Source organism: Pyrococcus horikoshii OT3, from assembly GCF_000011105.1.
In the GTDB taxonomy this organism is placed as follows: Archaea; Methanobacteriota_B; Thermococci; order Thermococcales; family Thermococcaceae; genus Pyrococcus; species Pyrococcus horikoshii.
The window spans coordinates 514,092-571,181 of sequence record NC_000961.1 but is presented as its reverse complement, the minus strand read 5'-3'; the positions used below and the strand labels follow the sequence as shown (position 1 = coordinate 571,181).

At 42.8% G+C, this 57,090-nt stretch carries 55 protein-coding genes, 3 tRNA genes, 1 other RNA gene and 3 pseudogenes (2 of these 62 running past the window's edge); 27 read left to right on the top strand and 35 right to left on the bottom strand.

The window, feature by feature from the left end:
- Positions 1-305, top strand: the end of a protein-coding gene (gene cysS, locus PH_RS02990; RefSeq protein WP_010884735.1) for a cysteine--tRNA ligase. 1,126 nt of this gene lie to the left of the window's left edge; the window shows 305 of its 1,431 coding nt (coding positions 1,127-1,431); its start codon lies off the left edge, out of view; the stop codon is at positions 303-305.
- Here cysS and PH_RS02985 read toward each other — a convergent pair whose 3' ends face one another.
- From PH_RS02985 to PH_RS02965, 5 genes are all read right to left on the bottom strand, one after another.
- Positions 306-590 carry a hypothetical protein gene (locus PH_RS02985; protein ID WP_048053178.1) on the bottom strand — a complete coding sequence of 95 codons (285 nt, stop codon included), beginning with the start codon at positions 588-590 and terminating at the stop codon, positions 306-308.
- Positions 591-600: 10 nt separating this feature from the next.
- Positions 601-1,365: a 7-carboxy-7-deazaguanine synthase QueE gene (locus PH_RS02980; RefSeq protein WP_010884733.1), complete on the bottom strand. Its 765-nt coding sequence runs from the start codon at positions 1,363-1,365 to the stop codon at positions 601-603.
- Positions 1,359-1,706: a 6-pyruvoyl trahydropterin synthase family protein gene (locus PH_RS02975; RefSeq protein ID WP_010884732.1), complete on the bottom strand. Its 348-nt coding sequence runs from the start codon at positions 1,704-1,706 to the stop codon at positions 1,359-1,361. The genes PH_RS02980 and PH_RS02975 overlap by 7 nt, the downstream gene beginning before the upstream one ends.
- A 53-nt stretch (positions 1,707-1,759) precedes the next feature.
- Positions 1,760-2,305 carry a 50S ribosomal protein L16 gene (locus PH_RS02970; RefSeq protein WP_010884731.1) on the bottom strand — a complete coding sequence of 182 codons (546 nt, stop codon included), beginning with the start codon at positions 2,303-2,305 and terminating at the stop codon, positions 1,760-1,762.
- 77 nt (positions 2,306-2,382) lie between these two features.
- On the bottom strand, positions 2,383-3,192 hold the full coding sequence (locus PH_RS02965; RefSeq protein ID WP_010884730.1) for a ZIP family metal transporter: 810 nt from the start codon (positions 3,190-3,192) through the stop codon (positions 2,383-2,385).
- A 1,017-nt stretch (positions 3,193-4,209) separates the two neighbouring features.
- Here PH_RS02965 and PH_RS09870 point away from each other — a divergent pair.
- Together PH_RS09870 and PH_RS02960 are read left to right on the top strand one after the other, a co-directional pair.
- Positions 4,210-4,365, top strand: a complete 156-nt coding sequence (locus PH_RS09870; RefSeq protein ID WP_010884685.1) for a hypothetical protein — start codon at positions 4,210-4,212, stop codon at positions 4,363-4,365.
- A pseudogene (locus tag PH_RS02960) lies at positions 4,362-5,641 on the top strand (RNA-guided endonuclease InsQ/TnpB family protein). The gene PH_RS09870 and the pseudogene PH_RS02960 overlap by 4 nt, the downstream one beginning before the upstream one ends.
- Before the next feature lie 20 nt (positions 5,642-5,661).
- Here the strand turns inward: PH_RS02960 and PH_RS02955 are convergent.
- The 3 genes from PH_RS02955 to PH_RS02945 are packed head-to-tail and all read right to left on the bottom strand — an operon-like array spanning position 5,662 to position 7,760.
- Positions 5,662-6,078: a GIY-YIG nuclease family protein gene (locus tag PH_RS02955; RefSeq protein WP_048053177.1), complete on the bottom strand. Its 417-nt coding sequence runs from the start codon at positions 6,076-6,078 to the stop codon at positions 5,662-5,664.
- A complete protein-coding gene (gene map / locus PH_RS02950) occupies positions 6,078-6,965 on the bottom strand; it encodes a type II methionyl aminopeptidase (protein WP_010884726.1) in 888 nt (295 codons plus the stop codon). The genes PH_RS02955 and map overlap by 1 nt, the downstream gene beginning before the upstream one ends.
- Before the next feature lie 42 nt (positions 6,966-7,007).
- Positions 7,008-7,760 (bottom strand): Nif3-like dinuclear metal center hexameric protein, encoded by a 753-nt coding sequence (locus PH_RS02945; protein WP_010884725.1) that lies wholly within the window; start codon positions 7,758-7,760, stop codon positions 7,008-7,010.
- A 54-nt stretch (positions 7,761-7,814) separates the two neighbouring features.
- On the opposite strand from PH_RS02945, the gene PH_RS02940 reads away from it, so the two are divergent.
- Entirely contained in the window at positions 7,815-8,972 is a 1,158-nt protein-coding gene (locus PH_RS02940; protein ID WP_010884724.1) for an aminotransferase class V-fold PLP-dependent enzyme, read from the top strand.
- On the opposite strand, the gene PH_RS02935 is transcribed toward PH_RS02940, so the two are convergent.
- Complete coding sequence (locus PH_RS02935; RefSeq protein ID WP_010884723.1) at positions 8,969-10,291, bottom strand: acetate--CoA ligase family protein; 1,323 nt, start codon at positions 10,289-10,291, stop codon at positions 8,969-8,971. The genes PH_RS02940 and PH_RS02935 overlap by 4 nt on opposite strands.
- Positions 10,292-10,343: 52 nt before the next feature.
- Here PH_RS02935 and coaD point away from each other — a divergent pair, with 52 nt between their 5' ends.
- Complete coding sequence (gene coaD / locus PH_RS02930; RefSeq protein WP_173026571.1) at positions 10,344-10,823, top strand: phosphopantetheine adenylyltransferase; 480 nt, start codon at positions 10,344-10,346, stop codon at positions 10,821-10,823.
- 58 nt (positions 10,824-10,881) lie between these two features.
- On the top strand, positions 10,882-11,343 hold the full coding sequence (locus tag PH_RS02925) for a hypothetical protein (protein ID WP_010884721.1): 462 nt from the start codon (positions 10,882-10,884) through the stop codon (positions 11,341-11,343).
- Here the strand turns inward: PH_RS02925 and topA are convergent.
- From topA to PH_RS02910, 3 genes are all read right to left on the bottom strand, one after another.
- On the bottom strand, positions 11,330-13,390 hold the full coding sequence (gene topA / locus PH_RS02920) for a DNA topoisomerase I (protein WP_010884720.1): 2,061 nt from the start codon (positions 13,388-13,390) through the stop codon (positions 11,330-11,332). The two genes, PH_RS02925 and topA, sit on opposite strands and share 14 nt — an antisense overlap.
- Complete coding sequence (locus tag PH_RS02915) at positions 13,387-15,378, bottom strand: DUF460 domain-containing protein (RefSeq protein ID WP_231833712.1); 1,992 nt, start codon at positions 15,376-15,378, stop codon at positions 13,387-13,389. The genes topA and PH_RS02915 overlap by 4 nt, the downstream gene beginning before the upstream one ends.
- A 49-nt stretch (positions 15,379-15,427) precedes the next feature.
- Positions 15,428-15,505: transfer RNA gene (locus PH_RS02910), tRNA-Lys, on the bottom strand.
- A gap of 105 nt (positions 15,506-15,610) precedes the next feature.
- Between PH_RS02910 and PH_RS02905 the strand changes: the two genes are divergently transcribed.
- From PH_RS02905 to PH_RS02895, 3 genes are all read left to right on the top strand, one after another.
- Positions 15,611-15,892, top strand: a complete 282-nt coding sequence (locus PH_RS02905) for a hypothetical protein (protein ID WP_010884718.1) — start codon at positions 15,611-15,613, stop codon at positions 15,890-15,892.
- A gap of 91 nt (positions 15,893-15,983) precedes the next feature.
- Complete coding sequence (gene tfe / locus PH_RS02900) at positions 15,984-16,559, top strand: transcription factor E (protein WP_048053176.1); 576 nt, start codon at positions 15,984-15,986, stop codon at positions 16,557-16,559.
- 6 nt (positions 16,560-16,565) lie between these two features.
- Entirely contained in the window at positions 16,566-17,312 is a 747-nt protein-coding gene (locus PH_RS02895) for a DUF2110 family protein (RefSeq protein WP_010884716.1), read from the top strand.
- Here PH_RS02895 and PH_RS02890 read toward each other — a convergent pair.
- Together PH_RS02890 and PH_RS02885 are read right to left on the bottom strand one after the other, a co-directional pair.
- Positions 17,278-18,042, bottom strand: a complete 765-nt coding sequence (locus tag PH_RS02890; RefSeq protein ID WP_231833728.1) for a hypothetical protein — start codon at positions 18,040-18,042, stop codon at positions 17,278-17,280. The two genes, PH_RS02895 and PH_RS02890, sit on opposite strands and share 35 nt — an antisense overlap.
- Positions 18,043-18,141: 99 nt before the next feature.
- On the bottom strand, positions 18,142-18,519 hold the full coding sequence (locus tag PH_RS02885; RefSeq protein WP_010884714.1) for a 30S ribosomal protein S6e: 378 nt from the start codon (positions 18,517-18,519) through the stop codon (positions 18,142-18,144).
- Positions 18,520-18,653: 134 nt separating this feature from the next.
- Between PH_RS02885 and PH_RS02880 the strand changes: the two genes are divergently transcribed.
- A complete protein-coding gene (locus PH_RS02880; RefSeq protein WP_010884713.1) occupies positions 18,654-19,652 on the top strand; it encodes a cell wall-binding repeat-containing protein in 999 nt (332 codons plus the stop codon).
- On the opposite strand, the gene PH_RS02875 is transcribed toward PH_RS02880, so the two are convergent.
- Positions 19,649-20,506, bottom strand: a complete 858-nt coding sequence (locus PH_RS02875) for a DMT family transporter (protein ID WP_010884712.1) — start codon at positions 20,504-20,506, stop codon at positions 19,649-19,651. The two genes, PH_RS02880 and PH_RS02875, sit on opposite strands and share 4 nt — an antisense overlap.
- 170 nt (positions 20,507-20,676) lie before the next feature.
- Between PH_RS02875 and minD the strand changes: the two genes are divergently transcribed.
- The 5 genes from minD to PH_RS02850 are packed head-to-tail and all read left to right on the top strand — an operon-like array spanning position 20,677 to position 26,537.
- Positions 20,677-21,414, top strand: coding sequence for a cell division ATPase MinD (gene minD / locus PH_RS02870; RefSeq protein ID WP_010884711.1), 738 nt, complete (start codon positions 20,677-20,679; stop codon positions 21,412-21,414).
- Between the two features lie 42 nt (positions 21,415-21,456).
- Positions 21,457-22,203: an ATP/GTP-binding protein gene (locus tag PH_RS02865; RefSeq protein WP_048053175.1), complete on the top strand. Its 747-nt coding sequence runs from the start codon at positions 21,457-21,459 to the stop codon at positions 22,201-22,203.
- Positions 22,204-22,251: 48 nt separating this feature from the next.
- Positions 22,252-22,743: a Gins 23 protein gene (locus tag PH_RS02860; protein WP_048053174.1), complete on the top strand. Its 492-nt coding sequence runs from the start codon at positions 22,252-22,254 to the stop codon at positions 22,741-22,743.
- A gap of 2 nt (positions 22,744-22,745) precedes the next feature.
- Positions 22,746-26,072 carry an ATP-binding protein gene (locus PH_RS02855; RefSeq protein ID WP_010884708.1) on the top strand — a complete coding sequence of 1,109 codons (3,327 nt, stop codon included), beginning with the start codon at positions 22,746-22,748 and terminating at the stop codon, positions 26,070-26,072.
- A gap of 42 nt (positions 26,073-26,114) precedes the next feature.
- Complete coding sequence (locus PH_RS02850) at positions 26,115-26,537, top strand: translation initiation factor IF-2 subunit beta (protein WP_010884707.1); 423 nt, start codon at positions 26,115-26,117, stop codon at positions 26,535-26,537.
- 693 nt (positions 26,538-27,230) lie between these two features.
- Here the strand turns inward: PH_RS02850 and PH_RS02845 are convergent.
- From PH_RS02845 to PH_RS02825, 4 genes are all read right to left on the bottom strand, one after another.
- Positions 27,231-27,503, bottom strand: a complete 273-nt coding sequence (locus PH_RS02845; protein ID WP_010884706.1) for a hypothetical protein — start codon at positions 27,501-27,503, stop codon at positions 27,231-27,233.
- A gap of 919 nt (positions 27,504-28,422) precedes the next feature.
- Entirely contained in the window at positions 28,423-29,739 is a 1,317-nt protein-coding gene (locus tag PH_RS02835) for a hypothetical protein (protein ID WP_010884704.1), read from the bottom strand.
- A 2-nt stretch (positions 29,740-29,741) separates the two neighbouring features.
- Positions 29,742-31,418 (bottom strand): hypothetical protein, encoded by a 1,677-nt coding sequence (locus tag PH_RS02830; RefSeq protein WP_010884703.1) that lies wholly within the window; start codon positions 31,416-31,418, stop codon positions 29,742-29,744.
- Between the two features lie 311 nt (positions 31,419-31,729).
- Positions 31,730-31,807 (bottom strand) — tRNA-Glu (locus PH_RS02825).
- A 97-nt stretch (positions 31,808-31,904) separates the two neighbouring features.
- Here PH_RS02825 and nikR point away from each other — a divergent pair.
- Together nikR and PH_RS02815 are read left to right on the top strand one after the other, a co-directional pair.
- Positions 31,905-32,321: a nickel-responsive transcriptional regulator NikR gene (nikR, locus tag PH_RS02820; RefSeq protein WP_010884702.1), complete on the top strand. Its 417-nt coding sequence runs from the start codon at positions 31,905-31,907 to the stop codon at positions 32,319-32,321.
- Positions 32,322-32,418: 97 nt separating this feature from the next.
- Positions 32,419-33,597, top strand: coding sequence for a CBS domain-containing protein (locus tag PH_RS02815; protein WP_010884701.1), 1,179 nt, complete (start codon positions 32,419-32,421; stop codon positions 33,595-33,597).
- On the opposite strand, the gene PH_RS02810 is transcribed toward PH_RS02815, so the two are convergent.
- Positions 33,555-34,574 (bottom strand): hypothetical protein, encoded by a 1,020-nt coding sequence (locus PH_RS02810; RefSeq protein ID WP_010884699.1) that lies wholly within the window; start codon positions 34,572-34,574, stop codon positions 33,555-33,557. The genes PH_RS02815 and PH_RS02810 overlap by 43 nt on opposite strands.
- 64 nt (positions 34,575-34,638) lie before the next feature.
- Here PH_RS02810 and gyaR point away from each other — a divergent pair, with 64 nt between their 5' ends.
- Both gyaR and PH_RS09560 read left to right on the top strand, forming a co-directional pair.
- A complete protein-coding gene (gyaR, locus tag PH_RS02805) occupies positions 34,639-35,643 on the top strand; it encodes a glyoxylate reductase (RefSeq protein WP_010884698.1) in 1,005 nt (334 codons plus the stop codon).
- Positions 35,643-35,699, top strand: an RNA gene (locus PH_RS09560) — C/D box small nucleolar RNA. The genes gyaR and PH_RS09560 overlap by 1 nt, the downstream gene beginning before the upstream one ends.
- Positions 35,700-35,728: 29 nt before the next feature.
- Here the strand turns inward: PH_RS09560 and PH_RS02800 are convergent.
- From PH_RS02800 to PH_RS02785, 4 genes and pseudogenes are all read right to left on the bottom strand, one after another.
- A pseudogene (locus tag PH_RS02800) lies at positions 35,729-36,226 on the bottom strand (pyroglutamyl-peptidase I); the annotation flags it as partial.
- 53 nt (positions 36,227-36,279) lie between these two features.
- The gene (locus tag PH_RS02795; RefSeq protein WP_010884695.1) at positions 36,280-38,148 is read right to left on the bottom strand and encodes an alpha/beta hydrolase family protein; all 1,869 of its coding nucleotides are present in this window, start codon (positions 38,146-38,148) and stop codon (positions 36,280-36,282) included.
- Positions 38,149-38,176: 28 nt separating this feature from the next.
- Positions 38,177-39,022 (bottom strand): DMT family transporter, encoded by an 846-nt coding sequence (locus PH_RS02790; protein WP_048053173.1) that lies wholly within the window; start codon positions 39,020-39,022, stop codon positions 38,177-38,179.
- Positions 39,015-40,061, bottom strand: coding sequence for a hypothetical protein (locus PH_RS02785; RefSeq protein ID WP_010884693.1), 1,047 nt, complete (start codon positions 40,059-40,061; stop codon positions 39,015-39,017). Before PH_RS02785 ends, PH_RS02790 begins: the two co-directional genes overlap by 8 nt.
- Before the next feature lie 52 nt (positions 40,062-40,113).
- Between PH_RS02785 and PH_RS02780 the strand changes: the two genes are divergently transcribed.
- From PH_RS02780 to PH_RS02770, 3 genes are read left to right on the top strand one after another with little or no spacing between them, the layout of a single operon-like run.
- The gene (locus PH_RS02780) at positions 40,114-40,668 is read left to right on the top strand and encodes a DUF531 domain-containing protein (RefSeq protein ID WP_048053172.1); all 555 of its coding nucleotides are present in this window, start codon (positions 40,114-40,116) and stop codon (positions 40,666-40,668) included.
- Positions 40,644-41,108: a signal peptidase I gene (locus PH_RS02775; RefSeq protein ID WP_010884691.1), complete on the top strand. Its 465-nt coding sequence runs from the start codon at positions 40,644-40,646 to the stop codon at positions 41,106-41,108. The genes PH_RS02780 and PH_RS02775 overlap by 25 nt, the downstream gene beginning before the upstream one ends.
- A 60-nt stretch (positions 41,109-41,168) precedes the next feature.
- On the top strand, positions 41,169-42,533 hold the full coding sequence (locus tag PH_RS02770) for an ADP-specific glucokinase (protein ID WP_048053171.1): 1,365 nt from the start codon (positions 41,169-41,171) through the stop codon (positions 42,531-42,533).
- Positions 42,534-42,871: 338 nt separating this feature from the next.
- Here PH_RS02770 and PH_RS02765 read toward each other — a convergent pair whose 3' ends face one another.
- Together PH_RS02765 and PH_RS02760 are read right to left on the bottom strand one after the other, a co-directional pair.
- Positions 42,872-44,740: a hypothetical protein gene (locus PH_RS02765; RefSeq protein ID WP_048053170.1), complete on the bottom strand. Its 1,869-nt coding sequence runs from the start codon at positions 44,738-44,740 to the stop codon at positions 42,872-42,874.
- Entirely contained in the window at positions 44,740-45,912 is a 1,173-nt protein-coding gene (locus PH_RS02760; RefSeq protein WP_048053169.1) for a hypothetical protein, read from the bottom strand. Before PH_RS02760 ends, PH_RS02765 begins: the two co-directional genes overlap by 1 nt.
- Positions 45,913-46,006: 94 nt before the next feature.
- Here PH_RS02760 and PH_RS02755 point away from each other — a divergent pair, with 94 nt between their 5' ends.
- The gene (locus PH_RS02755; protein WP_010884687.1) at positions 46,007-46,642 is read left to right on the top strand and encodes a hypothetical protein; all 636 of its coding nucleotides are present in this window, start codon (positions 46,007-46,009) and stop codon (positions 46,640-46,642) included.
- Positions 46,643-46,662: 20 nt separating this feature from the next.
- Here the strand turns inward: PH_RS02755 and PH_RS02750 are convergent.
- The 3 genes and pseudogenes from PH_RS02750 to PH_RS02745 all read right to left on the bottom strand — a co-directional run bounded on the left by PH_RS02750 (position 46,663) and on the right by PH_RS02745 (position 48,312).
- Positions 46,663-47,942: pseudogene (locus PH_RS02750) on the bottom strand (RNA-guided endonuclease InsQ/TnpB family protein).
- A complete protein-coding gene (locus tag PH_RS09865; RefSeq protein ID WP_010884685.1) occupies positions 47,939-48,094 on the bottom strand; it encodes a hypothetical protein in 156 nt (51 codons plus the stop codon). The pseudogene PH_RS02750 and the gene PH_RS09865 overlap by 4 nt, the downstream one beginning before the upstream one ends.
- A gap of 131 nt (positions 48,095-48,225) precedes the next feature.
- Positions 48,226-48,312: transfer RNA gene (locus tag PH_RS02745), tRNA-Ser, on the bottom strand.
- A gap of 187 nt (positions 48,313-48,499) precedes the next feature.
- On the opposite strand from PH_RS02745, the gene PH_RS02740 reads away from it, so the two are divergent.
- Positions 48,500-49,414 (top strand): DNA-methyltransferase, encoded by a 915-nt coding sequence (locus PH_RS02740; RefSeq protein ID WP_048053168.1) that lies wholly within the window; start codon positions 48,500-48,502, stop codon positions 49,412-49,414.
- On the opposite strand, the gene PH_RS02735 is transcribed toward PH_RS02740, so the two are convergent.
- Positions 49,411-50,367: a hypothetical protein gene (locus tag PH_RS02735; RefSeq protein WP_010884683.1), complete on the bottom strand. Its 957-nt coding sequence runs from the start codon at positions 50,365-50,367 to the stop codon at positions 49,411-49,413. The genes PH_RS02740 and PH_RS02735 overlap by 4 nt on opposite strands.
- A 100-nt stretch (positions 50,368-50,467) precedes the next feature.
- Between PH_RS02735 and glp the strand changes: the two genes are divergently transcribed.
- Both glp and PH_RS02725 read left to right on the top strand, forming a co-directional pair.
- On the top strand, positions 50,468-51,676 hold the full coding sequence (gene glp, locus PH_RS02730) for a molybdenum cofactor synthesis domain-containing protein (RefSeq protein WP_010884682.1): 1,209 nt from the start codon (positions 50,468-50,470) through the stop codon (positions 51,674-51,676).
- Between the two features lies 1 nt (position 51,677).
- A complete protein-coding gene (locus PH_RS02725) occupies positions 51,678-51,947 on the top strand; it encodes a ubiquitin-like small modifier protein 1 (RefSeq protein ID WP_010884681.1) in 270 nt (89 codons plus the stop codon).
- Here PH_RS02725 and PH_RS02720 read toward each other — a convergent pair.
- Genes PH_RS02720 through PH_RS02700 form a run of 5 tightly spaced genes read right to left on the bottom strand, consistent with a single transcriptional unit; the run spans position 51,944 to position 55,911 of the window.
- Positions 51,944-52,345 (bottom strand): secondary thiamine-phosphate synthase enzyme YjbQ, encoded by a 402-nt coding sequence (locus PH_RS02720; protein ID WP_010884680.1) that lies wholly within the window; start codon positions 52,343-52,345, stop codon positions 51,944-51,946. The two genes, PH_RS02725 and PH_RS02720, sit on opposite strands and share 4 nt — an antisense overlap.
- Positions 52,342-52,629 carry a hypothetical protein gene (locus tag PH_RS02715; protein ID WP_048053167.1) on the bottom strand — a complete coding sequence of 96 codons (288 nt, stop codon included), beginning with the start codon at positions 52,627-52,629 and terminating at the stop codon, positions 52,342-52,344. The genes PH_RS02720 and PH_RS02715 overlap by 4 nt, the downstream gene beginning before the upstream one ends.
- Positions 52,571-53,866 (bottom strand): hypothetical protein, encoded by a 1,296-nt coding sequence (locus tag PH_RS02710; protein ID WP_010884678.1) that lies wholly within the window; start codon positions 53,864-53,866, stop codon positions 52,571-52,573. The genes PH_RS02715 and PH_RS02710 overlap by 59 nt, the downstream gene beginning before the upstream one ends.
- 57 nt (positions 53,867-53,923) lie before the next feature.
- The gene (locus tag PH_RS02705) at positions 53,924-54,529 is read right to left on the bottom strand and encodes a DUF523 domain-containing protein (RefSeq protein ID WP_048053166.1); all 606 of its coding nucleotides are present in this window, start codon (positions 54,527-54,529) and stop codon (positions 53,924-53,926) included.
- Positions 54,530-54,564: 35 nt separating this feature from the next.
- Positions 54,565-55,911: a cyclic 2,3-diphosphoglycerate synthase gene (locus PH_RS02700; RefSeq protein WP_048053165.1), complete on the bottom strand. Its 1,347-nt coding sequence runs from the start codon at positions 55,909-55,911 to the stop codon at positions 54,565-54,567.
- Positions 55,912-56,135: 224 nt separating this feature from the next.
- On the opposite strand from PH_RS02700, the gene PH_RS02695 reads away from it, so the two are divergent.
- Positions 56,136-57,090, top strand: partial view of an MATE family efflux transporter gene (locus PH_RS02695; RefSeq protein WP_010884675.1) — the 5' portion only. It continues 395 nt past the right edge of the window; the window shows 955 of its 1,350 coding nt (coding positions 1-955); the start codon lies at positions 56,136-56,138; its stop codon lies beyond the right edge, outside the window.

Genomic DNA, 57,090 nt, shown 5'->3' with positions numbered 1-57,090 from the left:
AGGTTAGCAATGCAATAAACAAATATATAACGGAAGCGGAGAAGCCAAAGGAATCAGTACTAAGAAAAGCATGGGAGTTCTTCAGAACCGTTGGAGAAATTTTCGGGATCTTTGAGGAATACTTCAAGGAGGAAAAGGCCAAAGAAGAAGAGAAGCTTATAGAGCTTTTAATTCAAGTTAGGGCCGAGCTTAGAAAGGAGAGGAAGTTTGAGCTTGCAGATAAAATTAGAGAAGAACTGAGAAAACTCGGAATACAGCTTGAAGACAAAGGAAAAGAAACGATATGGAAGAGAATAAAGGTATGATCAATCTTCGGGACCATAGATATACTGGAAGTTTAGGGTTATCAAGGTGTCTATCAATCCACTCTCTATGTTCTCCCTTATTTTAGGCAACACCTTCTTTAGTTCTTCCTGGGATAATGGCTTCTTATCCTTTAGCCTCTTAATTTTCCCATCATTCTTATCCAGGATTATTATATCATCACCCTCAAAATATAGGGGGAGATAGTTCATCTTGAATCCATAAAATTTTTCAGTAAATTCCATTCGTGCCCTGAGTAAGTTCAAATATTCAAACACATCCTCCATTATCTTCACCTCAAAGGACTTTAAGATACTTATGAACCTGGAAACTTAGGCCAACGTTCTTTTTTCCCATTATCCTAGCGGCCTCCCTATACAACTTCATGAGGTACTCCATCGAAATATCCATAGGTTCCTTTGGCTGTATCGCTAGGGGAGCAACCCCCTTTAGGAGGTTTGCATACCACTTAACGTTCTCCAGTTTTGTTTCTCTCGTGACAACGAGTTTTGCATAAACTTTTGCCCCGGCCTCTTTTAATATCTTTATGCTCTCAACCTCTTTAAGAACTAATCCCCTCCAATCTCTACTAGCCCTAGCACTCTCATCCTTTATGTCAACGCTCGCATAGTCAGTTAGGTAAGATACCCTCTTTATCAATTCCGGGTGTCCACCGTGGGTTTCAAGGAAATTATCAAAACCTAGCCCTTTCATCCTTTCCATGAGAATGTATAAACCCTCTATTTGAAGCGTCGGCTCTCCTCCAGTATAGCTTATGGAGTGTAAATCACCCGTATCTAATTTTAAGATTGCATCAACGACTTCATCAATACTTGCGGGATTTTCCCTGTATTCAAATCTCCCGGAGAAGGGTTCGACCTCTATCCTCCACTTCTTAACTTTGGAAGCATCTATAAATTGAGAAGAGTCGCACCAGATGCATCTAAGATCGCAACCTGCAAACCTCACAAATATTTGCCTCCTTCCAAATGCACTCCCAGGAACGCTACCTCCTTCACCCTGCCAGCTGTTAAAAACTTCTGCTAAAATTAGCTTTACCACTCCAATTCCACCCCGTTATCTTTTCCTTCCCACAGCACTACTCTTTTCAGCTTTACATAAGGCGGTAATTTATCCCTAATTCTCTCCCCTATCCAGAGTGCAATATTCTCGGTAGTTGGATTCTCAAAAATGTTATTAAGGTTCCTATGATCCAGTTCCTTCGTTATCTCTTCCACTATCTTCCTAAGTTCAAGGAAATCCATGACATAACCGTTCTTTATCTCCCCTTCAATGGCAACCTCAAGGAAGAAGGTATGCCCATGTACATCTTCCCAGTGATCCCCAACTTTAACAGCATGTGCAGCATCAAAACTCGTCCTAACTATTATTCTGCTCTTCATTAGAGCACCCTATGATAAAAAGGATAAGATAGGTAATTAAAGTTTAGGCCGAGTTATAAACCCTGGGAGAGAATCTTTGTTGTTACATCATTCCCTTCCTTATCGTAAATCCTGTAATAGCACTTGCATGGGAACTTCATTGCGGCCCTCCTTGCACCTTCGATGGCAAACTTAAGGTGTTGCCTGTTAACCCTAATGCTAAGTATCTTCTGATCCCTCTTAAGCCTGGCCGCAAGTCCTATCGGTTTTCCAAAGGGCCTCCTCATTCCATTTCCATAACGGTCGGCTTTCCTTCCGGTAGCCATCGGGTTCTCTCTTAGTACCTGGAAGGGATAAACCCTTATCTTGAAATGATAGTTACTCCTACCAACGTTCTTTTGAAGGTATCTGTTTACCTGCTGCCTAGCTGCTTCGAGAGCATTCTGCCTTATTTGAACTGGCTCAGCAGTGTGAAGGGCTACCTCGAACTCGAAGTCACCAGCCGGATTACCCATGTCGAAGATCGTTATCTTCGGTCCAGGGGCTCCCCTGATATATTCCCTCCTAGTATAAGCAGGCTTATCAACGTACCTGTCAATCTTAGCTGGTCTTAGGGCCATCTTCTCACCTCCTGGTGATAATGAAGCCTATTCCCTACCAGGTTTCTAGGCTTATAAAAGTTTTGGGATGAATGGGTTTATCCCAACATTGAGTCCAGGAAAAGCATGACGTAAAATCCCAAGAAGAAACCAAGCGTTACCAATTTCTCGTTCTCTTGCCTCTTATATATCTCCGGAATCATTTCTTTAACGGTGACGTAAAGCATTGCTCCACCTGCAAGTCCAAGACCATAGGGTAAGAATGACTTAAAGATTGAGAATAAGAATGCCCCTAATATCACCATTACCATCTCAGCAATACCACTTAGAGCTCCAAGGAGTATGGGCACTAGCCGCTTCTTTTGGATCGTTGCTAAGGGAAGGGAAACGACGGTACCCTCGGGGAAATCCTGAATCCCAATAGCTATCGCCGTTACGAGACCTGCATTTAAATTGTAAACTATAGATATCCCTACGGCTAGCCCTTCTGGGAGATTATGGATTATCACCGCTAGTACCACAAGCCACACCAGCTTAAGCTTCTCTTTGAACTCTTTAGGGCCTTCATACCCTTTAATAATGTGCTCGTGAGGTATAAAGTTATCAATTCCATATATTAAAAGAACCCCCAGGAAAATACCGATACCAGCGGGAGTAAAGCTTCCCGTTAGATCTATTGCTGGAAGTATTAGGCTCGTAAAGCTCGCTACTATCATCACTCCAGCGGCAAAAGACAAACTGACATCCATTCCCCAATCGGGCATCCTATTAGCAAAAATTGCTATTAAAGCTCCTAACGTCGTCATTAAAGCTACAAAAATACCAGCGTAAACTGCCACGATAATTAGGTTTCCATGAGATGCCAAAAGTAACCAAGAGGACAAGGTCGAGAGCAAGTTTTCGAGCATTTAGACTCCCAGGAACCATCTATTTATTGAACTTAAAAACCTTTTAGTGATGACAATTCCGATGAAAAAGTGGGTAACCAGGAAAATTATCTATATCTTAGCAACCTCAAAGCCCAAGTTAATTATTTTCTACCTTAAACTCGAAGACCAAGTCGAAACGCTTGTTCTCCAAGAGAAGTATGAAGTCTGGGCATTAGACTCTTTCCTTTCCTTCTTGGACTCTTAAATTTCATCTTATACAAACTGCTTAAAATTCCTCTTAAGAGTTGCTTTCTCATTATTGAGGGTTATTTTCTTGGGTAATCTCATTTTCGTTATTCGAGATATGTGTTTCCCCAATTTAAGGCTTGTCACGCTCACGCACCCTACAGCTAAAGTACCAGTAGAGCTCTTTTCAGCCTTATGCTAAACAAGGGATTTCTTCACGATGTCTTTAAATAGTTCTATAGAGGGTTTTCTCCCGGTCTCAAGGAGTCGATGCACTTTACACCCATTCTTTCTAGGTTAGATTTTATCCATGAAGGTACAGGCTCTAGTGATGCAAGCACAAAGGTCTTAGGCCTAAAATTCTGGAGATATCCCCTAATTTGTCGAAGAACTTCAGAGCTCCATTCATCAACAGGATCTTCCTTACATTCTATAAGGAGATCTATGGATTTCACCTCACTTATATCCTTAAAATGCCCTCTAGCTACTACAATATCCGGTCGGATGTGAACTCTCTTTCGTAAACATGCCGAGTAAATGAACCATTTCGGTAGGTTGAACCTCAAACCAACAAGTCACAATACCAATAGGAGAGGTAATAGCACAGGTTGGACTTGGGCTTCCCTGCCTAACCCACCAAATGGGTTTCTCTCCAAATTCCTCTTTTACCATAGCTCTCGCTTGGACAGCTTCACTTACTTTTTTCTTTCGAAAGCCTCGCCCTTTAGGGCGGGGATGCAGTAATCGAAAAACCAGCCTGAGGGTAGGAAAGCACATCGCCGAAAAGTTTTTAAATCAAACCATACTAGTATGGGGGTTATTAATGTCTCCGTTGATGATGAAGTCGAAAAGAAGTTCAGAGAACTCGTGGAGAGAAAATACGGAAAAATCAGAGGAGCTTTAGGTGTTGCGGTAACCGAAGCCATGAAACTCTGGATTAAAAAAGTCGAAAGCGAGGAAAAATGAAGCGAACAGTAACAGTAAAACTCCAGCCCTCAAAAGCCCAGGAAGAAACCCTCAAAGAGTTAGCCATTATTAGCTCTAAAGCTTGGAACAAAGTGAACTACCTTCGCAGGCAAGAATTCTTTGAAGGCAAACCTGTTGATTTCCTCAAAACCGAGAAGATAGTTTATGAAGAGTTTAAATCCGAAATCGGCTCAGCAACTGTTCAACAAATTTGTAGGAAGAATGCTGATGCTTGGCGTTCATTCTTCTCACTAATCAGGAGCAAGAGAAACGGAGAACTTCCAAAATGGTTCAAGCCAAAACCACCGGAGTACGTTAAGGAAGGGGGCTTAATCATTCTAAGAAACGACCAATACAAGATTGAGGGAAACAAGCTCATCCTCAAAGGCCTTGGAAAATTCAAGAGACTGGAAGTTCAGTTTAAGGGGAGAATCCACTTGAAGGGAAAGCAGGGAAGGTTAGAGATAACTTTCGACCCAATAAGGCGGAAGTGGTACGCTCACATTTCATACACGGTGAAGGAGAAACTTTATGGTGGAGAATGGGTTGAAGTCCTGAGACAACCCCTAGGCAACCTTTCAGCGGGAATAGACTTGGGAGTGAACAATCTAATGGCCGTTTATGTGGAGAATGGGGAGAGTTTTTTAGTTAATGGGAGACCGTTGAAAAGCATTGATTTTTACTGGAGGAAGAGGATTGCAGAGTACCAGTCAAAACTCAATAAAAGCGGGGTAAAGAAGGGTAGAAAGCTCTCTAAAATGCACCAGAAGGCCAAACTTCAGGCTAAACACTACATTAACACTGCCATTAGGAGAACCGTTGAGAAGCTTTACCACCTCGGAGTTTCCAGAATTGTGGTGGGCTATCCTAAAGGCATTAGCAGGAACTCTGATAAGGGTAAAAAGCAGAATTATCTCCTTTCCCACGTTTGGCGGTTTAATTACGTCATTAAACGCTTGAGAGAAGTTGCGGAAGAGTATGGTATTCAAGTTTTGATTGTGGATGAGGCTTTCACTTCTAAGCTTTGCCCCGTTTGCGGGAAGCCCCACAAGGGGCAAGGTTTGTTCGAGGACTATTTAAGTGTCCCGAGACGGGGCTTACCTTTAATGCCGACTTGGTTGGAGCTTTCAACATTTTGAAGAAGGTTGTGAAAACAATAACCCCGAGCCTGCCGGGTTTAACGGCAGGTAGGGGTAACTGGCCGAAGGCCCGGCCAGAGGGGTTGAGGAGTAAAAATGAGACCCCTCAAACCTCCCCGCACTTGGCGAGGGGTTGAATCGTTGGAACCCTCGCCGTTCACGGCGGGGAGAAGGTCAGAACCCATTTCAAACCAAGTTTTTTGAGAACCCTAATTATCACTTCATCGGGCTCAACGTTAAACCTGTAAAGGTTACTCTTCACTTTTAAATCGCTGGATCCAAACCCTTCGACTGGAGTTCCATACTTTCCTATCTCCAAGGAGATCCTCTCCTCGAGTCTTTCATTGCTAGGTATGAGATAAGCCCTGAGGAGAATAGCTTTCTCAAGTAAGTAGTCTATATGCCAATGAAGTTTTTTCCTTCTGCTGAAGTGCCTCAGAACTCTTTTTTCAAGGGAATTCATTCCGGAACCCACGTAGACGTAATATCCTCTCGTAAGCTCAAATTCTCTAGCTTTAGTCCTGACGACTTCATCCTTGTCAAGAAAAATAACTAAAAGATAAGAGCCCTTCATCATTCCGTTGTTACAGTCACGGAGTCTTTTTCAACTATTATTGTATGCTCGAACTGCGTGACCATTCCTCCCCTTATCTCCCTTAGCACAGGGTAACCGTACAAGGCCCCGGATCTCTCCAGGGATCTTAAGGCTAGTTTTAACTGCCCTTCGGGCATCTCTCCTTGCAACCACCTATAAGCAAAGGGAAGTGTCTTGTACTCCCTCTTTATCTTAGCAAGCAGAAACCTGGCTTGGGCCATCCTGACTGGGGCATCCCTGACGTACATGTATATTAACGTGGGGGGAACTTCTATAACTTGCCCCGCACCCGTTGTTGCAAAGGGTTCTATTGCAAAGACATCTCCTTCCTGGAGGACATAGTTATCGTGGGGTCTGTAGATATTGGGGATGCTTACCCCAGCATGAAGCTTGTACCTCTCTATTTTATGCCCACTAAGGTTTACAATGGGGTTAAAGCCTCTCTTCCTAATTTCATTTTCTATTGCTTTCCCGAGTTCTTTAACTTCGACACCGGCCCTTGCAACTGAAATTGCGCTTTCCAGGGCTTCTTTAGCAGCTTCCATAAGTTCATCAAAATCCATTCCAACCCTAACGGTTACAGCAGTATCAGCTATGTATCCATCTATATGAACTCCCAAATCTATCTTTAGATAGTCTCCCTCTTTGAGAACAGTTTGATCTCCCTTGTAAGGAGTGTAGTGGGCAGCGACCTCATTTAGGGAAAGGTTTGCCGGAAAAGCTGGCTTACCTCCAAGTTCAACTATTCTACTCTCAATTTTCTCTGCCAGTTCCAAGAGCGAAACTCCTGGCTTTGCAAGTTTAACGGCTTCTTCTCTAACCTTTTTAGCTATTTTACCGGCTTCAATAAGCTTGTCAACATCCATTAGATCACCCTAATTCCACGATTTGAAGATAAACTTATAAACCTAGAGGCCCGTTGGATTATCAATGAATACGGTTTTTACACCAAATTTTTCCTTTAAAACACCCATTAGAGCTTTGACTCCAAGGGTTTCTGTTGCATAATGTCCAGCGGCTATTACACTGACCCTAAGATCTTCAGCTACCCTGTAATCTTCATGGGTTATCTCACCAGTTATCAGGAGATCTGCTTTTCTACTTGCTTCCTCTATCGCGAATCCTCCACCTCCAGAGACCACTGCAATCCTCTTCACTTCCTGGAGTCCAAATTCATAGCTCTTTACATATTCTGCAGGTAATTTTTCAGCTAAGATTTGAGCAATTAACGGGAGTGGTTTAGGCTCGTCAAATTCGCCTATGTAACCGATCTTAACTCCATGGTATTCACCAAAAGGCTCCTTTGCTTCAAGGTTTAGGAGTTTTAATAGTTGAACATTGTTTCCCACTTCTGGGTGGGCATCCAGGGGGAGATGAACAGCGTAAAGGTTAATCCCAGCTACGAGTAACTCCTTTAACCTTTTAGCTATCAAGCCCCTCACGTAGGAAATGCCTCCCCATATTATCCCATGATGAACGATCAGCATGTCGGCGTTGAAGACCTTGGCCTTAAGTATAGTATCAAGCGATGCATCCACGGCAAAGGCTATAGTGTTGACTTCCTCTTTTCCCTCGACCTGAAGGCCGTTCTTTGACTTATCTGGGTAAGCCGATATGTTAAGGAACTCATCCAGGAAGGAAACTATCTCATCCCTATCCATACGTAATCCCCCGAAATATTTTTACACCAAATCAGACATTTAAGGGGTGGTCCTATGAGGGATCTATTCCCAGCGCTTAAGAAATTTAACGCATACCTGAACACAGCTGGATTGGGTTTACTCCCTCTAAACGTTCTAGAAGATATAGCGGAGTTTTTCTTGAGTATGCTTGCTTACAAGGATGGTATAAATGCAGTGGAAGTTATGGATACCATTTATCTAGAACCAACACTTAAGGAAGCTGCTAAACTTATGAAGACTTCACATAGGAATATAACCCTAAGCCTACAGACAACGGATGGACTAAAGAGGGCTTTACTGGCCCTCAAGCCTAAAAGAGGTATGAATATCGTATCCTTCGACCTTGAATTTCCAACGATCTCAGCGATAGTAAACAGTTACAGTAAGCTCACAGGGATAAAAGTCAAGGTTATTAAAAATAATGGGGGGATTTACGATTTAAGCGATGTAGAAAAGGCCGTAGATGATAACACATTTGCAGTCGTCTTTAGCGATGTCCAATGGATAACCGGACAAAGGATGCCTACAAAAGAGATAGCGGAAATCGCCCATGAGCATGGAGCTTGGGTTATCGTCGATGCCGTACAATCCCTGGGAGCTCTCGAGGTTTATCCCGAGAAGATGGGAGTTGATATCCTAGTCGCGGGAGGAGAGAAATGGTTACTTAACCCAAACATGGGAAGTGGAGTCATGTTCCTCTCGAATAGATTCATAGAGGAAAGCAAACCTGTTCTAGGATTGCTAAATACGGAACCTCCAGTTCCCTGGTCGGAGTGGTGGGGAGATAAGGATAAGGATCTTTGGGAAATGCTCCCAGTTAGAAAAGATGCAAGAAAGTTAGATCCAGGGACTCCTCCATATCTAGCTGCTGTAGCCCTTAAAGCTTCCCTTGAGTTAATTAACGATGTTGGGATTAAGAAAATAGAAAGAAATAACCTAAGGTTAGCTGAGAGGGTTAAGGAATGGGCAAACGAGAAGGGATTTAAAACGCTTGGTAGCTCTCAGATAGTTTTAATTATGGGACTTGACTTTGAAGAGGAGAAAAAGATTGTTAACAAACTGAAGGAGGATAAGATTATAGTTTCCCAGAGAGGAGCAAAGGGAATCCATGGGATCAGGGTCTCGCCGCACTTCTATAACAATAAAGATGATATAGAGAAGTTTGCTGAAGGGATGGAGTCTCTTCTTTAGCTTTTCCTTTTTGAGAGCCAATAAAGAGCTTTAGCTGCTCTTTCTGGGGTGGGGAAGTTCTTTATGTCATGATCATTCAGCAGTTTTACCCCATTTGCAACCAGCTCCCCGGACATGAAATTCACTATTATCGGTTTATCGCACTTAGCCTCTATTATCGCTCTAGCGATCTCTTCACTTGGGATGAATATCGGGGGGACGCATATGACTAGGAGAGAATCCACGTTCTCATCTTGGCATACGATCTCTATCGTTCTCTTGTACCTCTCGTAATCCGCATCGGCTATGAGGTCTATGGGGTTCTTAGTTGAGCACTGGGGAGGTAGGAATTCCCTTAGTTTCTTAACCGTATCCTCGGAGAGTTGGGCAATTTCTAAGCCTAACTTTTCAAGCTTGTCAGTAGCTAAAACCCCAGGGCCGCCTGAGTTCGTTATTACTGCAACTCTAGATCCAGCCTCCTTATACATCTCAAAGGCCTTTGCAGCATCGAAAAGCTCTTCCATCTCTTCAACTTCAATTGCATTAGCCTGCTTAAAGGCAGCCTGATATATCTCATAGCTACCTGCAAGGGAACCTGTATGACTTTGAGCTGCTTTAGCTCCACTCTTGCTCTTCCCGGCCTTAAGTATTATCACGGGCTTTTTTGAGGTGGCATATTTTAGGGCCTCAAAGAACTTTCTTCCATCTTTAACGCCCTCTATGTAGAGGGCTATAACTTTGGTATTTTCATCATCCGCAAAGTATCTTAGAAAATCACTCTCATCAAGATCCGCAGCGTTCCCATAGCTTACGAAAGCTGAAAAGCCAACGTTCTCTTCATTTCCCATAGCTAAGGCCGCTCCACCGAAAGCACCACTCTGGCTTATCAAGGCGAGACCCCCAGGATTAACGCGAACTTCAAAAGAGCCAAAGAACTTACCGTGAACACCAAAGATACCGGCACAGTTAGGCCCTATTATCCTTATTCCGGACTCCTTAGCGGCCCTAATTAATTCCTCCTCGAGTTCAACGTTTCCTACCTCTGAGAAGCCTGCAGATATTACAACAGCACCTTTAGTTAAACCTTTTAGCTCCCTTATAAGCCCAGGAACGAGTTTAGCTGGAATGACGATTATTGAAACATCAACGAACTCATCAAGCTTTCTTTTAATGATAAATCTCCTTCCAGAAACTTCTACTTCTCCTCCTTTTGGATTGACAGGAATTATCTTCCCTTCGAATCCTCCCTCAACTATGTTCCTAAGTATCTCCCTTGCTATCGAGCCCTTTCTAAACGATCCGAAGATTGCGACGCTCTTTGGGTAAAAGAAATAATCCATGGAGATTCACCTCCTCCTCGTAATTGTTTTTAATTTTATCACGGTTTTAAACTTGATGAAGAGGTTCAAGAAAGTTGTCGTTGGTGGAACATTCGACAGGCTTCACCTAGGGCATAAGGCCCTACTTAGGAAGGCGTTCGAGGTTGGAAAAATAGTCTACATAGGTTTAACTTCCGACGAAATGGTCAAAGAAAAGCCCTATGCGGAGAAGATACTCCCATATGAAAGGAGGCTCAAGGATTTAATAGAATTCCTGGAGGTTAACAATTTCAAGGGTTATAGGATAATAAAGATAAACAATGCAATAGGGTTCACGACTGAGATAAGGAGCCTTGAGGCCATTGTAGTTAGCGAAGAGACTTATAAAGGGGCATTAATTGTGAACAGGGCGAGGGAGGAGGTAGGCCTTAAGCCCCTAGAGATAATAGTGATACCGATAATCAAAAGTAAGTTGGGATGTAAGATAAGTTCTTCCCTAATAAGGGCTGGATTGATAGATCCCTTTGGAAATCCGATGAAGCCCAGGAGTTGAACGATAGTCAACATTTTCAAGCTAATATTTATAAATTGGAAATTAAACTATTTATCGTATGATAACAGCAACGATAAAGAGAAATCTCTTTAAAGAAATATCAAAGTTAATACCAGAAATTAAAGATTCGCTTAATTATGGTATTCCCCATATTATTGGTGAAATAACCCAAGGAGAGGGTATCTTTCTTCAAATAGTGACATATGCAGATAAAGAACAGCAATTAATCGTAAATGATGAGAGTAAAATATGTTTTATACTGCCAGTTAAAGAAACTAAAGCATATAAACTATTCATCGATGTACTAAATTTGATAGAAAACAGGGGACTAAAACCGGGGTCAACTATAATGGGTGACCTTAAATCTAGGCTCGAGAAATTAGGCTATAAGGTTGTTTGGATCACTCCAATGCATGATTTCGTTGAAGTAATAACCGTTAAAGGTGGAGAGAGGTATAGGATGAAATTTGAAGAGCTCCATTTAAACGAGTTCAAGCTGGTTTCGATTAATGAGATTTAGCTTTCCAGTCCTTGCAGTTAATGTCGAGGCATATTTCGAATTCTCTCCCATCCTCTTCCCTGATTATAACTACCGGAGCACCATTACAGCACGTCTTATTGGTAGGTATTATTTCTCCCCTCTGAAGGATCGGATAAGTTACATCGCACTTCGGCCAATTTGAGCATCCAACGAACCTCTTTCCTGTCTTCTTGTTGTACTTAACTATTAAATCCCCGCCACACTTTGGACACTTACCAACTACAAGGGGCTTAACTTCATCCTCACCAACGACGATTTTAGCGAGTTCTATACCTATCTCCAGTTCTCTCTTTTTAAACTCCTCCAGGATCTTGGTAAGCCTCTCTTTGGCTTCCTCTATTACCTCCTCCTTAGTGAGCCTCCCTTCCATTATCAACTCCATCTTCTTCTCGAATTCCCTAGTTAATTCAACACTTATGATCTCGGGAACGTACTTCTCCAACGTTTCTATAACTTTCATCCCGAGAGGTGTAACTTTAATGCTCTTCTTACCTTCAATGTAACCCCTCTGATAAAGGGTTTCAAGGATTTGAGCTCTGGTAGCTTTAGTCCCAAGGCCAAGATCTTCCATCTTCTTTATCACGGCAGCGGGAGAATACCTGGCAGGAGGTTTAGTTTTCTTCTTTTCTCTTTTAACTTGAATTACCTTTATCCTCTCACCAATAAAGAATTCAGGGAGCGTAACTTCCTCGAATTTCACATATTTCCCATAGACACTTAGCCAACCTTTTTTAACCGTTCTCCCACCCGACAAGAAAAATTTATGGGGGCCGGCCCTTATGGTAACCTTTACACTTTCCCTAATCGCTGGTTCCATAAATACAGCTAGGAACCTTCTGACTATCATATCATATAATTTTTCTTCATCTTTCGTTAGATCCCCCGGCCTAGGAATTTCTCCCGTTGGATAAATAGCGGGATGAGCGGGATCTTCCTTTTTCCCCTCAACTGGTTTAAGTTCTGGTAATCCCAGTAGGATATGAGCATAAGGCCTATACTGAGGCATCTTTGCAAGATTTTGAATTATCATCCTAAAGTTGATGTTCCTGGGTAACTTCTGGCTTTCGGTTCTCGGATAGCTCGAGAATCCTTTTTCATATAGGCTCTGAGCTATGTCAAGAGTTTTCTTAGGGCTAAAGCCAAAAGCTGAGTAGGCTTCTCTTTGAAGTGTACCGAGATCAAAGGGATGAGGGGGAGTTCTCTTCTGTCTTTTTATCTCTACATTAGAAACTCTTGGGATGCTCTTTTTAACCTCTAAAACTATTCTCTTTCCCTCTTCCTCTTCCCATATCTTGTCTTTTTCATAGTTGGCAGTAAATTTTTGACCGTTTTTCTCAAATATCAGTTTGATAACCCAGTAAGGCCTTGGAACAAAACTCTGTATTTCTCTTTCCCTTTCAACTAGGAACTTTAGAGTTGGCCCCTGAACCCTACCGGTGCTTAGCACCACCCACTTACCCGAAGCCTTCTTTATAGCATGCGTTAAGGCCCTTGAGAGGTTCACCCCCCAGTACCAGTCTAGGATATGTCTCGCGATTCCAGCATTTGCCATCCCAAAGTTTATCGTTGGCTCGAGATTTCGCCAAGCATTCAATAGATCTCTCTTGGTCAATGCTGAAAACTTCATCCTCTTAGCAACCCTAGGATCAACGCCACAAGCGTATTTCAGGGCCGTGTAACCTATAACTTCTCCCTCAGTATCGTAGTCACATGCAACTATGAACTCTCTCACCCTCTTAGCAAGAACCGAGAGGGCTTTAATATACTCCCTTGCGTACTCCTTACCCTTTTCGGCTATGTAAACTGGAACCCACTCAATGTCGAATATTGGATAACCAAATACATCCCGCTTGGGGGCTAAACCATAGAGGTGACCAACTGCGGAAGCTACTATTAGCTTTTTCCCCTCCCTGAAAATTTCATAGTAGGGAACGCCGAAGAGAGACTTCTTTATTGGCCTCCTCTCTGAAAGTGCCCCAGCTATCTTCCTTGCAACATTTGGTTTTTCCGCTATTATTAAGATCATTGCTTCCTTTCCTCCTCGGCCTTTCTTCTGAGCTCCTTCACTCGCTCAATTCTGTACTCTTCTATTACTCTTAAAATCCCCTCAAGCTCTTTCCTTCTCTCTTCTTCTTCAAATTCTTTTATCTTTTCTTCAATTGCCCTTTCAAGTTCTTTTCTTTTAACGACAACGAATTCATCCAGCCTTATAACGTTTATATCTTCCCCTTCTATTAATATTGGAATTCTCTCCCGCCAGAACTCCTGAGCTATTATAGCTGGCACCTGGTTTTGAGATATCAACGCCCTTATCTTCTTGTTAATCAAATACTCGGCTATCCTTTTTCCAGCTCCAGCGGGATTTACAACGTACAGCACATCTCCTTTCTTTATGCCTATTTCCTCCTCTAACTTCTCTATATCTCGCCAAGTAAGAGTTTCTAAAGCTTTAAGTGGCATAACCTTACCGCTGAGTTCTAGCCTTCTCATTTTCTTTGTCTGTGCTAACTTTCTAGCTAGAATATCGACTTTTCTCTTTTCTTCCCTAAGTTTCCTCTCAAGGATTGCAATTCTCTCGTCTCTGGCCCTTATTTCCCTCTCCTTAAGGACCTTAAATCTAACTCTCTCATCGAATTCCTCGAGCTTCCTTTCAAGTTTTTCAATTATTTTTCTCTGTTCCTCTATAATAGCCTTAAGCTCAGAGTTTTCCCTCTCTAGCTCTTCTACAGTTCTCTCAAGCTCTTCTATTCTCTTTAAGTAAGGTTTTATATCCACGCTTTCCTCTCTTTCAGTTACTACTTCTTCCCTTGGTTTCTCCTGGGTCTTAACTTTCATTATAGCTTCTCCTAGGCTGTAACCAGATAGAATTAGGGCTTTTATCTCGTTTCTCTTCTTCCAAAGACCAAGTTCCTTGAGTCTAGCCTCTATATGCTCCAGCTTGGGTTTGTATCTTAGATAAGCTTTGTAAGCGGCGGCTAAGGCATCTCGTTGATGATCATCGCTAACGCTAATCCCTAAATTTTTCAGAAGCTCGTTCTTCTCCTCAACTTTCAGACTTTCCCTGGGAACGAAAAGCTGGGCTTTAAAAGATCTTGCTATTTTTTCAACGAGTCCAGGAGCAGGATTCACATCGGTAGCGACTATTATGGGATGACCAAGCTCACTTATGAACCTAACAATCTCACTTAGGGCCATGTTCTTCTCACTGTAAACGGATATAATGTTACCGTCCAGATCTATAGCAGCTATCCCAACAGTTATCCCAGGATCCAATCCCACTATTATACTCTTCCTCTCCTCTATTGCGGTTTCAGCTTTTAGGGGTACGAATTCCAGCACTTTTCTCTCAACGGGTTGAATTCTTATCTCAACATCTCCTCCTCTCATCGGTTTTACAAGCCCTGCTAGCTCTTCTCTACCAGCGTAAACTCTAAACTCACCCCTTGAGACGCCATAATCTCTTTCCTCAATTTCCAAATCAAATGGAATATCCGCCCTTCTTAAAGCCTCTTCAATTTCCCTGACCTTTGCCTGGATTAAGCTGTGAACCCTTCTCCTATATCTATCTTGGCTCCATCCTCCTTTTCCCTGGCTTCTTCCACGAGTTACCGTTATTAACACTTCATCCTCGAAAGCTAAAACTTCATATCCTACTCCCTTCGAGGCTAGAAGGGCCGAAACTTTTGCTTCCTCGTATGGATCAAACTTGTCCCCAACTCTTATTCCGTATTCCCTTGCAAGACTCCAGAGGGATTTTTGTTCTCCTGGCCTTCCCGTAACTTGAACTAATTTAGTCCCCTCAGGAAGTTCTCTTAAGAACCTCTTAAGATCATTACCAAGCTCGGTAACACTATCTATTGCAACGATATCGGGTCTTTTTGATCTAATGAACTTTAAGAGTCGGTAAAGGGTAAATTCTCCCTTTTTCTCAATTTTTCCATTGAACCAGCTTACTACTGCGAATTTTTTTGGATTTTCGCTGATTATATCTATCCCTATAATAAGGATAGTCACCACCTCTCCCCAGGAAATATATTAAGTCTTCATTTTGAAGAAATAAACTTGGCGGGCCGGGCGGGATTTGAACCCGCGACCACCGGGTTAAAAGCCCGGTGCTCTGACCAGGCTGAGCTACCGGCCCACCCCTGATGTTTAACTCAGCAGAAGTTTTATAAGCTTTTTCGTGGACACTTAGGGTGATAACCCACATAGACCCAGTAACCTCAGAGAGGTGGGGGTGACATAATTGGAAGTAATCATTGATAAGTTCAAGCCAAAGGTTACAAGACCCTTTAAGAGGAAGAATGAATGGTGGGTCAAGCTCATTACGGAGGATGGAGAATATATCATGAAGTTCAAGAGTCCTATAGAAGCAGAGGATGTTGTTTACGGTCTCCTGGATCTTCAGGTATACGGGGGTAAGGTTAAGCTGAAGCTAAGGGAAGGTAACGTCATAGAGGACATTGAAGTACTAGAAATATATAAGCCTTCAGCAGAGGAGCTCGTCGATGAATATCTAACGAAATAGCACCCCTTCTTATCGCCTCCCTAAAGTATTTATACTCTCTCAAACATACTAAATTGTTGGGAAGGAAAACTCTGTGGGGGGAGAACAGAGAATGTCAAAAAGAAACAAGGAATTGCTTGAGATCGGCAGGGACATTGGGGGAGATGAGGCTGTCGAGATAATTAAAGCCTTAGAAAAAAAGGGCGAGGCCACAGACGAAGAATTAGCGGAGATTACAGGGATAAGAGTTAACACAGTTAGGAAAATATTATATGCTCTATATGATGCAAAGCTAGCCGACTTTAGAAGGGTAAAAGATGATGAAACAGGGTGGTATTACTACTATTGGCACATAGAAACAAAAAGATTACCAGAGATAATAAGAGCTAGAAAAATGCAGGAGCTTGAAAAGCTGAAAAAGATGCTTCAGGAAGAGACGAGTGAAGTATATTATCACTGTGGCAATCCGGATCATCCGAAGTTAACATTTGATGAAGCCTTTGAATACGGATTCGTATGCCCAATATGTGGGGAGATCTTACACCAGTATGACAACTCAGCTGTCATTGAGGAGTTAAAGAAAAGGATCGAGGAGTTAGAGATTGAACTCGGACTAAGAGCTCCACCTAAAAAGGAGAAGAAAGGAAAGAAAAGCAAGAAAAGATCCAAAAAAAGCAAGAAAAAGTGAAGTAATATGGAAGTTATCATCCCCCAAAAGATCTATGGGGATAGAAGTGGATTTGACAAGCTCAATAAGAAGTTAAAATCACTTCTCGGAGATTTGGATGTCAAGTGGAAGATTTCCGTTACCAAGAAGCAGTGGGTAAAAATACAGGTTGAGGGTGAAGATTCTGAGATCTCTACTAATCTAATAAGGGAGGAGTTTGGTGAGATCCCCTATTCATTATCCAAGGTCAATGAAGGAGACGTGCTAGTGGGGAGGTTTATAGAACTAGGAAAAGTTGGATATGGTGCTTACGTTGACATTGGGATACTAAGTCCAAGGCCAAAAGATGCCCTTCTTCCCCTTTATTGGCTTAAGAGAACGTTTGGAGAAAAGCCGGTAAGGCAGATGATTAGAGAATTCGGTTGGGTGGATTACCTACCTGTTGAAGTTTTCGTCAATAAAGTTGAAAAGCTAGCCCAGGAGATTGAGGTTTACCTAACAGATAGATGGGTCAAAAAGATCAAGGGATGGACAAGCGATAATCACGATAAGCTCTTCATTGTAGGTACAATAAGTGAGAACATAGAAAGGGCCCTCGTAGAGACTGGACACAGTAGGGATGTTAAAAGGATTGAGGAGCTGGGATTGATGGAAACTATGCTGATCCTAAAGAGGGGAACCCATGCTCCAGGGATAATAAAGGAAATTGGCCCATATATAAGATCCGCTAAAATAGGGGCTATAAAGTTTCCTCATGAGGAAGGGAAGCAATGAGCCTAACGCTAGCCGTTGAGAGAAGGAGAGTAAATTCAGCTTCATTAGTTCGAATAAATGGGGTCATCAAAAGTGCGAGGAGTAAAATTACTAGGGTCTGCTTCTTCCTTAACACTTCACCTTTTTCCTTTAAAATTGAGTATGTTATCACCAATACGGGAATTAATATTGCCTCATAGATCCATCTTGGTGGAGGCGAGGGAGTCGGGAAGGAAAATAATCCATATCTGTAAAGCACCCAAAATCCGGTCACCGTAAAAATGGAATAGAGGTAAGCAAGCCTATCCCTGGGAAGGGCGAGGAAATACGCCACAACTAAAAGGGGAGCAATTGGGGTCAACACATCAAGAGTTACCGAGCCTAAAACTACCGTTGCCAGCCAAAGAATTTTAGCGATGGTATTCCTGGGCCTTGGGGATATCAACAGTAGTATGACGAGGGAGAGGGAGAAGAGCTTCAAGACTTCATAGTTCGTGAGTTCTACTCTTATTTTTGGAGATGCCAATAGCAATCCAAAAACGAGAATACCGAGCCCCCTTGCATATTTTGGGACTAATAGAAATACCATGGGAGCTATGAGGAGGAGTGGGTACTTTGTTAGATCAAGTAATACCCATATTAAGATGAGCACTAACAAGTATGTAGTTTCGGGGGATGTCATAATTGTGAGTGACATTAGTAAAGTTGAGATCACCGCAATTAAATATGGGGGGAGTTGCAAAATCAACACCTCGACTTGTAGCCTGGTCCAGCGCGGCCCCATTGCATCGGGGATCCCCGGCCTGAGCCGCGCAAAATATAGTTATAGAAGAGGAATTAAAAGTTTAACTCAATAGACCAGTTTAACATTCACCTGAACTATCTCAGGACTAATGGTGTTTCCCCTAACGGTTTTCTTTCTTCTCTCGCCTTTTTCCTTTGGCCTAAATCCTGGGCCCTTTGATAGGAGTATCCTTACCCTCCTTGGCCCGTGAATGTCAGGTCTCATTGGGAAGCCATCCTTATCCGTTCCTCCCCTTATCTCCATCTTAACATCCTCTGGAAAGTCCTTGCCGAAGAGGGCCTTAAGGTCTAATCCAAGCTCTTTTACGGGTATTTGATCTCCTATCTTCTTTCCTATGAGCTTCTCAGCATTTGCCCCACTGATCTCTATTTGCTTAGCAATACCACTCTTTGGATCTGAAATTACGAGTTTGAACGTGGTCATTTCCTCCCACCTCCACTCTCATCAGCGGGATTCATCGGGGTTTCCCTTGTCCGAATCATGAAACCTTAAATGATTTAAAAACCTTGAGGTTTAACTATTTCAAGATTGTCACATTCAAACTGGGAGGTGATTGCGTGAAAAGGATTCCGTCTTTAATTATTGGACTCCTGCTCATCCTTGCTACTTGGCATTCTGTTCTCGCTATCAATGATAATTACGACTTGATAATTGTAAGGAACGATGATCTAATCGATTACCTGATCTCACTACCTTATTCTCATTTAATAAACGCTCCTATTTTGCCAGTTAATCCAAAAGAGCTGGATCCTGTAACTAAGGCTCAACTTTACTCTTACATTCAGTTGGGAAGAGATAAAGTCCTCATAATCGGGAATACGAACGCTGTAAGCTTAGACGTTGAGAAAGAGTTAAGAGATATGGGATTCTCAGTCACGAGAATAGGAGGGGCCGATAGAGCAGAAACAGCAGAAAAATTAGCGTTGCACTTTTATCAGAACGGGAGTAAAGTGGTAATACTAGCCAGCGCCTGGGATTATGGATCAACCCTAGCGGCCGCTGAGTTTGCCATGGAATACAAATGTCCAATTTTGCTAACGTGGGAGAATCAGCTCTCTCCAAGCGCCCTTCGTGGAATTGAAAAGCTCAATGCAAAGATAGTGATCCTGGTTGGATTTGGAATAAATGAAACGATAGAAAAAACACTTGAAGGAATGGGATATGAAACCTACTGGATCGGTAGGGATATAGAGCCTCCACCAATAGAAACGACTACTTCTTCTCCACCTCAATCCTCAGGATCAAAGTCTTTTTTCCTTGGTATGATTGTTACACTCATAATCTTAGCTCCCGTGATCCTATACCTATGGAGGAGGAGAAGTGAGAGAATGTCAGAATTTTTAGAGCAATTCAATGAAAAAGAGCTAGCCGTATTGAAGGCCATTATGGAACGGGGGGGAGAGGTTAAGCAGGAAGACCTTCCCAGGATAGTTGGTTATTCCAGGCCAACGATAAGTAGGATAGTCCAAGATTTAGAGAAAAAGGGCATAGTAGAGAGAGAAAAAAGTGGAAAGACCTTTATTGTTAGGGTTATTAAGAAGATAAAAATAGACTAACTGGATATCAACCAAATTCCCAAAACAACCAGGATAAGGGAAACTATTATCTTCCAGTTGGGAGATTCTCCGAGAAATATTATCGCTAAACCTGTAGATATTATTGGGTTTATAGCAGTAATGGGCGTGGCTATCTGAGATCCTAGGAGGGAAACTGATTTTACGAAGGAGTACTGGCCGACAACAAGGCCCAGTAAGCCAGCAGTAGAGATTATTAATACCTCAACTAAATTTGAATTCCTTATCTCCCCTATGAATTTTCCTGAAATGAAGGTAACCCCCACCGCTGCATATATTATCCTTAATCCGGCCAAGGTTAGGGAAGAGATGAAATTAGAGAGCCAGTCCATTATCACTATCGCTATGCTCCATAAAATGGGAGTTATTAGAGCAAATAAAATCCCCTTGTAGCTAAGATGTTCCTGGCTCTCAACCCTACCTACCATGATTATTGCGATGACTATGAGAACGGCCCCGGTAATAATTCTTAAAGTTACGCTTCTCCCCAAAAATAAGTAAGCCCAAATTATAGTCCACAACGGATACGTTGAGGTTATAGGAACAGTCCTTGAAACTCCAAGAAGCTTAAGTGCTGAAAAGTAGAAGTAATCTCCTATTACGAATCCGAACTGAGCTGAAATAAAGGCGAGGATATGATATTCTAAAGGTAATCCGGCTATCTCCTTATAGTTCCCACCAAAGTAGAATATCAAGAAATATAAGATTGAGGAGAAGTAGAGCCTTATTAAATTGGCTGAGACGGGACTTTTCCCTCTTAGCCCTACCTTTATTAAAACTGAGGATGTACCCCAGCAGAATGCCGATGTCAGGGCCAGCAAAACCCCAAGTAGCATGTTCGCAACTATCTCAATTCATTTAAAAATTTAACGTTTCGATATTAATTTGAGAAGGTGTTCAGACTGATTCCAAAAGAAATAAATATTCAAGCTACTTTAACGTCCTTAAAGACGAGTTAAATTGTCATATCATCCGATTATCAAAGCAGAACCAAGGAGGTTTAAACATGACCAGGATCATCTCAATAGTTTCAGGAAAAGGTGGGACGGGAAAGACCACTGTAACGGCTAACCTTTCGGTAGCCCTGGGAGAAATGGGAAGGAAAGTTCTAGCCGTTGACGGTGATTTAACGATGGCCAACCTAAGCCTCGTCCTTGGAGTTGATGATGTCAACATAACCCTCCATGACGTTCTTGCAGGAGATGCAAAGCTTGAGGATGCCATTTACATGACTCAATTTGAAAATGTTTACATTCTCCCTGGGGCCGTCGACTGGGAGCACGTCATAAAGGCCGATCCAAGGAAGTTACCGGAGGTAATAAAATCCCTAAAGGGAAAGTACGACTTCATACTGATAGACTGTCCTGCTGGGTTACAGTTAGATGCAATGAGCGCAATGCTCAGTGGAGAGGAAGCCATCCTAGTGACAAACCCTGAGATTTCCTGTCTTACGGATACCATGAAGGTTGGAATGGTATTAAAAAAAGCCGGATTGGCGATCCTTGGGTTCATCCTAAATAGGTATGGAAGATCAGAAAGGGATATACCTCCCGAAGCGGCCCAGGATGTTATGGATGTTCCCCTATTAGCGGTTATACCTGAGGATCCCGTAATAAGGGAGGGGACTTTGGAGGGTATTCCAGCTGTGAAGTATAAACCAGAGAGCAAAGGTGCTCAAGCTTTCATAAAGCTTGCAGAGGAAGTTGACAAGCTCGCAGGCATTAAGGCTAAGATAATGTACTAAAATTTATTTGGCTAGTCTAATTCTTTCCTTATGGGAGGGACCATGATAATAGTCTTCGTAGGAACCGCGGGAAGTGGGAAGACAAGCTTAACAGGAGCCTTTGGCGAGTACCTGGAGGAGAACTACAAGGTAGCATACGTCAACTTAGACACGGGGGTAAAAGAACTACCATACAAGCCAGACATTGATGTAAGGGAATTCGTAACTGTCGAAGAAATTATGAAAGAAGGTTATGGGCCAAACGGAGCAATAGTAGAGAGCTACGACAGGCTCATGAACAAGTTTGATTACTATCTAAAAGAGATATTGGAATTAGAAAGCAAGAAGGATTACGTTTTAATTGATACCCCAGGTCAAATGGAGACTTTTCTATTCCACGAATTTGGAGTTAAGCTAATGGAGAACTTACCGTATCCATTAGTTGTTTACCTTTCAGATCCAGAGATACTAAGGAAGCCAACGGATTACTGCTTCGTAAGGTTCTTCGCCCTCCTTATAGACCTAAGGCTAGGAGCAACTACGGTTCCGGCCCTAAACAAAGTTGATCTTCTAAAGGAGGAGCAGTTGGAGAAGCATAGGAAGTACTTTGAAGACTTAGACTACCTAATGGGGAGGCTAAAGTTTGACCCCTCGATGCAGGGATTAATGGCGTACAAGATGTGTTCTATAATGATGGAAGTTCTCCCTCCCATTAGGGTTCTATACTTGTCTGCAAAAACTAGAGAAGGCTTTGAAGACCTGGAAACCCTTGCATATGAACACTATTGTACTTGTGGGGATCTTACATAGCTTTTTAACCCATTCACAATTACCTTATATCTGCCATGGTGAGTGGAGATGCTAACGGGTAAAGCATTGATCCCTGTTAAAGTGTTAAGATCATTTGAAAATTGGAAGGAGGGAGATATGATACTCATAGAGGATTGGAAGGCGAGAGAGCTGTGGGAGCTTGGGATCGTTGAGATAATAGATGAAGCCGACAAGGTGATAGGAGAGATAGATAAAGTCCTCGAAGAGGAAAGAAAAAACGCCCCAATATCGGCAATTCCAGAAAATCTATATGAGAGGGCCGAGTTTTACATATATTATCTGGAAAAATACATCCAGAAGGGAGGGGAGGGAAACATAGACGTTATACACACCAAGCTCACGAAACTAAAGAACCTCAAGAAGAAGTACAAGATGCTAAAGGATATAAGGTTCAAGAAGATTCTCGAAGCGGTGAGGCTAAGGCCAAACAGCATGGAAATTCTCTCCAGATTAGCACCCCAGGAGAGGAGGATATACCTTCAGATATCCAGGATAAGGAATGAGTGGATTGGTGAGTAGTCATGGAGAGGGAAGAGATAATTGAGAGGTTCCTCAAATTCTTTAGGGAGTATGCAGAAGAGGGTGAAGAACCCCTCTACATGGGTAAAATAAAGGATCTGCTAACGATAACGCCAAAGAGATCAATAGTGATAAATTGGATGCATCTAAACTCATACGATCCGGAGCTTGCTGAGGAGGTTATAGAAAACCCAGAGGAGTGCATACTTGCAGCTGAGGATGCAATCCAGATAATACTGAAGGAGGACTTCCTAAGGGAAGATGTGCCAAAGATACACGCAAGGTTCCACAACCTCCCAAAGACCCTAATGGTTAAGGAAGTTGGTGCTGAGCACATAAACAAACTCATTCAGGTTGAAGGGGTAGTTACAAGGGTTACTGAGATAAAACCCTTCGTCTCAGTCGCGGTCTTCGTTTGTAAGGATTGCGGGCATGAAATGGTTGTGCCTCAGAAGCCCTATGAGGGCTTTGTTGCAGTAAAGAAATGCGAGCAATGCGGAAGTAAAAACGTCCAGCTTGATGTGGAGAAGAGCAAATTCGTGAACTTCCAGATGTTCAGAATACAGGATAGGCCAGAGAGCTTGAGAGGAGGGCAGATGCCTAGGTTCATAGATGGGATACTCCTGGATGATATAGTGGATACAGCAATGCCAGGTGATAGGGTAATAGTCGTGGGGATCCTCAGAGTGATCCAGGAAAAGAGAGAGAAAGTTCCAACGTTCAAGAAGGTGATAGAGGTCAACCACATAGAGCCCATAAGCAAGGAGCTCGAAGAGCTTGAGATATCTCCAGAAGATGAGCAGAAGATCAGGGAACTCGCAAAGAGGAAGGATATAGTTTCAGCCATAGTTGACTCAATAGCGCCAGCGATCTACGGATACAAGGAAGTTAAGAAGGGAATAGCCCTAGCCCTCTTCGGAGGAGTCTCAAGGACGCTACCCGATGGGACGAGGCTTAGAGGGGATATCCACGTCCTCCTCGTTGGAGATCCTGGCGTCGCTAAGTGCGTTGACTACGATACAGAAGTCCTACTTGGAGATGGGAGAAAGAGGAAGATAGGAGAGATCGTTGAGGAAGCGATAAAGAAAGCAGAAAAAGAGGGAAAACTTGGAAGGGTTGACGATGGCTTCTACGCTCCAATAAACCTGGAGCTGTACGCTTTAGATGTGAGAACCCTTAAGGTCAGGAAGGTCAAAGCTGACATAGCGTGGAAGAGAACAACCCCGGAGAAGATGTTGAGGATTAGAACTAAGAGGGGTAGGGAAATTAGGGTAACCCCAACGCACCCATTCTTCACGTTAGAGGAGGGAAGGATAAAGACGAAGAAAGCTTATGAGCTAAAGGTTGGGGAGAAGATAGCCACCCCCAGGGAGGAAGCACCCGAAGCTGAGATATTTTGGGATGAAGTTGTTGAGATTGAGGAGTACAAGCCCAATAACTCTTGGGTTTACGATCTCCAAGTTCCAGAGCACCACAACTTCATAGCGAACGGAATATTCGTGCACAATAGCCAACTCTTGCGTTACGTTGCAAACTTAGCCCCTAGGGCTATATACACCTCGGGAAAGAGTTCCTCAGCAGCTGGACTCTGCGTGGCCCCGGATACCTTGATAAATACCGACAACGGAAGGGTAGAGATCGGGAAGTTCGTGGAGGAGTGGATGAAGGAAGTTGGAGAGATAAGCGAGGAAGGGATCAGCTATGCACCATGCTTCAGGAAGGTCGAGACGTTCAAAGACGGGAAGATAGTTGAATCACCAATTAGAAGGGTTTGGAAACTGAGAGCTCCGAAGAAGCTCGTGAGGATAAAAACGGAGAATGGAAGGAGCATAGCCCTAACCAGGGAGACCAAGTTACTAACGATAAATGATGGAGAATTATCCTGGGTTGAGGCCGGGGAGGTTAAGGTAGGAACATACGTGGGAACGGTAAAAAGTGAAAAAGACGTGATTCCAGGGGCTGGAAAGACAATAAGGGATGTTTCAAAACTCTACAATATGGAAATGGAAGTTAAGGATTACTTAACCAGGGAAGAAGTGAGAAAAGCCATTGAAAAGCTTGAAGAAATTATGAATCCAATGAATATCAAGATTCCTGGGGTGCAAGAAAGTTACGAAGAGCTGTTAAGGAAGCTTGAAACTACCAACGACGAGAGGGTTAGGAACGAGACATTGATCCTCCTAAGTGACGTTAGCGATGCCCACGAGCTCGCCAAGGAAAAAATCGAGAAGATCAAAGAGATCGTGAACTCGGAAGTTCACTGGGAGAAAGTCACTGAAGTAGGGGAAGTAGATGGGGTTGAATACGTCTATGACCTTACCGTAGAGGGAAGCCACAACTTTGTAGCCAACGGATTCATAGTCCACAACACAGCTGCTGTAGTTAGGGATGAGTTCACGGGAGGATGGGTTCTAGAAGCTGGGGCTTTAGTTCTTGCAGATGGGGGCTACGCATTGATAGATGAGCTCGACAAGATGAGCGATAGGGATAGAAGTGTAATCCACGAAGCCCTGGAGCAGCAAACGATAAGCCTATCGAAGGCCGGCATAACGGCAACGCTAAACGCTAGAACGACGGTTATAGCTGCTGCAAATCCGAAGCACGGAAGGTTTAACAGAATGAAGAGGGTGTCAGAGCAAATAGATCTTCCTCCAACGTTGCTGAGCAGGTTCGACTTAATCTTCGTCCTCATGGATGAGCCGGACGAAAAGGTAGACAGCGAGATCGCTAGGCATATATTAAAGGTTAGAAGGGGAGAGAGCGAGGTCGTAACTCCAAAGATACCGCACGAGTTGCTTAGGAAGTACATAGCTTATGCCAGGAAGAACATTCATCCAGTTATAAGCGAAGAAGCCATGGAAGAAATTGAGAAGTACTATGTGAAGATGAGGAGGAGCGCGAAGAAAAGTAGTGGGGATGAGATAAAGCCAATTCCGATAACTGCTAGGCAACTAGAGGCCCTGATAAGGCTAAGCGAAGCCCACGCTAGGATGAGGCTCAGCCCGATAGTTACGAGGGAAGATGCAAGGGAAGCCATAAAGCTCATGGAGTACACGCTCAAGCAAATAGCCGTCGATGAAGCCGGTCAGCTCGACGTTACGATACTTGAAGTTGGGCAGAGCGCGAGGAAGCTTAGCAAAGTAGAGAGAATACTTGATATAGTAGAAAAGCTAGAGAGGACAAGCGAGAAGGGTGCAAAGATTGATGATATCCTCGAGGAAGCTGCAAAGTTTGGAATAGAGAAGAGTGAAGCGAGGGAAATACTCGAAAAGCTACTGGAGAAGGGCCAGATTTATATGCCCGAGAACGGCTACTACAAAACCGTCTAATTTATATAACTCCAGGAGGAACTTTAAACGGAGGTGAGCTAAATGGAGATAGACTATTACGATTACGAAAAGCTACTTGAGAAAGCCTATGAGGAGCTACCTGAGAACGTTAAGCATCACAAGTCACGTTTTGAGGTTCCTGGGGCCTTAGTGACGATAGAGGGAAACAAGACGATAATAGAGAACTTCAAGGATATAGCTGAAGCCTTAAACAGGGATCCACAGCATCTGCTGAAGTTCCTGCTTAGGGAGATAGCCACCGCAGGAACGCTCGAGGGGAAGAGGGTGGTTTTGCAGGGTAGGTTCACCCCATATCTAATAGCCAACAAGTTGAAGAAGTACATAAAAGAGTACGTCATATGCCCGGTATGTGGAAGCCCAGATACAAAAATCATTAAAAGGGACAGGTTCTACTTCCTCAAGTGCGAAGCCTGCGGTGCGGAAACGCCAATTCAGCATCTCTAGCGGGATGATGACTTTGCCGAGTGCTGAGCTGGTGATGAGTAAACAGTCGTCTGACTTTCCCTTTATTTTCTTAGAATAATATAACATAGCTTGAAATTGACATTGTGATTTCTCATAGGATGTCAAGGAAAATTGATTCTGATACATTCCAAAGTGCCAATGCAGTCATCTTTTCTCTCGAAAGTTCTGGGCTTCTATATCCGAGTTAACAAGCTTGTACATTGTGAAAACCGCGAAAAACAGCAAAATCAAGAAAAAGAGAATATAAACAAATGTCCTTGTTCTTATCTTTAAAGGGACTTTCAGTTACCATTACAAACTCACCCCAAGACCCCGTTTTTAATCTTTCCCACTATAATGGGCCCCACAAAGTCCCATACTATTTTTGCTGCCCTTGGAAGTTCCAGTAATTCTCCAAGCACAATTGTCACAGCCACGTTAACTCCCACATCGCATATGTCCTGGTTTTATATTTATTATGTCAAGGCCGGTGAATGTAAGGTCTCTTTCGAGAGTTGTTAGTCCAGCATGTGCTGTATTTTCAAAGGTTATTATCCCAGTCTCAGACCGTTCTGGTCAGCCGTGATTTGCGTGAAGTTTGTGAATATCATCACGGCTGACCTTTCACCCTCCCTTCTTCATCGGGTGACCTTCGGGGGGAACGGTAACGTCATGGCAATTCGAAGTACTCCTCTAACTTGCATTGTACTCTTTTCTCCTGTATTTGATTTCTTCAAGTTCTTTAATTTCCATGTGGAGCCATAGGGTTGGGATTGCATATACTAACGCTAGTGGTGTTTTATACAGTATTACGAGGAGCAGTGAGGGTATGTATAAGGCTAGCGTACATAGTTTATTAGTAGTGTTACATGTCCTCTTGAAGAGTCCTACCAGGAGAAGGCATCCCAAGAGGGCTAGGAATCCTATTTCAGGCTTTAAGAGTAGTAAGAGGCCTGAAAGTATCATGTAAGGAAAGGAGTATAATTCGCCTACCTAGTAATCCCAAAATAATCTAATGCTTATTAGTGCTGTAAGGAGCCATAAGAGGAACGAGACTCCTATTGGCCACAACGCCTCAGTAGATTCAGTTTTTACAGCAAGATAGAACACTAATACTATTGCACTTAGAGAAGGAAAACTTCGCTTTGGCGAAGCTATAAAAGCCAGTAACCCAAGCACACTCCAAAAAATAATAGAAACAAACTCCAACCCATCTTTCAACCACCCATAACATTATTATTGTCAAATTCGTCTGGAAATTCCTCCACTCCAAGTTCAAGCATAAATATTATTATTTTTATATGCTGTCATATGATAATTGAGTTTTGCTTATCCTGGACGTTCATCCAACAGTATAAAGCGAATAAAGTGTATGTCAACGAAACAAGGATGTATTTATAGAGGAAGCTCCAACACAAGAGAATAAGGCCCACATAGTAGGATGTAATCAAGCTTTGTTTGTTATTCTTCTCTAGGTGGTGAGTGATAATTACAGTAATTATGCTAACGAAAAATCCCCATATTATGAGCTTTCCTATGTCTCCGGACGTATGGAGGGCTATTAGAAACACAATGAGGGCCAAGGCAGGATAATCAAGAAACTTGCCTGATTTGAAGTGCTGTTGTACATTAGGGGATGGTTTAGCTAGAATCATTGTTACTGTCCATAAGAAGACTCCTATCCCAGTATAACCCCACCACTGTGAATCATACCTCTTAACTTGATAAACTGAGTATCCAATAATAAAGAGATTTAACGTGATTATAAATTTAAAAAGAAAGGAAGAAGACACTCTTATCATTTCCTCTCAACCTCCTATCACGTTGTTGTTATCCCCATCTGAAGGCGTTGGAGCTCTAATCCAATTGATAATACCCCTAGCAGTCAAGAACCAACAAACCCTAAGAATTTTGATCCTACTCTTGCAACTTTTCCCAACATCCCACTGGCTACGATCTCTAACTGTCCAGCATGGCTGGCGACTTCCTCTAGTGCGGAGACCCCAACGCCTGTTACTTTCACGGCGGTTTCAAGGTCCTCAATAGTAGATGAATCACCAGAACTTACCGTAATTGCATCGGTTATGGTAATGCTCTCATTAAACTCGGCCTTGACAAGGTATGAGTATCCTACAAGCCTATCTTTATATGATCCAGTAGATAGCCAGGGCCGCTCTCCAAAGTAGTAGTTTGCTAGCTCGTCGTTTATTGTTATGGTGATCGTTAAATCGTCCTGCATGTTTGTTGGGGTTAGGGTTATTGTTTTTTCTTTCACTATCACACTACTCGGCCCCTCAGGCCACACCCTCTTCCCACCAAAGTCAACCTCTTCGAGGTTCAGTGTAACAGTAGCAGGACTCTTCAACTCAAAACTAACCGTACAAGTTGTGGAAGAATCCAAAGGAACAGTGGTTGGATAACAACTCATGCTAGCCACTACATCACCCACTGGTTTTACTTCTATTGTAGCCTTGCTCCAGTGTTCTTCTCCTTTCCCGTTTGCCTCTCCATCATAATTGTCGAGGAAGAGTTTGAAAGTGTGATTACCAACACCATAGACTAAGTACGAGAATGTAATATTCTTCACTCCCTTGGCTGGAATCCTATCCTCGATATTCTTGATGATAGCCCCATCCTCATCCACAACAAAACCCCTCACGGGAATAGCATTATAATCAAAATTCCTCAACCCAACAGTAAAGAACACTCTTCCACCACCCTCTAGTTCAGCGGGGAAGACATCCAAGGAGACAGCAAACTGCTGATCTAAAGAAGCAACCTCTAACTCGCCAGTTTCTCCATCCTCATACTCTTCTGCATCTCCATTGACCCTATAGATCACGACCCTGTAATAATGCTTCCCTCCCTTGGCCTTCCACTTCAGCTTAAAAGTACTCCAAGAATTGACACCAACTTCTCCTGAGGCTTCCCCTATCTTTTCCTTATCTATGTAAAGGATTACCTTAGCCTTTTGCGAGGAAGAGTAAGAGTTAGTTACGTTAACGATAAAGCTTATGAACTCACCTTCCCTCGGATTCTTAGGAATATACGTCAAACCAGCTATCTTAAGGCTTCCCGTGGTTCCAGTATCACGCCTAGCAACGACTATTTCTCCGCTATCGGTTTTTGAATAACCTTGTCCAAAGCTGAAAGAACCTGAATAGCTATAGGTTCCGCTCTTGGAATAAGATACTGTGGCCACTTTTATCGTCTTCGTGGATCCACCGACACGTTTCCATGAAACTTCTTGGGATATGGAGTAGATGACCTCCCCTGAGGTACTGAAACTTCGAGTAGATACTTCCCCTCTATCTTAATGTTGTTGTCATTGGTAACCTCTATGTAGAAATCAACTGAATCACCTTCCCTTATTTTCTTCTTGGAAGCGATGATGTTAAATGTTACCTTCGAGGGGTCTATAGAATCTGTAACCTCTATAACCTTAGAGTATTCGTCTGAGATGGTACGAGGCTCAGTGCATTCATCTAAGGATTGACCTGAACGCTGGGGAATATCTCCACATACTGGTGTATATGTTATTTTTATCTTTCCTTCAATCTTAACCGTTGTATCGCTGGGCTTTATCGAGAATTGCTTAGAAAACCAGGTCTTTGATTCCCCCATAGTTAAATAATCTACAGATCCTTTATCCGAAGATCCAGAAGTCGTATCGTCAACCTCTATCTCTATATCTCGAACGTCATTGTTGTGAGCTTCCATAGTTATCTTTATCCTGTACTTAACCTCATCTGGGGTAGCCTCATCAATGACAACTTCCTTAGATATTATCAGTCTTCCTCGCGTTACTGGGGATGACCTAAGGAGGATGAGGTCTCTCCATGGTTTCCGCTCATACTTATTAATGTATACAACTAAAGCCTCCCTAAGTTCCTCCATCTTATCCTTTAGCATTTTCCTGAGTTCCTGATCCCCGTTTCCCATGCTGATGGCCTTTACTATAACGTATATCTGCCTCGTGAGATTATAGGCCTTCAAAGCCGTAGGCCAATAGTATTCGGTTACCTCTTCCGTATAGTTGGGGAAATAGCGAATGTTACGGGTTGTTATAACCACGAATCCACCTTTGTAAAAGGTTACATATCCCCTATTTTTAAGCTGACCGAACCTTGACGGTAATGATGAGTACTCGACCATCTCATACTTAAAGATCTCGTACATTTTTGAGGATAGCTCATTAATGGCTTTTAATAAGCCTTTCATGTTATTAGTTGAATATGCGAGGCGTACATCCGACAACTCATTTATTAAGAATGGATTAAGTCCTTCGTTAGAGGGTAAAGACCCTGTAAAGTTAGCTTTTCCTTCCCATTTCCACTTTTCCAGGGCCCAGGATTCGTATTCTGCATACTTGAATCCGACCTTCACAAAAGCCCTAGAGAAGTTCATCAGAAATTCAGACATGTTAAAATCTCCAGTTATATTATCTTTATTTTTAGCTATGTAATCTTCTAGGGCCTTTATTTCTTGATCACTCCAACCCTGCTCTTTCAATGCACGAACAGTGTCTTCAGGTAAACCATTTTCTGCTATATCCTCGGCCATCTTTCTCAGTTCTTCCTCCGTGTAATACATTTTAACTCCTGAAGACTCCAGCTCTTTTAGGCTAGTCCAAGTTAGAGAGGATATGTTAGCGGCATTCTCCTCTCCTTTTCTAGAATTTTCTATCAATTCCTGGATCGCAGATATGTTCCCATTCTCAACCTTCACAACGAGTTCGGCCTCCCTGTAGAGTATCTTCCAGAATTCCTCGTAGGGATTACTGTCGTCCATAGCCATTGCATAACTTCCTTGCACAGTTACTTGGCCAATAATTGATCCAGTTATTAATATTACAAATAGATACCCTACATATTTCCTCATAGAGGATCACAATAGATTATGTTGAATTTAAGCTATATAAAATTTACTACATTAAGTTTATTAATATTAATTGATATGCAGTAATATTGCAACATGTTTTATGTTAGATTAGATTATTCAAAAAAGTGTTATGGTGCTCTTATCGTATTTGAACTAGGTACGAGCTCAAAGGGTCTTTAGGGGGTTGCATAAAACTTATGCCCTAAGCCTGTTCTTGCAGAACATGTTAGGGAATATCTAGAAAGTTAACTCAGCCCTCAGTAAACAATCTTCACAGTCTCTTTTGAGAAAGGGGTAAGCATGAAAATTCCTGGTGCCCCGGCCGGGATTTGAACCCGGGGCGCGGGCTCGAAAGGCCCGCATGTTTGGCCGGGCTACACCACCGGGGCAGACCCATTAGCATTTCCTTAATTTTCGATTTAAAAAGTTTTCGAACTGACGCAATTTTAATATTCAATGAATGAAAATTTTCTGAGGTGAAGCTTAATGGAACTAATAAGGTTTAGCATCTCGATACCCTCAAAGCTCCTTGAGAAGTTTGATCAGATAATAGAAGAGATTGGTTATGAGAATAGGAGTGAAGCAATTAGGGATTTGATAAGGGATTTCATAATAAGGCACGAGTGGGAAGTTGGAAACGAAGAGGTTGCCGGGACTATAACCATAGTCTACAACCATGACGAGGGTGATGTAGTTAAGGCCCTCCTGGATCTTCAGCACGAGTATTTAGATGAAATCATCTCAAGCCTTCACGTTCATATGGATGAGCATAACTGCCTTGAGGTCATCGTTGTCAAGGGGGAAGCTAAGAAGATAAAGATGATAGCAGACAAGTTACTAAGCCTCAAGGGAGTTAAGCATGGAAAGCTCGTGATGACATCCACTGGTAAGGAACTTGTTTAGCGAAACTTTTATTAACCTTTCTTTACTAAAATCTTGTGAGGATCAACAGGTTTAAATTCCAAGGGAGAGTAAAATAAATTGTTTGGAGGTGATATAAATGGTAGGAATCCAGGTCCAGGAAGTTATGACGGATAAGTATGCAAAAATCGATATAAGTGCGCCTCTTTCTGAGGCGATTGGGATTATAGAAAAGGAGGATCCAGATCTAATTCTCGTCTTTGATGATAACGTTTACAAAGGAGTTCTAACCCAGGATTTAATCATAAGATCCCACTTAAAATGGGATCCAACTAAAGCTAAGGTTAGGGATATTTACAAGCCCGCCCCTGTAGTTAAGCCAACCGATGATCTAAGCCACGCCGCTAAGCTACTCTTGGAAACTGATCTGAGGTCCCTTCCAGTTGGCGAAAATAAGGCCGAGATAATAGGGGTTATCAGCGATATAGCCCTGCTTGAGAGGGTGGTTGCGGAAGAGTTCGGAAAGAAGAAAGTTGAGGAGTTCATGACGAAGGATGTGATAACGCTAACTCCCGATGACACGGTGGCCAAGGCCTTGGCCGTGATGAGGGATCATGGAATATCAAGGATACCGATAGTCAATGAGGAAGGAAAGCTAGAAGGCTTGGTGACGCTTCATGATCTAATCCTCAGGTTCATAAAGCCGAGGTTCAAGGCCCAAACAGGAGAACTGGTTGGCGAGAAGATACCTCCCTTCAGCATGAAGCTTAGGGAAGCAATGATAAGGGGAGTTATAACGATACTACCAACTGCAACCGTTAGGGAAGCGGTAGCGACTATGAAGGATAATGACATAGATGGCTTGGTCGTCGTTGATGAGGGTAATAAGGTTGTGGGAATACTAACGGTTAAGGATCTCTTGCTTCCCATATCAAGGATGGTTGAAAAGGAGGCAAAGTTCTACCTTCAGTTGGGTGGAGACGCTTCAGCACTCAGCGACTTCACGAGGGAGAGGATAATAAACGATATCAAGAAGTTCGTTGATGGCTATTCAGACTTACTCGGGAATGAAGGGATAATATACCTCTACATAAGAAGGTTTAACGAAAAGTTCAGGGGAGTTCACCTGTACCAAGCCAGGATGAGGATCGTTACTGACAAGGGAGTTTTCATAGCTAGGGGAGAAACTTGGGGAGCTATTCAAGCGGTTCACGATGCAATAAGGGCCATCGAGAGACAACTCTTACAGAAGGCCGAGCTTGAGAGGGATATACGCTATGCAAAGAGGTTCATTGAAAAGCTCGAGCTCTGGCGCTGAGCCTCCTTAAAGAGCTTTTTTGAGACCTCTATTAATTTTTTGTTTCCCCTTCTCTTACCTTCCGAGAGTAACTCGAATGAGAGGAACTTAAGTAACCTTAAAAGCTTCCACGGATTTTTATCCATCAAATCCAGGAAGAGTGTGCTGAAAACACTGAAGGCTTCCTCATAATCGTACAGAAGAAAGGCCTTGTAAACTAGGAGCAGCCTATCTATAGGCCTAACAACCTTCCTAAGATCATTGCACTTTCCTACGAAAAATAATAACCTTGGAAGGGGTCCTCCAACTTTCAGCTCCTCCAGGATCTTGACGGCCTCCTCTAGCTTTCCTTCTTCAATCTTTCTCAATCCTAGCTCCTCGAGGTAGGAAGATCTAAAGGGTTCAGGTAGATCCTCCAAGTTAATCCTTTCACCCCTCCTCTCCTCGAATGTGACAACATTCCTCTTAACGCTAGGCTCACCAACTTCAACGACTTCATTTGACTCCTCTTCTATCCCCTTAACTATGGAAACATCCTCGGTTAGTATCAGCTTACCCTTCTCGTACTTTATCCCTTCGGGGAGGGGTTCTAGCAGGGGGATATCCTCTTCATCCAGGCCAAGATCGCTTAGGTTAACCTCAATCAAGTTGCTCTTCTTCAGTATTTCAGCTATCTCGGTACTTATCTTCCTGAAGGCTTTCCTCTTCGTGTACTTATCCTCAATCATCTTGGCCGTTTCAACTGCATCCCTAAACTTACCGACTTCCGCAAGCTCATAGGTTACGTAGAGTAAAGCATCCCTTCTAAGGGATATTATCGGGATCGAGAGTGCTATCTCTCTAGCTTTCTTTGGATCATCTTTAGCTAACTCCTGGGCTATCCACTTAAGAGCGTAAGATCTCCAGTAGGAATCCCTAATTTTTTCGGCTATTTTTATGGCCTTATCGATTCTCTTCCTCTCTATAGCTTCTCTAACCCTTAGTAGCTCGCTTATCATCGATCATTATTTTCACTTATCATTTTTAAGGAATCCGCTGAAATCACAAAGTGGTGGGGGTAAAATGAAACCAAAAGTTTTCATTACGAGGGAAATCCCTGAGGTTGGAATTAAGATGTTGGAGGATGAATTTGAGGTCGAAGTCTGGGGGGATGAAAAGGAAATACCCAGGGAGATCTTGCTTAAGAAGGTTAAGGAAGTTGATGCCCTAGTTACCATGTTAAGCGAGAGGATAGATAAAGAAGTCTTCGAGAACGCACCGAAGCTTAGGATAGTGGCTAACTATGCAGTTGGCTATGATAATATAGATATCGAGGAAGCTACGAAGAGGGGAATTTACGTGACGAATACGCCCGATGTTTTGACAGATGCAACGGCCGATCTAGCGTTTGCTCTACTTCTAGCAACCGCGAGGCATGTTGTAAAGGGAGATAGGTTCGTAAGATCCGGAGAGTGGAAGAAGAGGGGGGTTGCTTGGCATCCTAAATGGTTCCTAGGGTACGACGTTTACGGTAAGACCATAGGGATAATAGGACTCGGAAGGATAGGGCAAGCAATAGCCAAGAGGGCTAAGGGATTCAACATGAGGATCCTCTATTACTCGAGGACGAGAAAGGAAGAAGTTGAGAGGGAGCTTAACGCAGAGTTTAAGCCCTTAGAGGATCTACTAAGGGAGAGCGACTTTGTGGTTTTAGCGGTTCCCCTAACGAGGGAAACTTACCACTTGATAAATGAGGAGAGGCTCAAGCTGATGAAGAAGACGGCCATACTGATCAATATAGCGAGGGGAAAGGTCGTTGATACTAACGCTTTAGTTAAGGCCCTTAAGGAAGGCTGGATAGCCGGGGCCGGATTGGATGTATTTGAAGAGGAACCATACTACAACGAAGAACTCTTTAAATTAGATAACGTCGTGCTAACGCCTCACATAGGGAGCGCAAGCTTTGGAGCTAGGGAAGGTATGGCCGAGCTAGTAGCTAAGAATCTAATAGCCTTCAAGAGGGGCGAGATCCCTCCAACCCTCGTTAACAGGGAAGTTATAAAAATAAGAAAGCCGGGATTCGAATAGGCGATGATGAGCTCCATCCCTACCTGAGTTGTGATGAATGTAGCGCGCTCTGAGCAACCCTTATTGCTATCTCCACTCCCTTTATTTCTAAATCTAGAGACATGCTCGGAGTATTCTTTTTCTCCAGGACTTGATCCGGAGTGTAGGGAACGTGTATGAAGCCAGCAATCTTGGGATATCCCTTGGTAGCTGATGTGTGTAAGGTTAAATACATGGCGAAATTGCAGAGATAAGTTCCAGCCGTGTAAGAGAGAACCGCTGGAATGCCGTTCTTCTTCATCTCTTCGACTATCTCCCTAGTGGGTATTGTTGCAAAATAAGCTGCAGGTCCTCCCTCGACTATGGGTTCATCCTTCGGTTGCTCTCCATCATTATCCGGAATCCTCGCATCTATCATGTTCACGGCTACTCTCTCAACGGATATGTGCGTTCTTCCTGGGGCCAAGCCCAGGTTTATGGTTATATCTGGCCTAACATCGTCAAGTACCTTGAGGAGCTTTTCTCTAGCCCTCTTGAAGGATACGGGTAGTATCTCCCCAACGACCTCAGGTATCCTTTCGCTTAGAGCTTCAACTATATCCATAGTGGGATTCTTATCGTCACCTCCAAAGGGCTCAAAGCCAGTCAATAAGATCTTCATTTCTTCTCCTCCTTGAGTATCTTCTCTACGTCAAAGCCCTCCTCGTACTTCTTGAGCTTCCTCTCAAAGAACTCCATGAATAGCTTGTACCTCTTCATCCTGTGCCTTGGAGATCCCCTTATGCTATGCCCATGCGCTCCCTTCTTGAATATCGCAATGTAAACTTCCTTACCGAGATCCTTGAGGACGTGATAGAACATTAAGCTCTGATCCAATGGGCACCTGTAATCCTCAAGGCTGTGGATCAGTAGTAAGGGGGCCTTAACGTTCTTAGCATAGAATAGGGGGCTTAACTTTCTATAGTTCTCGTTTTCAAGCGGGTTGTCACCAATAACCTCCTTGTCGAACCATAACCCTATATCGGAGAAGGCGTAACTTGTTAACCAGTAGCTTATTCCGTTCTCGCTTATTCCAGCTTTAAAGAGGTCACTCTGGGTTAAGGCCCAGTTCGTCATGTAGCCACCGTAGCTTATTCCCGTGATACCGATCCTCTCCCTGTCAGCTTGTGGTTCTAGCCTGAGGAATTCCTCTATTCCATTCAATATATCCTGGAAGTCTTCAAGTCCCGTTCTCTCTAGAACCCTCAGGGCAAAATCCTCGCTGTAACCGTTGCTTCCCCTTGGGTTCACGTAAACTATGTAGTACCCTTTGCTCGCCATCAGTTGCATCTCGTACTTAAAGTAATAGCCGTACATTCCCTTTGGCCCACCGTGGACGAAGACTATTACTGGTGCTTTCTCTCCCTCCTTGATCTCTGGCTTTATGTACCATCCGTCAAGCTCTAGGTCTATGCTCTTGAAGCGGAAGTGCCTCGGCTCGAAGGTCTTAAGCTTCTTGAATATTAGCCCGTTGTAATCAGTTAGTTGCCTCTCCTCTCCATCCCATAGGTATAGCTCAGCGGGTCTAGTCGCTGTTTCCTTTAAGTAGATCAGCCTTTCATCAGCGTCAAAGCCCATTATCCAGTGCTTACCCTTAGCTATCTCCCTGACTTCGCCATCCCAGAGGTATAGGTTTACGCTACCCTCCTCGAAAAGCGTGAAGTAAACTTTTCCGTTCCTAATCTTAGCTTGAGCAACCTCTCTGTCTATGTCATCTAGTATTCCCTTAACTTCACCATCGTAGATGTAAATCTTGTCATGTTCGCTTACGTACTTCTTCTCGGGCTTCCCATAGAGGAGTATCCTCTCCCCATCTGAATCTATAGCGTAGAATGAAACCTTCTCAAAGAGCTTTTCCTCTTCTCCATCCTTCCATAGATAGATATCCCAGTATTTGAAGTACCTGGGAATTACATCCCTGTGGGGAACGCTAACGACTATGGAATCCCCGTGCCAGATACCGCTACTAAACCTTGGTTTCTCAAACTGCTCTATAACTTCCTCTCCTTCAGTGTCAATTACCCAGAAGGTCGTCTTTTCTCCATCGAAGAATCCCATGTTGTCGAACCATGCCGGAACGTCATCCTCGAATATGAAATCTTCATCCTCCCTTCTCTTAAACCCAACAGCGAGAAGCCTCCTTGAGTCTTGATTCCACTCTATGGATCTTATATTCTTGGCCTCGAGAACCTTCTTAGCGCTTAACGTCTTTAGATCGGCAACCCATATTTGAGCGGTCTTCTTCTCCTCGTTGAATCTCATGAAGGCTATCTTCTTTCCATCGGGAGATATTCTTGGCATGGAGGCATCTTCTATGAACTTCCTGCTCCCATCTTCAAGATTCTCTATAACTATAGTGTTCTCATACTTATTCGATTCAAGGTTGGCCTTTGTAAGAACGTAAGCAACCAAGTTTTTCCTTGTCCTGGGGTCGCTGAGATAGGCAAACTTCGTAAACGTCTTTTCATCCCATTCGATAGAAGTCATAACGGTATCACCAAAATATCCATATCGTTCACTCCTTAATTAATTTTTCTCTTGAAATTTCCAACCATATTGCAACTAATATCAGGAAAGCTCCAACATAACCTTCAAATGGCAGGATTTCACCCAGGATAAGGAAAGAGAAGAAGTATCCAAAGACGGGCTCAGCTGAATAAAGTACTGCGGCCCTATGCGACTCTATCTTTGGTTGATACTTCACCTGGCCAAGGAAGGCCAAAGCCGTTGCAACTATACCCGTGTAAAGGATCGCAAATACCGTTGATCCTTCCTTGGGCAGCGGAAGACTCTCAAAGTAGATCGAGTAAACTAAGGAAAAAATAAAGTTCCAAAATATCTGCCAGAAGGCCAAACCAAGGCCGAGATCTTTATAGTACTCTATTAGAACTATCTGAAAGGCAAAGCTTAGAGCTGCTAAGATTGTCAGCAAATCACCATAGCTTAGGTTTAAGCTGGCCCCCGATATTAGGTAAGTTCCAAGTACTGCAATAGCTAAAGCCAAGGCATCGACTCGTGTTATCTTACTCTTTAGCAATGCAAAGGCGACGAATGGGGTAAACACCATATACAGGGAGGTTATGAAAGCTGAATTCGAAGCCGTTGTATACTTAAGTCCAACGACTTGAAATCCGAACCCTGCAAAAAGCGACAATCCAATTAAGAATCCTGGGAATATTTGATCTTTTGTTATTTTATCCTTAAGGACTATAGCCAGTATTATGGAGGCCAGGAAAAACCTAAAGGCTATGAAGCTCACAGGAGGAAAATCCTTGATGCCAATTTTCATCACGGGAAACGTCGTTCCCCAGATTGCAGAAAGCCCCAAAAGTATGAGTTCAGCCTTCCTGGTTTCATCCATTAACTTCACCAAATAACCTTGCGAGATCCTCCTTTAAATCTTGACTCCTTATCAGTGGAAGCAATTTAGTTTTCACGTATTCGAATTCGCCTGATTTTATGAGCTCTTTACCCAGGAGGTAGAGAGCTTTATCCCGAATCTCACCCTCCTTTATGCTTTTTCCAACTTCAAGGGCATTTTCGAATAACTCGAGCTTTGAAAGGAGGTTAACGATCTTCACCTTTTCATCATCAGATAGGTTAGCCGTTTTAATCTCCTCTAGGGCGATATCGATGAGTTTAAATCTCTCATAGCTTTCCATCTCCTTGGCCCAAAGCGAGAGCTCCAGGATACCTATTATTCTTTCACCACCTTTTAGGTTATCCAAAAGGTGCAATGCATCCTCAAACCTCCCTTCAAGTACGAGCTTCCTAACTCCAGGAAGTCCAGCTACCTTTAGGGCTTTGGACACCCTGATCTTCTTTTCCAGGTTACTGGATCTATCGCCAATTCTGAGATTGTCAAAGATGTAGTAAGCCCTCTCGTAAAATTCTAGGGCAATTGCTGAAGGTAGCTCATCCCCCACCGTTTCCATGGTATCTGCTAGCTGTGTTATCAGCTCAACCTTTTCCGAGAGCTTAATTTCAGACTCCATCAAGGAATCGAAGGCAAAGTCGAACATCTCGAGTGCATTCCTATGAAATCCAGCGAGAGCTAGCTTAGCGCCCAGGGAAATTGCGATTACCCCAGCTTCATATTCCTCAAGCTTTCCCAAGAGATTTATAGCTTCCTCAAAGCAGCTTGCGGAGGATTCTTTATCCCCTAACCTCGAATATGAAACTCCAAGTTCAGAGTATCCAAATATCTTATCTTCAACGCTTTTCAGCGAGTGCTCCACTAGGTAAAGGGCATCGTCAAGGATGCTAAGATCCTTAACGACTTCCCCAACCCTGGTTAGGGCTATAACCCTGTCAAGGGGGTGCTTAAGTTTACTGATCCTCTCGATAGCTTGATCGATGAATCCCTTTCTCGCGAGTAAGATGATCTCGTCAATCTCCATAATTCCTAATTTCGCGTTAAACTATAAAAAATGATCTCAGCTAAATGAAGTGATGCTAACCATAGGACTCTACAACACCTACGATCCAAAGAGGATCCATGAAGCCCACCTAAGGGCTATAGCTAGGGCAGCTCCGGTAGCTTATGCTTTTAACTTTCACCTTGCTTTAATAGGATTTCCCTTCGAGGGAAAAGATGAAAGGGAAATTGCCGGAGAAGTAGCAGAGAATACAACTATAGGGGAAGGAGGGAAATATCTCATTAAGCTTGTAGAGTCAGGAAAGTTCCACCTCCTCGACTTTCCGAAGAAGGGGTTCCCTTCCCAATTCGGGGAAGTCGTCGCTACAACTTCAAAGCCCTCAAAGGAAAAAGCAGTAAAAACGATAGAGATAGCAGAAATGGCCGTTAGGGGAAAGAGCTTCATATTCCTAATAGGACTCGGTAGGCACGGGTTACCGAAGGAAGCTTTTAAAATTGCTAAGTATCATTTGGACATAACTGATGGAAAGGGGATAAGCTTGGAAACTTGCACCGCTATTGGAATAATACCTGCAAAGATAGCTACTGTAATGGAGGCCCTAAAATGGATGAAAAGGGAAAGGAGGTAATCTCAACTTTACTGATAATACTCCTAACATTAGCATTATACTTCGGTCTTAGAGTTGCCCTTCACACTGAAACGCCGCTCGTGGTAGTGGTTAGTGGCTCCATGGAACCAGTCTTCCATAGGGGAGATGTCGTTTTGCTGGAAGGTGTAAGGCCAGAAGAAGTTAGAGTTGGAGATGTCATAGTTTACAGGAGCATTATATCGAGGTACCCAATAATTCATAGGGTTCGAGGGATAAAATACATTTACATCAATGGAAAGAGAGAGCTGTGCTTCATCACGTGGGGTGATCATAATCCAGTTCCAGATATATACTACACTCCCGAGGGAATACTCGACTGTGTTCCCGCTGAAGCCGTTGAGGCCAAGGCTTTAGCTGTCTTCCCCAGGATAGGTATAATCTCAATAAAGGTTAGGGAACTCCTGGGGTTTGGTGGATGAAGAGAGGGTAGGTAGCTGATCTGTGATGAACTAATCGGCCCCTGACACGGGGTGATAACAATGACGAATTGGGAAAGTCTATATGAGAAGGCTCTTGACAAAGTCGAAGCATCAATTAGGAAGGTTAGGGGAGTTCTTCTCGCTTATAACACCAATATAGATGCGATTAAGTACCTAAAAAGGGAGGATCTTGAGAAGAGGATTGAAAAGGTTGGAAAGGAAGAAGTTTTGAGGTATTCGGAGGAGCTACCGAAGGAGATAGAGACGATACCACAGCTTCTCGGTTCCATACTCTGGAGCATTAAAAGGGGAAAAGCAGCTGAACTTTTAGTTGTATCTCGAGAAGTAAGGGAGTACATGAGGAAGTGGGGATGGGATGAGCTCAGGATGGGGGGACAAGTAGGGATAATGGCCAACCTCCTGGGAGGAGTCTATGGAATTCCCGTCATAGCCCATGTCCCCCAGCTTTCAGAACTCCAGGCGAGCCTCTTCCTAGATGGTCCCATATACGTTCCCACGTTTGAGAGAGGGGAGCTTAGGCTTATCCATCCGAGGGAGTTCCGCAAAGGTGAGGAGGACTGCATACACTACATTTACGAATTCCCCAGGAATTTTAAGGTTCTAGACTTTGAAGCCCCTAGGGAAAATAGGTTCATAGGAGCGGCCGATGACTACAATCCGATTCTATACGTAAGGGAGGAATGGATCGAGAGGTTTGAGGAAATAGCAAAGAGATCTGAGCTCGCGATAATAAGCGGCCTTCACCCACTCACCCAGGAAAACCACGGGAAGCCGATAAAGCTAGTTAGAGAGCACTTAAAAATCCTTAATGATTTGGGAATAAGAGCACACTTAGAATTTGCCTTCACGCCGGATGAAGTTGTTAGGCTCGAGATCGTGAAGTTGCTCAAGCACTTTTATAGCGTTGGCCTTAATGAAGTTGAATTAGCCTCCGTCGTTAGCGTAATGGGGGAGAAAGAGTTAGCTGAAAGGATAATATCAAAGGATCCCGCCGACCCAATAGCAGTAATTGAAGGATTACTAAAGCTGATCAAGGAAACGGGAGTGAAGAGGATCCACTTCCATACCTATGGTTATTACTTAGCCCTTACTAGGGAAAAAGGAGAGCACGTTAGGGATGCCCTCCTGTTCTCGGCACTAGCAGCTGCAACGAAAGCCATGAAGGGGAACATAGAGAAGCTCTCCGATATAAGGGAAGGATTGGCGGTACCCATAGGGGAGCAGGGGTTGGAAGTAGAGAAGATCCTTGAAAAGGAGTTCTCACTAAGGGATGGGATAGGGAGCATCGAGGATTACCAGTTAACCTTTATACCAACTAAAGTCGTTAAAAAACCCAAGAGTACAGTTGGAATCGGAGATACGATCTCAAGTTCGGCATTCGTTTCCGAGTTTTCTCTTCACTGATTATTTTTTCGAGAACCGTAATATCCAACGGAAATTCAAATTATGGAGAGGTATTTTCAAAATCTTTAAAGCTCGAAGAAGACCCTACGGGAAAATGTCAAAAAGCGACGAAGATATTTCTGAGCATTCCTCAAGCTTTTACCTTTGAAGCTTCACCCTTTAGGATAGGGTGCAGTATTCGGGTTAAACCGAAAATCATTCTAAATTGGGCCTCGATCGGAGAATATAAGCAGTCAAGACTTGAAGTTCAGTCTCTGGAACGATAACCCCGATCTGCTTTGCGGTAAGGGTAAGAACCGGTGATCGGAGTAGATGATGAGTCGCCCGTAAACCCCTCGTCAATGGTGAGGAGTTAACTCGTTGGAACCTTCGTCATCCACAACGGGGAGGAGCTCAGATTTTTGGCCAATTAAGGTCTCAACTTCCTTTAGATATTTTTCGAGTGGTACAAGATTCTCATTTTTAACGTCTAGCGTGTAGAATCTAACATCTAGAGTTGGGTACATTTGTTTCACAATCCTCATTAGCTCGGCAAACTCTTTTACATGGAGGAATGCTGTAATTGGCTCAACAATGATCCTAACCTTCGCTTGGAGTTGCTCATATTTCCTGAGAGTTTTATGGATCTTTCCAAAGCCCTCTTCAAATAGCGTCTCAAATTCGTAATTTTCGTTGTTAAAGTAGACATCAACGATAACACCATTTCTCGGCTCTTCGGTTCTTATGGTATCCCTTATGAACTTCCAATCCTTCCCCTCGCCTTTTGGCACTATTCCTTTTTCCTCAAGTTGCCTTATAAGCCAGTGAACTATGAATGCTTTTCCCCTTAAATGTTCCTCACTTTCATTCTCCCCAGGTTTAACAATGCCCAGGATATCATAATACTTCTCCTTGAGCTTTACAAGCTTATCCTTATACTTATTTTCACCCACATTAAGGATCGCGTCCATTGAAGCATTTGGAGGTGCTTCTTCCCTCATATTCACAAAGCCAAATAGCAAATCCGCAAGCTTGAGCTTTTCTTTAAATGAGAGCTTTCTTGGTATAACCTCAACAATTTCTGCCCCTAAATGTAGTTTGTTCCATACTATGTCCTTTAAAATGTTCTTATATTCGTTGAAGAGTTCCTCATCCTTCGTGTAGAAGATTACAATCCCCTTCTTCTTTGAGAAAATTGCCCAGAGTCTGTCAGCGAGCATTTCCGCATTAAGCTTAGCCTCAATAGTTTCTTCTCCTTTTCTACTTCTTTTATCTAACTCAATTAAAAATAGTTTTCCCTCGTCGAGCCACTGCTCGATTTCCCTTCTGTTCCACTCATTTATTAAGCTTAGTTTTTTGACATCTGGATACCCACCATGCTTCTCTCTGTAAATCCTCAAAAGTAGGGTTTCAAATGTCTGAATATAGCTGTCGTTTTCATGATCCTTGAAAAGTATTACAAGAGGTTCAATGTTTCTAATCTTTCCAACACCTTTCCCAAATAGGAACTCTAGTGGATCCTTGAGTTTCTCTCCTTTGATCTCTGGTTCTTTATTTCCTACATGAACTTCAACCACTCCTTGAGTAGTTTCCTCCTGGGGTTGGATTAAGTTTGTTACCTTAATATTCTCAGTTTTGACTTGAGCTGAGGACTGAACTAATTGGTTAGATTGGAAAGTTGGGACTTCTATATTTAGAGGAGCCATCTTAAAGGATATTAGAGGCTTCTGAGTAACAAATCTTGGAACAAAGATCTCTCTTTCCTGCTTACTTACCGAGTAATCAACATCAAGCTTTCCTTCTGAGAATTCTATGACTGGCTTTAGAAGCTTGATTTTTGGAATTACAATGGGGAGAATCTTCCTCTCAGTTGAAAAGCTTGTGTCGAGCTTTACACTTACAAACTTAAAAGTTGGAGGGGAAGCTCTAAACCTTGGAACCATTAGAGGAAGTTCTTTTCCCCTCTTTGGATAATCTAAGGCTAATGGTGCCGTTTTAAAAGATATAGCTGATTCTTTTAACTCAATAACAGGAATTTCAACTGGTTCTTCTTTTGAGAATTTTTGAATTTGAGTTTTATCCACTGTGCTCTCTGGGATAGGTGGGGAGGGTTGAGGTGGGGAAGTTGAAGCTTTGCTTTGTTTTTGCTTTTCCTGGGATTTTCTTCTTTCTCTCTCCCTATGTTCTTCGTAGTACTCCTTGAATTCTTTCTTTGACTCTTCTGTCATTATAACCACCACTCTGCGTGTTCTATAAACCTATGGTGGTAGATTAGTATGTCTCGATCCCATTCTTTTGCTATCATTATTTTTGATAATCCCAAGAACAGCCTAGGGCCGACGATGTCGAGGAATTCTGGGAGTGAGCCCATTACTCGTTTATTCCAGGGGGAAAGAGTAAAAATACCCTTAATTTCTGCTTTATACTCTTCCACTACCTCTAATTCCTGAATCTTTGGAGGGTTATATTGGGAAAGCAAGTTCTCAGTAAGAGTTATGTAGTCTCTCCGTAGGTCTTCTGCCTCTGGAGCTACATATGCCACCACTTCTTTAATTTCAGCAGGATAAATGTTTCCTCGTCCTCGTTTCATTATAATTAAATTTTCTGAGAAATTAAAGAACACCCATAATATAATTTGCATCCAGTATATATAATATGCAATTCCATGAATTTCATGTCCCCAGATAGTGTAACTCTCTCGAAGTTCTTTGTTGTTCGTGTTTGGAATGAGTATTGGTTCAAGTCCTAAGAATTCTCTTATTTTTTCAAAGTGTTCTTTCAACTTCGGGTATGCAGTAACTAGGTATCTCCAGTGAATACTTGCTGTGCTTATGATAAAGAACGTGTAATAGTTATGGTTTGCACTAAAGGAAACACAAGCTTTGTAAAACTCCTTTAATATATCTAAAAGCCTATTTGGATCCTGGAGGATTTCACTCACTTTTAATGAGAGTTGGGGCTCAATTTTAGATTTTTGAAGGATTATACTGCTATATTCATTGAGCTGTTTTATCAATCTTAAAAAGTATACCCATTGTTCGTTAATTAGTTTGATTTTAACAACCTCGAATCCTCTCTCTCCTTCTTCGTTCACTGCACTAACGAATTCTTCTGGTTCAACATAAATGCCGAACATGAGCCTGATCAGTTTTGCAAGGCTTCTCTTCTTGTAATTTCCTTTCTCGTCGATTCCGCCAACGAAAAATGGTAAGAGTCTCTCGTCGTTATCTTTCACGGTTTTTAATGATTTCCCAACGTATGGAAGGAGCTCATTCCTAAGCTCTAAGAGAGTTCTTGTGGTTTTGTAAATCGGCACAACATACTCCTTAATGTAATTTTTCCAAGCTTCAATGTCCCAATATCGGAAGTTTGGGATCGTGTCATAGTAACTCTCCATCATCTCTACCACTAATTAGGAGAATATTCTAAAGATTTTTAGCGGTTTCTTTTTGGTTATTCATATTGGTAATATAACTATTAGGGAGGATGACTCCATGAATGAGTTCATTGAAGTAATGGAAGATTATCGAGGTACGAGAGGTGGGATGTATTGGTACGTTGTCGAAAATAATCTCTTTAGGCATATCAGCAAGTATGCGATATCTAAGGAATCGTCGCATAGTACAGTTTACTGGAAGGTACCTCTTGAAAATATTAGGGGAAAATCTCTAATTGAAATCTCCTTTTCCAACTCAGGATATGGGTACGTTAGTGAGTTTGAACCTGAGGCGTTCCTTAATAGTGAACACAGGGGATGGCCTAACTTTGAAGAAAGAAAGTGGATGGGTAGCATAGCTGAAGCTTTGGAAAGGTTTCCTGAATATATGTTTGAAATTGATGAGTGGAGTAGAGATGGGCGAAAACTTAAACAGCTTGTAGATCAATTTAGGAACGTTCTTTCTCGCATGGTAGAGGATGTAAACAACTATTCGAAGAAGTTAGGTTTTAAAATCTTCTTCTCAGAGCATGCTATTAGAACTGAAGAAGCTTTTGAGGAGGGCATCGAAGTATCCCTCTTCGCTTGTCTCTCTAACCCCAGGATGAAGAGTAGGATAAGAGCATTGAAGAACGTGAGGAAGTGGATATACCAACTCTGGGTGCTTAAGTTGCTGACCTCCTTCCCGCCGTGAACGGCGAGGGTTCCAACGATTCAACCCCTCGCCAAGTGCGGGGAGGTTTGAGGGGTCTCATTTTTACTCCTCAACCCCTCTGGCCGGGCCTTCGGCCAGTTACCCCTACCTGCCGTTAAACCCGGCAGGCTCGGGGTTATTGTTTTCACAACCTTCTTCAAAATGTTGAAAGCTCCAACCAAGTCGGCATTAAAGGTAAGCCCCGTCTCGGGACACTTAAATAGTCCTCGAACAAACCTTGCCCCTTGTGGGGCTTCCCGCAAACGGGGCAAAGCTTAGAAGTGAAAGCCTCATCCACAATCAAAACTTGAATACCATACTCTTCCGCAACTTCTCTCAAGCGTTTAATAACGTAATTAAACCGCCAAACGTGGGAGAGGAGGTAATTCTGCTTTTTACCCCTGTTAGAGTTCCTGCTAATGCCTTTTGGATAGCCGACTACAATTCTGGAAACTCCGAGGTGGTAGAGTCTTTCAACAGTTTGCCTTACCGCAGTGTTAATGTAGTGTTTAGCCTGAAGTTTAGCCTTCTCGTGCATTCTGGATAGCTTTCTGCTCTTTTTAGCCCCGGACTTGTTGAGTTTTGACTGGTAATCAGCTATCCTCTCCCTCCAGTAAAAATCAATGCTTTTTAACGGTCTCCCATTCACTAAGAAGCTTTCACCATTCTCAACGTAAACGGCCATTAAGTTATTCACTCCCAAGTCAATTCCCGCTGAGAGGTTACCTAAGGGTTGTCTTGGAACTTCTACCCATTCTCCACCATAAAGTTTCTCCTTCACCGTGTATGAAATGTGAGCATACCACTTTCTTTTGATTGGGTCGTAAGTTATTTCTAACTTTCCCTGTTTGCCCTTGAGATGAATTCTCCCCTTGAATTGAACTTCCAAGCGTTTGAATTTCCCAAGACCCTTGAGGATTAGTTTATTCCCCTCAATCTTGTATTGGTCGTTTCTTAGAATGATTAAGCCCCCTTCCTTAACGTACTCCGGTGGTTTTGGCTTGAACCATTTTGGAAGTTCTCCGTTTCTCTTGCTCCTGATTAGTGAGAAGAATGAACGCCAAGCATCAGCATTCTTCCTACAAATTTGTTGAACAGTTGCTGAGCCGATTTCGGATTTAAACTCTTCATAAACTATCTTCTCGGTTTTGAGGAAATCAACAGGTTTGCCTTCAAAGAATTCTTGCCTGCGAAGGTAGTTCACTTTGTTCCAAGCTTTAGAGCTAATAATGGCTAACTCTTTGAGGGTTTCTTCCTGGGCTTTTGAGGGCTGGAGTTTTACTGTTACTGTTCGCTTCATTTTTCCTCGCTTTCGACTTTTTTAATCCAGAGTTTCATGGCTTCGGTTACCGCAACACCTAAAGCTCCTCTGATTTTTCCGTATTTTCTCTCCACGAGTTCTCTGAACTTCTTTTCGACTTCATCATCAACGGAGACATTAATAACCCCCATACTAGTATGGTTTGATTTAAAAACTTTTCGGCGATGTGCTTTCCTACCCTCAGGCTGGTTTTTCGATTACTGCATCCCCGCCCTAAAGGGCGAGGCTTTCAAAAAGAAAAAGTAATATCTCACTCGGCAGGTGGCGCCGGGGCGGGGATTTGAACCCCGGTGGGACCACGCCCACGGGATCTCGAGTCCCGCGCCTTCCCAGGCTAGGCTACCCCGGCGCTCCATTTTTAAATGCCAATCCAGGCTAAGTATACCTACGCTAGGTATTTAATCTTTATGTTTAAAAAATTCACGAATTAAATCTGGAATTACAGACTTCCCGGCTTAATCCGAAGAAAATCTTATAAAATTGAGTTCTCTAAGTGGTTCGTAAAATCATCTTAAAATACTGTGTGGGTATGGAATATGGTGGAGATCAAGATCGTTTTTGGTAGCTCTGAAAATATGGAGGAGATTCCAGATAACAGTGTTCACTTAGTGGTAACTTCACCACCCTATTATAATGCACCGTTCGATTTCCCAGGGTTGTTCAGTAGCTATGAGGAGTACCTTAACCTACTTAGGAAAGTTGGAAAGGAGTTGATGAGGGTTCTTCAGCCAGGTAGATATGCCTGCTTTGTTACGCAGGATGTTAGGATTGAGGGTAAATTGTACCCAATTGTCTCCGATCTGATACATATAATGGTTCATGAACTTGGATTTGAGTACCAAGATAAGATCATTTGGAGAAAGCCCGAAGGTTACATCAGGATAAGTAGGCGTAGTGGAGTTTTAATCCAGCATCCGTACCCCATGTATTATTACCCGGATAATATATACGAAGAGGTAGTGATCTTCAAGAAACCTGGAAAATTCGATAGATCCGCTGTACCCCCAGAGATCAGGGAAAAGAGTAAGATAAGCATATCAAAGTTCCAGGCCGAGAAGTGGTACCTTTCAGTGTGGGATATAAAAAACGTCCTCCCGCATGAGAAATGGAGTAAGTACACAGCCCCATTCCCAGAGGAACTCGCCGAAAGGCTAATAAGACTCTACAGTTACGTTGGTGAGACAGTTTTAGATCCCTTCCTGGGGTCTGGAACGACGTGCGTTGTTTCCAGAAAGTTGCATCGAAATTGCATAGGGTACGAAATAGACCTAGAGCTTAGGGAGATTATAGAGGAGAGACTCGGCTTAACTACTAAGAGTTTAACAAATTTCATAAAAACGGGAGAGGAGGACAGGGTGGAGATACTCGTTAGACCTGATGCCAAGACACTTAGGAGGAAACTTAGAGAAGAGATAAACAGGAAATTGGAAAATAAAGGTAGGAAGAGTTAATCATCAGTCGGTAGCTTACCTTCATACTTCTTAGTGCTTACCAAGGCCTTGTAAAAATCAAACAAGTCCAAAGCTATATACTGTCTCTTTTCTCTGTGATCGCAATATACAAGTTTACCACGCGCCTTACCTTTTATTTCTGGCTTAAGTATTCCCCTTATAGTTTTAGTTTCCGTAGAGGTTAATTTAACCATGATCTGGGGTCTCTTGCCTGAGATCTTGGCTATTCCAACTTTAGCAAAGGTAGTAATGGATGGATCGTATTCAAGCCTTAATTTTAATTTGCTTAGAGAATCGTTACATGTTGGTGAGCCTGGATATATGTTACAGTGCTCTTTAGCTTTGATTTGAAGATACCTTTGAGCGAGATCGAAGCATCCTAAGCATAAGCTGAAATTCTTGACGTTAACTTTAGCATAATATGTAACTTCCTTGCCCCCTTGCTGCTTTTCACGAATAACCCTTGTTTTATTTTCGAAAGCTGGGATATGTTCCCTTAAAGCGTTAATGAACTCATCTACGTACTTCAAATCAATATAAAACATCACCCAATTCTTCCATTTTTCAGGATTGATGCCTCTAATGGATGTCCTTTCAAGGTGATAATTTTTCACGTCTAGCTCGAATATTATGGAATCGTTGCTTATACTAACATCCACGTAGACCTCTTCTTTAGGTAGTTTAAAACCACGTTTGTTCTCTAAATAAGTTTCTTCCCAACCTAATTGCTCTGGCGAGATTTCAAGCCACTCCGGAGGTATTAACCTCTCAATAGATATAACCCTCCCTCCAAAATCGGAGTATACTATTGGAATTGGCATGCTTACTTTTCTATCTGGGCTCCTGGGTACGTAGAAGCCATTATTTATAAGCTCCTCCTGGATCTCTAGTGAAGCGGGAAAATATATTTGAAGGGAATCAACAAGGTATCTTCCAACCTTATACATTTCCATTCTGATCCCTCTCCATCCCTGCTATTTCCCCTTATTAAGTCTTTAGGTACTAAACCGAAATACTTAACATCTATTGAGGTAACTTCTTGGGGGAGGGAAGATGGCGTTCTTAAAGGTAGTCCCCCTGGAAAAGGCCCTTGAAGTCGTGCAATCCTTCAAAATATCCCCAGGAATTGAGGAAGTCCCCATTGAGAAGGGATTGGGAAGGATAGCTGCCGAGGATATATACTCTCCAATAGACGTTCCTCCCTTTGATAGGGCCACCGTAGATGGCTACGCGGTCAGGGCCGAGGATACGTTCATGGCCAGCGAAGCTAGCCCCGTAAGGCTGAAGGTCATCGGAAGCGTTCATGCAGGTGAAGAACCAAAATTTAAGCTGGGAAAGGGTGAGGCCGCTTACATATCAACTGGGGCCATGCTACCAGGGAACGCTGATGCCGTTATTCAGTTTGAAGATGTGGAAAGGGTAAATGGTGAAATATTAATTTATAAGCCCGCTTATCCTGGGCTCGGGGTTATGAAGAAGGGAATTGACATAGAAAAGGGTAGGTTATTGGTTAAAAAAGGAGAAAGACTGGGATTTAAGCAAACCGCTTTACTATCGGCCGTCGGCATTAATAAGGTAAAGGTCTTCAGAAAGCCCAAGGTTGCGGTGATAAGTACGGGGAATGAGATAGTGCCCCCAGGAAATGAGCTAAAACCAGGCCAAATCTACGATATAAATGGAAGAGCCCTATGCGATGCCATCAATGAGCTTGGAGGAGAGGGAATTTTCATGGGAGTTGCAAGGGATGATAAGGAGAGCTTAAAGGCTTTAATAGAGAAGGCCGTTAACGTCGGCGATGTTGTGGTGATAAGCGGGGGTGCTAGTGGGGGAACGAAGGATTTGACGGCCTCGGTCATAGAGGAGCTTGGTGAGGTTAAGGTTCATGGTATAGCTATTCAACCAGGAAAACCAACTATAATAGGTGTAATAAAGGGAAAACCGGTGTTTGGTCTTCCTGGATATCCTACAAGTTGCCTAACTAACTTTACGTTACTGGTAGTTCCCTTACTCTTAAGAGCATTAGGAAGAGAGGGAAAAATTGGAAAGAAAGTGGCTAGGCTGAAGCACAAGGTGTTCTCGGTTAAGGGTAGGAGACAGTTCTTACCAGTTAAACTTGAAGGTGATTTAGCTGTACCGATTTTGAAGGGAAGTGGTGCAGTAACGAGCTTCATAGATGCTGATGGATTTGTAGAAATTCCGGAAACCGTGGAGAGCTTGGACGAGGGTGAGGAGGTCGAGGTAACACTGTTCAAGGGGTGGTAGGATGAGGGTTAAGGTCAGGTACTTTGCGAGGTTTAGGGACTTAGCTGGGACTGGAGAGGAGGAAATAGAACTCCAGGATGGAGCAACGGTTAGAGATCTAATAGAGGAGATCAAAAAGAGACACGAAAGGTTTAGACGAGAAGTCTTTGGAGAGGAGTACGATGAGGATGCTGACGTTAATATAGCGGTTAATGGTAGGTACGTTAAGTGGGATGAAAAATTGAGAGAGGGGGATATTGTTGGTGTGTTTCCCCCGGTAAGTGGTGGTTAACACTCACAGACCTTCACGTAAACTTCCCTAGTCCTGGGGCCATCAAGCTCCACGAAGAGTATGCTTTGCCAGGTTCCTAGGAGAAGCCTTCCATCTTCAACAGGGATTGTAAGGCTGGGCCCAAGTAGAATTCCCCTTAAATGGGAATGGGCGTTATTGTCTATCCTGTCATGGAAGTAATTCATCCCCTTCGGAACTAACTTGGAAAGGATCTCCTCTATATCCCTTTTTAATCCACTCTCATTTTCATTTATGGTAAGGGCCGTTGTGGTGTGCCTCGTAAAGACCACAACTATTCCACTCTTAACGTTGCTCTCCCTAACTACCCTTTCAACTTCTTTCGTTATGTCGATTATCTCGAATTCCCTGGATGTTCTAATGGTAATACTCTTAATCATTTCGATCCCTCCAAAACTTTTAATAAGGAATTTTTTGCACTTTCTAAATATCTTTCTGCATTTATGCTTTCATTAATCGCTTTCGTCCTTAATATGACTATATCCTCGAAGGCTTGAAGAACGCTTTCATCGACCCTATCCTTTAATAACTTCTTTAAAGTCCAGTATGTCTCCTCTATAATATCATCCCTTATGACTCCATTTTTGGCCATCTTGTCCAGTACCTCAATTAGAAAACTGATCGTTTCTTTTTCTTTCCTTCTTCTCATTAGCAATCCTTTCATAAATCTCCCTCTCCACAGCTTTTATCAAGATCTCAGATGCAAGCTTTGAAGCCAAGTTACGATCTTTAATTTCAAGTACAATGTCAATTGCATCTCCTATTCTTCCCTTGTTAATCAGGTGATAAGCTATAAATCCCAAGGCTATTGATTTTCCTTTTTCTGTTCTTATCCTCCTAAGTAAGGGAACAACTTCTTCAAATTCGTCGAGTCTGAGGAAATACTTAACAGCACCTATTAGTATCTCTTCATTGGATGTTTTCTCCGTGATGGTTTTCACGATGCTTGAAAACCTTTCATCCCCCTCCTCCATGATTTCTATAATTTTCTCCCTTATCTCATCAACAATTTCTGGTGGTAGGGCTTCTATAAAAGCTTGTAGCTGTTTTAAATCTTTGAGGGCCAAGTTATCAAATATCTCCCTAGCTATATCCTCCCTATTGGGCAAACTTTCAAGGATCTCTACCGACTGATTTATAAATCCGTGGATTGCAAAGATGTATGCTAGATCCTCTTTTATATCCCTTCCAGATCTTTTCGCGAGATCCCTTGAAAGCTCTATGATCCCTTCAACACCCTCTCCCTTCCCGCTTCTTAAAAAGAGCAAAAGCTCATTGAGGGCTTGCTTTAACCAATGCTTACTTTTTATATCCCTAATAAGTTCGATCGTTCTCTCGTAACTTCCAAGCAAGAGTAGAGGCCTTATCACCTTGACTATAGCTTCCGAGCGATAAGGTTCATCTTCTATGTGCTCAAGAATAAGCTCTATTTTTCTCCTTTTATAAATCGGATTTATATCCTTCTTTTCTAGTTCTTCTAGTGTTCTCGAGAGAATCTCCAAGAGCTTCGTGTTCCTCAATTTTTTCTCACTTATTTCAACGGCATAAAATAGGGCATCCTCTAGATTGCCGAGAGAAAGTAAATAATCAACGGCCTCCCCTATAATTTGATCCCTTAGCTCTTTTGGTAAAACCTCTGAGTAACTGATTGCTTCTCTAAAGGCTTTCCTTGCAGATTTTAAACCGGTAAGTCCGCTTAGGTATCCTATGTATATTAAGGCCCTTATCAAGGTGTAAGGATCCTCTATCCTTGTTAGTTCGGAAAGGGCTAACTTGAACGCCTTCTCATACCTTGGATCATTTACCCTTGCAAGGGTAACCCCAATTCTCCCATAGGTAATTACCCGAATGTACGGATCTGGAATTGAGCTAACGGATGCCAGAACTTCATCGATAATCATCGCTTATCACCGATGTTATTTAACTCAATACTGGCAGAATTAGGGGTTAGTAACTAATTAATTTTTCGGCTGTTTTTCAATCTTCTCTATTATAGTTTTAATGTTTTCTATTCCAGGATTTACATTATCCTTGTCAATTTCAACCCAGAAAGTATTACTTAACTCGCCAAATCGTTTCATAAGCTCGCCAAATAATGCACCAGAACCCTTTACAAGATTTAAACCTGCAACCTTAATAATATCCTTATATCTAGAAATCCTCTCGTTCTTTTTCATGTAAAAGAATTCCTGAATTTTGGTTAGAGGGTAATTATCTGGATCGCTGGATGTTGTCGTGTAGACTCCGCAGGTTGGGGAGCCTTTAACTCCAACGAAAATTATTGCATCAGGTTTTTCTTCGGTTATGACCCTCCCTATAAAATCCGCTATATCCTGAATAACACGCTTAATTCCTAGCTTTTCAAAAACTTCCCTACTCATGGGAGGTCTTGGCCACTTGAGAAGCTCAAACTCAGGGCAAGGATAAGCCAAGATATGCCAATCTTCAGGTAATGAGGAGATAAGCTTCCTAACCTCTATCGCGGTCCTGTACTCTTTATCCTTTGGCCCCCTATAAACGTAGAAGGGAGTTAATAAGCACGGAGCTACCACGATGAGCTTCATCACTTTCACCAGAATAAAAATGGGAAAAGGCGAGGTTACTTCTTAAGCTTCTCGCACTTCTTAACCCACTCTTCAAGGATATCCTTAAGCTTAGGTTGCCCTATCTCCTCGAGCTCATACTTGACTCTAACCGCGGGCTTGTTGAGGTTCATGAATCTTCTTAGGTCAACTGGGGTTCCCATTATAACTACATCTGCATCGGCCCTGTTGATGGTTTCCTCGAGCTCCTTGATCTGCTTCTTACCGTAACCCATTGCTGGTAGTATGTTGCTTAGGTGTGGATACTTCTTGTAGGTCTCAATTATTGAACCGACTGCATAAGGTCTTGGATCGACGATCTCCTTGGCTCCAAACTTCTTTGCTGCTATGTATCCAGCACCGTAGCTCATTCCACCGTGAGTTAGTGTTGGACCATCTTCAATGACCAGAACCCTCTTACCCTTGATTAACTCCGGCTTGTCAACGAAGATTGGAGATGCCGCTTCAATAACTATTGCGTTCGGGTTAACCTTTTCAATGTTCTCCCTTATCTTCTGAACGTTTTCTGGGTAAGCAGTGTCGATCTTGTTTATAATTATCACGTCGGCACTTCTGAAGTTAGTTTCTCCTGGGTGGTGGGTTAGTTCGTGCCCTGGCCTGTGTGGATCCGTGACGACTATCCAGAGATCTGGCTTATAGAATGGGAAGTCGTTGTTTCCTCCATCCCAAAGGATTATGTCAGCTTCCTTCTCAGCTTCGCGAAGTATCTTTTCGTAGTCAACTCCAGCGTAGACCACCATTCCCCTCTCTATGTAGGGTTCGTACTCTTCTCTCTCCTCGATGGTGCACTCATACCTGTCTAGATCCTCAAAGCTCGCGAACCTCTGAACGATTTGCTTTCTAAGATCCCCATAGGGCATTGGGTGTCTAATTACTGCGACTTTGTATCCCATCTCCTGTAGGAGTTGGGCAACCTTCCTCGAGGTTTGGCTCTTTCCACATCCAGTTCTTACGGCCGTTACTGCGACAACGGGCTTTTTGCTCTCGATCATTGTTGACTTTGGACCTAGAAGCCAGAAGTCAGCTCCAGCCGAGTGAGCTCTGCTTGCAAGATGCATAACATGCTCGTGAGAGACATCAGAGTAAGCGAAAACAACTATATCAACATCCTTCTCCTTTATTATCTTCTCAAGGTCATCCTCAGGTAGGATTGGAATTCCATTCGGATAAAGCTCTCCAGCTAGTTCCGGTGGGTAAATTCTCCCCTCAATGTCTGGAATTTGGGTTGCAGTAAAGGCGACTACCTCGTATTCTGGATTGTTTCTAAAGAACACGTTGAAGTTGTGGAAGTCTCTTCCGGCCGCACCTAGAATTACTACCCTCTTTCTCCTCTTCTCGGCCATTTTTATCCCTCCTTCCCTTTTAGTCACAAAAATTTCAATTTTTGCATTTATAACAATTTTTGTTTAATAGGGAAAATTTTTACCTGAAATTTTTCAATAAAATTCTTAAAACTTCAAAAATTCATTCGAGAAATCTTAGATATTCTCAGATAATCTCGCGGAGTATACATTTGGAAATTTCCTCCATGGTAAACCTTTTATTATAACGCTTCGATTGCCGTTTGATGGCAAATATTGAAAAAGCCAGGGAAGAGATACTGAGTGGGAGTATCGAGAAAACGCTAATTAGATTAGCTTATCCCTTGATAATAAATAACTTAGTCCAGGTAATGTACAATCTAACGGATACATTTTGGTTAGCCAAGCTGGGAAGGGCCGAATTATCGGCCCCAGGAACCGTATGGCCCTTGTTGTGGTTCATGATAAGTATTGGTTCCGGATTCGCTGTTGCCGGATTTGCCATGGTCAGCCAATATGTTGGGGCTGGAGAGTATAAAAAGGCAAGCAAAGTTGCTGGCTCACTTTATTCTCTTCTCTTAGCACTTTCAACTATTATAGCCTTCCTTGGAATATTGATCTCTCCACTCGCCCTAAAATTCATAAAAGTGACCCCTGATGTTTACCCCTATGCTTTAAAGTATATGAAAATTGTATTTGGCGGAATCCCCATAGCCCTAACGCTTTACGCTTTCAATTTTATTTTAAGGGCCGTGGGAGATACTAAAACCCCCGTAAAGGTTAACATTCTCACCATACTCTTAAACATAATCCTAGATCCAGTTTTCATATTTGGACTAAACTACGGGGTTTTGGGGGCGGCCCTTGCAACTGTAATCTCTGAAGGTACTGGTTCAGTTATAGGCGGCTACCTGCTCTTCACTGGAAGGGTTAGCATAAAGCTAAGCTTAGAAGATTTAAGTCCCGATATTAAGCTTTACATTAAGACGTTTAAAATAGGATTACCAGCAAGCATAAGTGAATCCACGAACTCCTTTGGCTTCGTCCTTCTCAATAGGATAATATACACATATGGAACCGTTGCATTCGCAACTTATACTATAACGAACAGATTAACTAACTTCATGTTCGCCTTCGCAGATGGGATCAGTCAAGCAATGGGGACTATGGTTGGTCAGAATGTTGGTGCTGAAAAATATGAGAGGGCTAAGGAGATAGCCA

Bases quoted from the DNA above. Each gene is read 5' to 3' on its own strand.
- PH_RS02850 (WP_010884707.1), top strand. From the start codon at position 26,115: ATGGAGATAGACTATTACGATTACGAAAAGCTACTTGAGAAAGCCTAT.
- PH_RS02935 (WP_010884723.1), bottom strand. From the start codon at position 10,291: ATGGATTATTTCTTTTACCCAAAGAGCGTCGCAATCTTCGGATCGTTT.
- PH_RS02795 (WP_010884695.1), bottom strand. From the start codon at position 38,148: ATGACTTCTATCGAATGGGATGAAAAGACGTTTACGAAGTTTGCCTAT.
- PH_RS02700 (WP_048053165.1), bottom strand. From the start codon at position 55,911: ATGGCCGAGAAGAGGAGAAAGAGGGTAGTAATTCTAGGTGCGGCCGGA.
- PH_RS02965 (WP_010884730.1), bottom strand. From the start codon at position 3,192: ATGCTCGAAAACTTGCTCTCGACCTTGTCCTCTTGGTTACTTTTGGCA.
- PH_RS02860 (WP_048053174.1), top strand. From the start codon at position 22,252: ATGCTAACGGGTAAAGCATTGATCCCTGTTAAAGTGTTAAGATCATTT.
- PH_RS02715 (WP_048053167.1), bottom strand. From the start codon at position 52,629: ATGAAAGGATTGCTAATGAGAAGAAGGAAAGAAAAAGAAACGATCAGT.
- PH_RS02895 (WP_010884716.1), top strand. From the start codon at position 16,566: ATGGAAGTTATCATCCCCCAAAAGATCTATGGGGATAGAAGTGGATTT.
- PH_RS02725 (WP_010884681.1), top strand. From the start codon at position 51,678: ATGAGGGTTAAGGTCAGGTACTTTGCGAGGTTTAGGGACTTAGCTGGG.
- PH_RS02955 (WP_048053177.1), bottom strand. From the start codon at position 6,078: ATGAAGGGCTCTTATCTTTTAGTTATTTTTCTTGACAAGGATGAAGTC.
- PH_RS02985 (WP_048053178.1), bottom strand. From the start codon at position 590: ATGGAGGATGTGTTTGAATATTTGAACTTACTCAGGGCACGAATGGAA.
- nikR (WP_010884702.1), top strand. From the start codon at position 31,905: ATGGAACTAATAAGGTTTAGCATCTCGATACCCTCAAAGCTCCTTGAG.
- PH_RS09870 (WP_010884685.1), top strand. From the start codon at position 4,210: ATGGGGGTTATTAATGTCTCCGTTGATGATGAAGTCGAAAAGAAGTTC.
- PH_RS02865 (WP_048053175.1), top strand. From the start codon at position 21,457: ATGATAATAGTCTTCGTAGGAACCGCGGGAAGTGGGAAGACAAGCTTA.
- PH_RS09865 (WP_010884685.1), bottom strand. From the start codon at position 48,094: ATGGGGGTTATTAATGTCTCCGTTGATGATGAAGTCGAAAAGAAGTTC.
- tfe (WP_048053176.1), top strand. From the start codon at position 15,984: ATGTCAAAAAGAAACAAGGAATTGCTTGAGATCGGCAGGGACATTGGG.
- PH_RS02740 (WP_048053168.1), top strand. From the start codon at position 48,500: ATGGTGGAGATCAAGATCGTTTTTGGTAGCTCTGAAAATATGGAGGAG.
- PH_RS02760 (WP_048053169.1), bottom strand. From the start codon at position 45,912: ATGATGGAGAGTTACTATGACACGATCCCAAACTTCCGATATTGGGAC.
- PH_RS02970 (WP_010884731.1), bottom strand. From the start codon at position 2,305: ATGGCCCTAAGACCAGCTAAGATTGACAGGTACGTTGATAAGCCTGCT.
- PH_RS02775 (WP_010884691.1), top strand. From the start codon at position 40,644: ATGGATGAAAAGGGAAAGGAGGTAATCTCAACTTTACTGATAATACTC.
- PH_RS02875 (WP_010884712.1), bottom strand. From the start codon at position 20,506: ATGCTACTTGGGGTTTTGCTGGCCCTGACATCGGCATTCTGCTGGGGT.
- gyaR (WP_010884698.1), top strand. From the start codon at position 34,639: ATGAAACCAAAAGTTTTCATTACGAGGGAAATCCCTGAGGTTGGAATT.
- PH_RS02705 (WP_048053166.1), bottom strand. From the start codon at position 54,529: ATGAAGCTCATCGTGGTAGCTCCGTGCTTATTAACTCCCTTCTACGTT.
- PH_RS02940 (WP_010884724.1), top strand. From the start codon at position 7,815: ATGAGGGATCTATTCCCAGCGCTTAAGAAATTTAACGCATACCTGAAC.
- PH_RS02785 (WP_010884693.1), bottom strand. From the start codon at position 40,061: ATGGAGATTGACGAGATCATCTTACTCGCGAGAAAGGGATTCATCGAT.
- PH_RS02710 (WP_010884678.1), bottom strand. From the start codon at position 53,866: ATGATTATCGATGAAGTTCTGGCATCCGTTAGCTCAATTCCAGATCCG.
- PH_RS02755 (WP_010884687.1), top strand. From the start codon at position 46,007: ATGAATGAGTTCATTGAAGTAATGGAAGATTATCGAGGTACGAGAGGT.
- PH_RS02815 (WP_010884701.1), top strand. From the start codon at position 32,419: ATGGTAGGAATCCAGGTCCAGGAAGTTATGACGGATAAGTATGCAAAA.
- PH_RS02720 (WP_010884680.1), bottom strand. From the start codon at position 52,345: ATGATTAAGAGTATTACCATTAGAACATCCAGGGAATTCGAGATAATC.
- PH_RS02810 (WP_010884699.1), bottom strand. From the start codon at position 34,574: ATGATAAGCGAGCTACTAAGGGTTAGAGAAGCTATAGAGAGGAAGAGA.
- PH_RS02925 (WP_010884721.1), top strand. From the start codon at position 10,882: ATGATAACAGCAACGATAAAGAGAAATCTCTTTAAAGAAATATCAAAG.
- PH_RS02855 (WP_010884708.1), top strand. From the start codon at position 22,746: ATGGAGAGGGAAGAGATAATTGAGAGGTTCCTCAAATTCTTTAGGGAG.
- PH_RS02765 (WP_048053170.1), bottom strand. From the start codon at position 44,740: ATGACAGAAGAGTCAAAGAAAGAATTCAAGGAGTACTACGAAGAACAT.
- glp (WP_010884682.1), top strand. From the start codon at position 50,468: ATGGCGTTCTTAAAGGTAGTCCCCCTGGAAAAGGCCCTTGAAGTCGTG.
- map (WP_010884726.1), bottom strand. From the start codon at position 6,965: ATGGATGTTGACAAGCTTATTGAAGCCGGTAAAATAGCTAAAAAGGTT.
- PH_RS02790 (WP_048053173.1), bottom strand. From the start codon at position 39,022: ATGGATGAAACCAGGAAGGCTGAACTCATACTTTTGGGGCTTTCTGCA.
- minD (WP_010884711.1), top strand. From the start codon at position 20,677: ATGACCAGGATCATCTCAATAGTTTCAGGAAAAGGTGGGACGGGAAAG.
- topA (WP_010884720.1), bottom strand. From the start codon at position 13,390: ATGATCTTAATAATAGCGGAAAAACCAAATGTTGCAAGGAAGATAGCT.
- PH_RS02975 (WP_010884732.1), bottom strand. From the start codon at position 1,706: ATGAAGAGCAGAATAATAGTTAGGACGAGTTTTGATGCTGCACATGCT.
- PH_RS02945 (WP_010884725.1), bottom strand. From the start codon at position 7,760: ATGGATAGGGATGAGATAGTTTCCTTCCTGGATGAGTTCCTTAACATA.
- PH_RS02845 (WP_010884706.1), bottom strand. From the start codon at position 27,503: ATGATACTTTCAGGCCTCTTACTACTCTTAAAGCCTGAAATAGGATTC.
- PH_RS02830 (WP_010884703.1), bottom strand. From the start codon at position 31,418: ATGAGGAAATATGTAGGGTATCTATTTGTAATATTAATAACTGGATCA.
- PH_RS02780 (WP_048053172.1), top strand. From the start codon at position 40,114: ATGCTAACCATAGGACTCTACAACACCTACGATCCAAAGAGGATCCAT.
- PH_RS02770 (WP_048053171.1), top strand. From the start codon at position 41,169: ATGACGAATTGGGAAAGTCTATATGAGAAGGCTCTTGACAAAGTCGAA.
- PH_RS02885 (WP_010884714.1), bottom strand. From the start codon at position 18,519: ATGACCACGTTCAAACTCGTAATTTCAGATCCAAAGAGTGGTATTGCT.
- PH_RS02735 (WP_010884683.1), bottom strand. From the start codon at position 50,367: ATGGAAATGTATAAGGTTGGAAGATACCTTGTTGATTCCCTTCAAATA.